Annotated in this window: 56 protein-coding genes and 1 pseudogene (1 of these 57 only partly in view); 47 read left to right on the top strand and 10 right to left on the bottom strand. The window is 43.5% G+C overall.

All coding sequences use genetic code 11. The features are described from left to right. Positions 1 to 1,329, top strand: partial view of a cohesin domain-containing protein gene (locus ABE547_RS07150; RefSeq protein ID WP_347378122.1) — the 3' portion only. The gene continues 201 nt to the left of window position 1, outside the view; 1,329 of the gene's 1,530 nt are visible here — the last part of the coding sequence; the start codon falls outside the window, past its left edge; its stop codon occupies positions 1,327 to 1,329. A gap of 140 nt (positions 1,330 to 1,469) precedes the next feature. Next, on the top strand, positions 1,470 to 3,296 hold the full coding sequence (gene glmS, locus ABE547_RS07145; RefSeq protein ID WP_347378121.1) for a glutamine--fructose-6-phosphate transaminase (isomerizing): 1,827 nt from the start codon (positions 1,470 to 1,472) through the stop codon (positions 3,294 to 3,296). A 45-nt stretch (positions 3,297 to 3,341) separates the two neighbouring features. Here glmS and ABE547_RS07140 read toward each other — a convergent pair whose 3' ends face one another. Next, positions 3,342 to 4,193 carry a polysaccharide deacetylase family protein gene (locus ABE547_RS07140; protein ID WP_347378120.1) on the bottom strand — a complete coding sequence of 284 codons (852 nt, stop codon included), beginning with the start codon at positions 4,191 to 4,193 and terminating at the stop codon, positions 3,342 to 3,344. 158 nt (positions 4,194 to 4,351) lie between these two features. On the opposite strand from ABE547_RS07140, the gene ABE547_RS07135 reads away from it, so the two are divergent. From ABE547_RS07135 to thiI, 9 genes are all read left to right on the top strand, one after another. After that, positions 4,352 to 4,942 carry a YdcF family protein gene (locus ABE547_RS07135; protein ID WP_347378119.1) on the top strand — a complete coding sequence of 197 codons (591 nt, stop codon included), beginning with the start codon at positions 4,352 to 4,354 and terminating at the stop codon, positions 4,940 to 4,942. 17 nt (positions 4,943 to 4,959) lie between these two features. Beyond that, a complete protein-coding gene (locus ABE547_RS07130) occupies positions 4,960 to 5,952 on the top strand; it encodes a leucine-rich repeat protein (protein WP_347378118.1) in 993 nt (330 codons plus the stop codon). Further along, the gene (locus ABE547_RS07125) at positions 5,903 to 7,273 is read left to right on the top strand and encodes a VWA-like domain-containing protein (protein WP_347378117.1); all 1,371 of its coding nucleotides are present in this window, start codon (positions 5,903 to 5,905) and stop codon (positions 7,271 to 7,273) included. Before ABE547_RS07130 ends, ABE547_RS07125 begins: the two co-directional genes overlap by 50 nt. Next, positions 7,264 to 8,772 carry an AAA family ATPase gene (locus tag ABE547_RS07120; RefSeq protein WP_347378116.1) on the top strand — a complete coding sequence of 503 codons (1,509 nt, stop codon included), beginning with the start codon at positions 7,264 to 7,266 and terminating at the stop codon, positions 8,770 to 8,772. The genes ABE547_RS07125 and ABE547_RS07120 overlap by 10 nt, the downstream gene beginning before the upstream one ends. 262 nt (positions 8,773 to 9,034) lie before the next feature. Continuing rightward, positions 9,035 to 9,601, top strand: coding sequence for a manganese efflux pump MntP family protein (locus ABE547_RS07115; protein WP_347378115.1), 567 nt, complete (start codon positions 9,035 to 9,037; stop codon positions 9,599 to 9,601). Between the two features lie 21 nt (positions 9,602 to 9,622). Next, positions 9,623 to 10,576: a 50S ribosomal protein L11 methyltransferase gene (gene prmA / locus ABE547_RS07110; RefSeq protein ID WP_347378114.1), complete on the top strand. Its 954-nt coding sequence runs from the start codon at positions 9,623 to 9,625 to the stop codon at positions 10,574 to 10,576. An 8-nt stretch (positions 10,577 to 10,584) separates the two neighbouring features. Beyond that, the gene (locus ABE547_RS07105) at positions 10,585 to 11,322 is read left to right on the top strand and encodes a 16S rRNA (uracil(1498)-N(3))-methyltransferase (protein WP_347378113.1); all 738 of its coding nucleotides are present in this window, start codon (positions 10,585 to 10,587) and stop codon (positions 11,320 to 11,322) included. A gap of 46 nt (positions 11,323 to 11,368) precedes the next feature. Continuing rightward, positions 11,369 to 12,529 carry a cysteine desulfurase family protein gene (locus tag ABE547_RS07100; protein ID WP_347378112.1) on the top strand — a complete coding sequence of 387 codons (1,161 nt, stop codon included), beginning with the start codon at positions 11,369 to 11,371 and terminating at the stop codon, positions 12,527 to 12,529. A gap of 20 nt (positions 12,530 to 12,549) precedes the next feature. Further along, positions 12,550 to 13,731, top strand: a complete 1,182-nt coding sequence (gene thiI, locus ABE547_RS07095) for a tRNA uracil 4-sulfurtransferase ThiI (RefSeq protein ID WP_347378111.1) — start codon at positions 12,550 to 12,552, stop codon at positions 13,729 to 13,731. A 53-nt stretch (positions 13,732 to 13,784) separates the two neighbouring features. On the opposite strand, the gene ABE547_RS07090 is transcribed toward thiI, so the two are convergent. After that, complete coding sequence (locus ABE547_RS07090; protein WP_347378110.1) at positions 13,785 to 14,018, bottom strand: HPr family phosphocarrier protein; 234 nt, start codon at positions 14,016 to 14,018, stop codon at positions 13,785 to 13,787. Positions 14,019 to 14,161: 143 nt separating this feature from the next. Here ABE547_RS07090 and mtaB point away from each other — a divergent pair, with 143 nt between their 5' ends. The 8 genes from mtaB to ABE547_RS07050 all read left to right on the top strand — a co-directional run bounded on the left by mtaB (position 14,162) and on the right by ABE547_RS07050 (position 20,630). Beyond that, positions 14,162 to 15,472, top strand: coding sequence for a tRNA (N(6)-L-threonylcarbamoyladenosine(37)-C(2))-methylthiotransferase MtaB (gene mtaB / locus ABE547_RS07085; RefSeq protein WP_347378109.1), 1,311 nt, complete (start codon positions 14,162 to 14,164; stop codon positions 15,470 to 15,472). Positions 15,473 to 15,530: 58 nt separating this feature from the next. Then, the gene (locus ABE547_RS07080) at positions 15,531 to 15,794 is read left to right on the top strand and encodes an IreB family regulatory phosphoprotein (RefSeq protein ID WP_235249653.1); all 264 of its coding nucleotides are present in this window, start codon (positions 15,531 to 15,533) and stop codon (positions 15,792 to 15,794) included. Positions 15,795 to 15,799: 5 nt separating this feature from the next. Continuing rightward, entirely contained in the window at positions 15,800 to 16,219 is a 420-nt protein-coding gene (gene ruvX, locus ABE547_RS07075; RefSeq protein WP_347378108.1) for a Holliday junction resolvase RuvX, read from the top strand. A 37-nt stretch (positions 16,220 to 16,256) separates the two neighbouring features. Next, entirely contained in the window at positions 16,257 to 16,517 is a 261-nt protein-coding gene (locus tag ABE547_RS07070; protein WP_347378107.1) for a DUF1292 domain-containing protein, read from the top strand. A 5-nt stretch (positions 16,518 to 16,522) separates the two neighbouring features. After that, a complete protein-coding gene (locus ABE547_RS07065; RefSeq protein ID WP_347378106.1) occupies positions 16,523 to 17,002 on the top strand; it encodes a Fur family transcriptional regulator in 480 nt (159 codons plus the stop codon). A 2-nt stretch (positions 17,003 to 17,004) separates the two neighbouring features. Continuing rightward, positions 17,005 to 18,672 carry a ribonuclease J gene (locus tag ABE547_RS07060; RefSeq protein WP_347378105.1) on the top strand — a complete coding sequence of 556 codons (1,668 nt, stop codon included), beginning with the start codon at positions 17,005 to 17,007 and terminating at the stop codon, positions 18,670 to 18,672. A gap of 69 nt (positions 18,673 to 18,741) precedes the next feature. Continuing rightward, entirely contained in the window at positions 18,742 to 19,383 is a 642-nt protein-coding gene (locus tag ABE547_RS07055) for an O-methyltransferase (RefSeq protein ID WP_347378104.1), read from the top strand. Positions 19,384 to 19,403: 20 nt separating this feature from the next. After that, complete coding sequence (locus ABE547_RS07050; protein WP_347378103.1) at positions 19,404 to 20,630, top strand: U32 family peptidase; 1,227 nt, start codon at positions 19,404 to 19,406, stop codon at positions 20,628 to 20,630. A 191-nt stretch (positions 20,631 to 20,821) separates the two neighbouring features. Here the strand turns inward: ABE547_RS07050 and ABE547_RS07045 are convergent, their stop codons facing one another. The 3 genes from ABE547_RS07045 to ABE547_RS07035 form a co-directional block, all read right to left on the bottom strand. Beyond that, the gene (locus tag ABE547_RS07045; protein ID WP_347378102.1) at positions 20,822 to 21,874 is read right to left on the bottom strand and encodes a PTS sugar transporter subunit IIC; all 1,053 of its coding nucleotides are present in this window, start codon (positions 21,872 to 21,874) and stop codon (positions 20,822 to 20,824) included. Positions 21,875 to 22,066: 192 nt separating this feature from the next. Next, positions 22,067 to 22,942 (bottom strand): response regulator, encoded by an 876-nt coding sequence (locus tag ABE547_RS07040; RefSeq protein WP_347378101.1) that lies wholly within the window; start codon positions 22,940 to 22,942, stop codon positions 22,067 to 22,069. Beyond that, the gene (locus ABE547_RS07035; RefSeq protein WP_347378100.1) at positions 22,939 to 24,210 is read right to left on the bottom strand and encodes a sensor histidine kinase; all 1,272 of its coding nucleotides are present in this window, start codon (positions 24,208 to 24,210) and stop codon (positions 22,939 to 22,941) included. The genes ABE547_RS07040 and ABE547_RS07035 overlap by 4 nt, the downstream gene beginning before the upstream one ends. A gap of 255 nt (positions 24,211 to 24,465) precedes the next feature. Between ABE547_RS07035 and sigK the strand changes: the two genes are divergently transcribed. The 14 genes from sigK (at position 24,466) to ABE547_RS06965 (ending at position 39,303) form a co-directional block, all read left to right on the top strand. Next, on the top strand, positions 24,466 to 25,035 hold the full coding sequence (gene sigK, locus ABE547_RS07030; RefSeq protein ID WP_347378099.1) for an RNA polymerase sporulation sigma factor SigK: 570 nt from the start codon (positions 24,466 to 24,468) through the stop codon (positions 25,033 to 25,035). 165 nt (positions 25,036 to 25,200) lie between these two features. Then, on the top strand, positions 25,201 to 26,736 hold the full coding sequence (locus ABE547_RS07025) for a YifB family Mg chelatase-like AAA ATPase (protein ID WP_347378098.1): 1,536 nt from the start codon (positions 25,201 to 25,203) through the stop codon (positions 26,734 to 26,736). A 7-nt stretch (positions 26,737 to 26,743) separates the two neighbouring features. Then, the gene (gene dprA / locus ABE547_RS07020) at positions 26,744 to 27,823 is read left to right on the top strand and encodes a DNA-processing protein DprA (protein ID WP_347378097.1); all 1,080 of its coding nucleotides are present in this window, start codon (positions 26,744 to 26,746) and stop codon (positions 27,821 to 27,823) included. Between the two features lie 38 nt (positions 27,824 to 27,861). Beyond that, positions 27,862 to 29,946 (top strand): type I DNA topoisomerase, encoded by a 2,085-nt coding sequence (gene topA / locus ABE547_RS07015; RefSeq protein WP_347378096.1) that lies wholly within the window; start codon positions 27,862 to 27,864, stop codon positions 29,944 to 29,946. A gap of 63 nt (positions 29,947 to 30,009) precedes the next feature. Beyond that, positions 30,010 to 30,792 carry a GTP-sensing pleiotropic transcriptional regulator CodY gene (gene codY, locus ABE547_RS07010; RefSeq protein ID WP_235250787.1) on the top strand — a complete coding sequence of 261 codons (783 nt, stop codon included), beginning with the start codon at positions 30,010 to 30,012 and terminating at the stop codon, positions 30,790 to 30,792. 85 nt (positions 30,793 to 30,877) lie between these two features. Further along, positions 30,878 to 31,183: a hypothetical protein gene (locus tag ABE547_RS07005; RefSeq protein WP_347378095.1), complete on the top strand. Its 306-nt coding sequence runs from the start codon at positions 30,878 to 30,880 to the stop codon at positions 31,181 to 31,183. 113 nt (positions 31,184 to 31,296) lie between these two features. Next, entirely contained in the window at positions 31,297 to 31,584 is a 288-nt protein-coding gene (locus tag ABE547_RS07000) for a co-chaperone GroES (RefSeq protein WP_347378094.1), read from the top strand. A gap of 54 nt (positions 31,585 to 31,638) precedes the next feature. Further along, a complete protein-coding gene (gene groL / locus ABE547_RS06995; RefSeq protein WP_347378093.1) occupies positions 31,639 to 33,264 on the top strand; it encodes a chaperonin GroEL in 1,626 nt (541 codons plus the stop codon). A 102-nt stretch (positions 33,265 to 33,366) separates the two neighbouring features. Beyond that, entirely contained in the window at positions 33,367 to 33,858 is a 492-nt protein-coding gene (locus ABE547_RS06990; RefSeq protein ID WP_347378092.1) for a DUF6106 family protein, read from the top strand. A gap of 108 nt (positions 33,859 to 33,966) precedes the next feature. Beyond that, on the top strand, positions 33,967 to 35,421 hold the full coding sequence (guaB, locus tag ABE547_RS06985; protein ID WP_347378090.1) for an IMP dehydrogenase: 1,455 nt from the start codon (positions 33,967 to 33,969) through the stop codon (positions 35,419 to 35,421). Positions 35,422 to 35,563: 142 nt separating this feature from the next. Then, the gene (locus ABE547_RS06980) at positions 35,564 to 36,589 is read left to right on the top strand and encodes an aldose epimerase family protein (protein WP_347378089.1); all 1,026 of its coding nucleotides are present in this window, start codon (positions 35,564 to 35,566) and stop codon (positions 36,587 to 36,589) included. Positions 36,590 to 36,675: 86 nt separating this feature from the next. Next, positions 36,676 to 37,371, top strand: coding sequence for a peptidoglycan recognition family protein (locus ABE547_RS06975; RefSeq protein ID WP_347378088.1), 696 nt, complete (start codon positions 36,676 to 36,678; stop codon positions 37,369 to 37,371). A gap of 95 nt (positions 37,372 to 37,466) precedes the next feature. Next, on the top strand, positions 37,467 to 38,744 hold the full coding sequence (locus tag ABE547_RS06970; RefSeq protein WP_347378087.1) for a trypsin-like peptidase domain-containing protein: 1,278 nt from the start codon (positions 37,467 to 37,469) through the stop codon (positions 38,742 to 38,744). 127 nt (positions 38,745 to 38,871) lie between these two features. Next, positions 38,872 to 39,303 (top strand): hypothetical protein, encoded by a 432-nt coding sequence (locus ABE547_RS06965; protein WP_347378086.1) that lies wholly within the window; start codon positions 38,872 to 38,874, stop codon positions 39,301 to 39,303. Between the two features lie 56 nt (positions 39,304 to 39,359). Here ABE547_RS06965 and ABE547_RS06960 read toward each other — a convergent pair whose 3' ends face one another. Beyond that, a complete protein-coding gene (locus ABE547_RS06960; protein ID WP_347378085.1) occupies positions 39,360 to 39,887 on the bottom strand; it encodes a manganese catalase family protein in 528 nt (175 codons plus the stop codon). Between the two features lie 54 nt (positions 39,888 to 39,941). Here ABE547_RS06960 and ABE547_RS06955 point away from each other — a divergent pair, with 54 nt between their 5' ends. Continuing rightward, positions 39,942 to 40,787 (top strand): recombinase family protein, encoded by an 846-nt coding sequence (locus ABE547_RS06955; protein WP_347378084.1) that lies wholly within the window; start codon positions 39,942 to 39,944, stop codon positions 40,785 to 40,787. Positions 40,788 to 40,858: 71 nt separating this feature from the next. Here the strand turns inward: ABE547_RS06955 and ABE547_RS06950 are convergent, their stop codons facing one another. From ABE547_RS06950 to ABE547_RS06935, 4 genes and pseudogenes are all read right to left on the bottom strand, one after another. Further along, a complete protein-coding gene (locus ABE547_RS06950) occupies positions 40,859 to 42,529 on the bottom strand; it encodes a SulP family inorganic anion transporter (RefSeq protein WP_347378083.1) in 1,671 nt (556 codons plus the stop codon). Positions 42,530 to 42,673: 144 nt separating this feature from the next. Next, a pseudogene (locus ABE547_RS06945) lies at positions 42,674 to 42,775 on the bottom strand (manganese catalase family protein); the annotation flags it as partial. Between the two features lie 3 nt (positions 42,776 to 42,778). Beyond that, positions 42,779 to 43,048, bottom strand: coding sequence for a spore coat protein CotJB (locus ABE547_RS06940; protein ID WP_347378082.1), 270 nt, complete (start codon positions 43,046 to 43,048; stop codon positions 42,779 to 42,781). Next, on the bottom strand, positions 43,045 to 43,167 hold the full coding sequence (locus tag ABE547_RS06935) for a spore coat associated protein CotJA (RefSeq protein WP_347378174.1): 123 nt from the start codon (positions 43,165 to 43,167) through the stop codon (positions 43,045 to 43,047). Before ABE547_RS06935 ends, ABE547_RS06940 begins: the two co-directional genes overlap by 4 nt. Before the next feature lie 279 nt (positions 43,168 to 43,446). Between ABE547_RS06935 and ABE547_RS06930 the strand changes: the two genes are divergently transcribed. The 13 genes from ABE547_RS06930 to ftsZ all read left to right on the top strand — a co-directional run bounded on the left by ABE547_RS06930 (position 43,447) and on the right by ftsZ (position 57,365). Next, positions 43,447 to 44,628, top strand: coding sequence for a putative peptidoglycan glycosyltransferase FtsW (locus ABE547_RS06930; protein WP_347378081.1), 1,182 nt, complete (start codon positions 43,447 to 43,449; stop codon positions 44,626 to 44,628). A gap of 127 nt (positions 44,629 to 44,755) precedes the next feature. Next, entirely contained in the window at positions 44,756 to 45,595 is an 840-nt protein-coding gene (locus ABE547_RS06925; RefSeq protein ID WP_347378080.1) for a DegV family protein, read from the top strand. 56 nt (positions 45,596 to 45,651) lie between these two features. Then, positions 45,652 to 45,909 (top strand): hypothetical protein, encoded by a 258-nt coding sequence (locus tag ABE547_RS06920; protein ID WP_347378079.1) that lies wholly within the window; start codon positions 45,652 to 45,654, stop codon positions 45,907 to 45,909. 185 nt (positions 45,910 to 46,094) lie between these two features. Continuing rightward, positions 46,095 to 46,535 carry a division/cell wall cluster transcriptional repressor MraZ gene (gene mraZ / locus ABE547_RS06915; RefSeq protein WP_235248049.1) on the top strand — a complete coding sequence of 147 codons (441 nt, stop codon included), beginning with the start codon at positions 46,095 to 46,097 and terminating at the stop codon, positions 46,533 to 46,535. An 11-nt stretch (positions 46,536 to 46,546) separates the two neighbouring features. Further along, positions 46,547 to 47,482 (top strand): 16S rRNA (cytosine(1402)-N(4))-methyltransferase RsmH, encoded by a 936-nt coding sequence (rsmH, locus tag ABE547_RS06910; RefSeq protein ID WP_347378078.1) that lies wholly within the window; start codon positions 46,547 to 46,549, stop codon positions 47,480 to 47,482. 36 nt (positions 47,483 to 47,518) lie between these two features. Then, a complete protein-coding gene (locus ABE547_RS06905) occupies positions 47,519 to 48,070 on the top strand; it encodes a hypothetical protein (RefSeq protein ID WP_347378077.1) in 552 nt (183 codons plus the stop codon). An 8-nt stretch (positions 48,071 to 48,078) separates the two neighbouring features. Further along, on the top strand, positions 48,079 to 49,938 hold the full coding sequence (locus ABE547_RS06900) for a penicillin-binding protein 2 (protein WP_347378076.1): 1,860 nt from the start codon (positions 48,079 to 48,081) through the stop codon (positions 49,936 to 49,938). Between the two features lie 74 nt (positions 49,939 to 50,012). Continuing rightward, the gene (locus ABE547_RS06895; protein ID WP_347378075.1) at positions 50,013 to 51,734 is read left to right on the top strand and encodes a penicillin-binding transpeptidase domain-containing protein; all 1,722 of its coding nucleotides are present in this window, start codon (positions 50,013 to 50,015) and stop codon (positions 51,732 to 51,734) included. A gap of 65 nt (positions 51,735 to 51,799) precedes the next feature. Next, positions 51,800 to 52,756, top strand: a complete 957-nt coding sequence (gene mraY / locus ABE547_RS06890; protein WP_347378074.1) for a phospho-N-acetylmuramoyl-pentapeptide-transferase — start codon at positions 51,800 to 51,802, stop codon at positions 52,754 to 52,756. A 9-nt stretch (positions 52,757 to 52,765) separates the two neighbouring features. Continuing rightward, positions 52,766 to 54,121 carry a UDP-N-acetylmuramoyl-L-alanine--D-glutamate ligase gene (murD, locus tag ABE547_RS06885; RefSeq protein WP_347378073.1) on the top strand — a complete coding sequence of 452 codons (1,356 nt, stop codon included), beginning with the start codon at positions 52,766 to 52,768 and terminating at the stop codon, positions 54,119 to 54,121. Positions 54,122 to 54,131: 10 nt separating this feature from the next. Next, complete coding sequence (locus ABE547_RS06880; RefSeq protein ID WP_347378173.1) at positions 54,132 to 55,217, top strand: putative peptidoglycan glycosyltransferase FtsW; 1,086 nt, start codon at positions 54,132 to 54,134, stop codon at positions 55,215 to 55,217. Positions 55,218 to 55,236: 19 nt separating this feature from the next. After that, positions 55,237 to 55,977: an FtsQ-type POTRA domain-containing protein gene (locus ABE547_RS06875; RefSeq protein WP_347378072.1), complete on the top strand. Its 741-nt coding sequence runs from the start codon at positions 55,237 to 55,239 to the stop codon at positions 55,975 to 55,977. A gap of 137 nt (positions 55,978 to 56,114) precedes the next feature. Then, on the top strand, positions 56,115 to 57,365 hold the full coding sequence (ftsZ, locus tag ABE547_RS06870) for a cell division protein FtsZ (RefSeq protein ID WP_347378071.1): 1,251 nt from the start codon (positions 56,115 to 56,117) through the stop codon (positions 57,363 to 57,365). Positions 57,366 to 57,671 lie beyond the last annotated feature (306 nt).

Raw genomic sequence — 57,671 nt, 5'->3', positions numbered from 1 at the left:
AGCAGTATGCTGAGATTCATCAGCGGAGAGAACGCTTCCGGAGGAAAAGGAACGATTACACTGACAGGATCAGGGGAAAGCACCACTCTGGATTTTTCGATAAAGTTTCAGGCACTTCAGGAAGGAGATACAAAGATTGAAGTATCCGGCGCAGAGGGAATTGATTCGGCAGGAACTGCGCTTGAGATCACATCCGGAAGTTCTGCAGTTACGATCGGACCGGGGGATCCTTCTCTGATCACTGAGGAAGAGGATACAGCATCTGTTACAGATGGAATCCAGGTAGAAGTAGATGGAGCTCAGTATGTGATCACCAACGATTTCTCAGATGCCTTGATTCCGGAAGGCTTTGTAAAAAGCGAGATGAAATTTGAAGGCGAGACCTGCATGGTGATCACACAGGAAGCAAGTGGAACATCTGCGATGTATCTGACACCGGCAGACGGAGGAGATGCAGACTTTTTCCTTTACAGTGAAGACAAAGGAAACTTTACACCGATGGAAGAGGTGGAGATTGCAAACGGACGCTACATCATTCCGCTCAGAGATGATGGAAGTGTAAATCTTCCGGAACGTTTTCAGAAAACAACACTTACGTTAAACGGAAAAGAATTTGACACATGGCAGGACACGGAAAACGCAGAGTATTACGTGATCTATGCATTGAATACAGATGGACAGAAAGTGCTGTACCAGTATGATACGCTGGATAAGACATATCAGAGATATGTGCAGACAGAGTCTGTCGATGACACAGCTGCGAATAAGAAGGCAGCAAAGGGAATCTGGGGAAAGATATTAAGTCTGATTGAGGATTTCCTGGATATTGCAGTGATTCTGATTGCTGCGCTGATTCTGTTCCTTCTGATCATTCTGACTGTTGTTGCAGTGAAGCTTCGTCACAGGAATCTGGAGCTGGACGATCTGTATGATGAATATGGAATCGATCTGGATGATGAAGAGGAAGAAGATGAGGATGACTTTGAAGATCCGGTACCGGCAAAGAAGAAATCTTCTAAAAAGGGAGAGAAAAAAGGAAAGAAACAATCCCAGTCTGCAAAGCAGGAAGGACCTGCTGTCAGAAAGCCGGTAAAGCAGGTTCGAATCGAAGACGAAGATGATTTTGAAGCTTTTGAACCACTGGATGAAGAGGCTTTTGATAATTTCGAGGGATATTACGAAGAATCTGATTTTGACGATATCGGATTTGACGGAAGTGATGATTTTATTGATGATACTTCTGATCTGTTAAGTTCTCATCCGGAGAAAAGAAAGAGTCATTCTGAGATGGATGATACCTTCCAGATGGATATTATCGATCTGGACTAAAAAAGATTCAAAGAGGAATGTAGAAAAAGGTACATTCCTCTTTTTCTTTACATTTAAGGTATTGTTTGATACAATACAGGATGATAATGTAAAAAAAATGGTAAATCGTACAACATTTTAAAGGTAAGGAGCAAATAATTATGTGTGGAATTGTAGGATACATTGGAAATCAGCAGGCGGCACCAATTCTTCTGGATGGATTGTCCAGGTTAGAGTACAGAGGATATGACTCCGCAGGAATTGCTGTATACAATGGCGAACAGATAGATATGGTGAAGTCAAAAGGCAGACTGAAAGTATTAAGTGAAATGACGCATGATGGGGAGACACTTCCGGGAACGTTGGGAATCGGACATACCAGATGGGCAACACATGGCTCTCCTTCAGATGTGAATGCACATCCGCATTTTAATAAGGACAAAAGTATTGTTGTTGTACATAATGGAATTATTGAAAATTATCTGAAGCTTAAGAAGAAGCTGGTTGCACATGGATATGAGTTTGTGTCAGACACAGATACAGAAGTCATTGTTCATCTCCTGGATTATTATTACAACGGCAATCCGCTTCAGGCAGTCACCAAGATTATGCATCGTATGGAAGGTTCTTATGCACTTGGTATTATATTCCAGGATCATCCGGATGAGCTGTATGCGGTAAGAAAAGACAGCCCTCTCATAGTAGGACGCACTAATGGAGGAAGTATTCTTGCTTCAGATGTTCCTGCGGTTTTGAAGTATACAAGAGATGTCGTATTCATTGACAATGGTGAAATTGTCCGCATGACTGAGAATTCCATGGAATTTTTCAATGTAGACGAAGAGCCGATTGAAAAAGAGATGTCCAGAATTGAATGGGATGTCAACGCCGCTGAAAAAGGCGGATATGAACATTTTATGCTGAAAGAGATGTATGAGCAGCCGAAATCAATTACAGATACGTTCTCTCCGAGAGTGAAAGAGGGAAAGATTGTGATTGATGAACTGGGAATGACGGATGAGGAGATTCAGAAGATCCAGAAGATCATGGTAGTTGCCTGTGGATCGGCTTCTCATGTAGGATACACCAGCAAGTATGTGTTTGAAGAGATGGCAAGAATTCCGGTAGAAGTGGATATCGCGTCAGAATTCCGTTATCGGGAGCCAATCCTGGATGAAAATACACTGGTGATCGTGATCAGTCAGTCCGGTGAGACGGCAGATACGCTTGCAGCGCTCCGTGAGTCTAAAAAAAGAGGAGCAAGAGTGCTTGGCGTGGTGAATGTAGTGGGAAGTTCTATCGCAAGAGAGGCTGATAATGTGATGTATACATGGGCAGGACCGGAGATTGCAGTGGCAACAACCAAGGCTTATTCTGCTCAGCTTGTTGCAATGTATCTTCTGGCCATGAAGTTTGCACATGTCAGAGGTCAGATCAATGACGCGGAGCTTGCGGATATGCTGGAGGATCTGAAAGCACTTCCGGCCCAGGTTGAGATGCTTCTGAATAATAAAGGCAATATACAGAAGTTTGCGACCCGTTACCTGGCTGCAAAAGATGTATTCTTTATTGGACGCGGGCTTGATCATGCAATTTCGATGGAAGGATCTCTGAAGCTGAAAGAGATATCCTATATTCATTCAGAGGCTTATGCTGCCGGAGAATTGAAACATGGAACCATCTCTCTGATCGAAGAAGGAACATTGGTTGCTGCAGTATTGACACAGAAAAATCTGTATAAGAAGATGATCAGTAATATGGAAGAAGTGCGTACGAGGGGTGCATTCGTTATGGCAGTAACAACGGAAGGTAATACAGATGTTGAGCGTGCCGCAGATTATGCAATCTATATTCCGGAGACCAATAAGTATTTTACAAATTCACTGGCAATCATTCCACTGCAGCTGTTTGCATATTACATTGCTGTGGGACGCGGATGTGATGTAGATAAGCCGAGAAATCTTGCAAAATCAGTTACAGTTGAATAGAAAAAAATAAAAAGGGATTGTTGCAACAATCCTTTTTTATATGATTTATGACGCATACAGATTGGAAAGCGGAAGAAACGTATAGCCCATATCTTCCCATTTCCCAAGCAGTTCATCCAGGATCTCTGCGTTGGTGCGGGAAGTATTATGAAGTAATACGATGGCACCGGGATGAATCCGGCCCAGAAGCTTTTCGAAGGCTTCCTCTTTTGTCGGCTGTGCATCGTCATACCAGTCTACATATGCAAGACTCCAGAAAAATGTCCGGTATCCGAGTTTGTCGGCCATTTCCAGATTGTCCTCACTGTATTTTCCCTGGGGAGGTCTGTAATACTTTGGCATGGACTCTCCGGTCACTTTTTGATAAAGTTCTTCTACAGAAGTTAATTCTTTCTGAAACTCCTCCTCTGAGGAGATCTGTGTCATATCGGGATGATGATAGGTATGGTTGCCTACGGTATGTCCTTCTTTGACCATTCTTCTGATCAGATCCGGTTCAGATTCCAGAAAATTGCCGACCACAAAGAAAGTAGCAGGAGCATTATGTTTTTTGAGAGCATCCAGGATTGCTTCTGTGTTTCCGTTTTCATATCCACAGTCAAAGGTCAGGTAGATCACCTTATTGTTCGTGTCTTCTGCATAGTATGCATGGTGTTTTTCAAGATCCTCCATGGTTGCGTTGGCAACGGGCGTCTGCCCCTCTTCCTGAAAACTAAGCCCCCAGTTTTCAGTTTCTGCCAGGATGGATGTAGATGTATTAGAAGCAGTCGATGCGGCAGAATCTGATTCAGAAGAAGATAAGGGAAAGAGGCATGCGGCAAATCTTCCGCCCAGAAAACAGAAGATGTAAAGAAAGAGGAGGAGTATGCATTTGGTGAAGTTCTTTTTTGAAAGCATAGATCACCGGGGAAAAGGATTTTTATTATTATATGAAACCGGAGGACAGAATAGTACCGAAGACCTGAGGAGCAGTTTCACCCGGCACTTCTTGAAATCTCCGGCAAGGCATAGTAGAATGAAAAAAGATTATTTCTGGAACGGGAAGGGATAATGAGATGAAGAAAAAAACGAATGTGCCTGGATGGATCGCAGCAGAATGTATGCTTGTAAACATATTTCTGTTCTGTATGATGTTTCGGGCTCCTAAAAAACGATGGGAGCAGGAGTATTATGATTGTGCTGTTGTATGTGGATATTGTGCGGAGGAAGACGGGGAACCGTCTGATATGATGAAAAGCCGTGTGGATAAGGCTATTGAACTGTGGAAAGAAAAAAAAGTCAGATATCTGATCATGTCGGGAGGTGCCGTGCACAACCAGTATGTGGAAGCAGAAGTGATGAAGAAGTATGCAGTCGGGCAAGGAGTATCGGAGACTTGTGTTTTTGAGGAAAAACAGGCTGTCAGTACTTATCATAATCTTCAATATGCTGCGCGGATGATGAAAAACTGTGGATGGAAAGACTGTGTAGTCGTAACGAATGGGTGGCATCTTCGAAAAGCAGATCATTATGCAAGAAGGGCGGGACTTTCGTATGTGATGGCAGCGGCAGACAATCCGCCGGGACTGGGACATATGCGAAGCCTGTGGCTGAATCTTCAGACGAACTGTCATATGTACCTGAATATGTGGAAAGGATATTATTAAGGAAGGACAGACAGAACATGCGGGAAGACAGGATATGGAACAAACAGGAAGAACTGATCTGTCCGGAGATTCATTATCGGACAATCGGAAATGGGATTATGATTACCGGGTGCTATGGAACGGATGGACAGGTCATTCTGCCGGATGAGATCGAAGGAAAACCGGTCACAGCGCTGGCTCCTTATACATTTGCCATGGATCATGAGGATGAAGGAGATAAGATCTGGCTGGGGAAAAGTGCGGATTATGCACGGGAACGGCACCGTATCTGTGGGGAGGAACTGACAGAAGTATGGCTCCCGCTTCAGATTACGGAGATTGGAAGATATGCGTTTTATCGATGCAGGCATCTTACAGGGTTAACGCTTGCCGACAGCCTTCTGGATATGGGAGGAGGGGCGCTTACAGGCTGCCATATATCGAATGTGGAGATTCACTTTCTGCACGGGAAAAAAAGCTGCCTGAAATCGATTGTAGATGAGATGCGGTATCAGATCCGGGCAATTCTTCTATATTATGAAGAAGGAGAAGAGGCAAGAATCCTGTTTCCGGAACATTATGAAGAAGCGGTGGAAAATACACCGGCGAGAATTCTGGTCACACATCATCACGGTGCCGGCGGATATTATCGCCAGTGCTTTTATAATCGGGAACTGGATTATAAAAAATACGATGAGATGTTATTTCATACGATAGCGGAAGAGGAGATCCGGACAACAGCAGAGCTGGTCCTGAATCGCCTGATGTATCCATATGATCTTGGGGAAAAGGAGAAAAAGGCTTATCAGCTGTGGCTGAAAGAGCATACAGAAGAGGCTGGAAGGTATCTGGTCACAAAAGAAGCATTTGCGGGGCTAGCGTTTCTTGGAAAAGAAGGATACTGGACCGAGAATGCAATGGATAGTGCGATCGAAGCAGCATCCGGTGAGAAGAAAACAGAGATCCTCAGTTATCTTATGGATGAGAAACATAAACGGTATCCGAAGGAGAAAAAGAGATTTGAATTATAACAGGACAACAGAAGAAAAACTGGAAGAAGTAAGCCGAAAGATACTGGCAGTATCCAGAAATGAACTCTATATGAAGATGCGCTTTCTGGATGTGGCACTGAGCAGTCTTGTATTTGTAATGGATATCGGGGCAGACGGGCTTGGGACGGACGGGCTGTATCTGTATTATCATCCACAGTATCTGGGTGGACTGTACCGTGAGGACAGAACAGAAGTGAACAGACGCTATCTGCATCTTGTTCTGCATGGAATCTTCCGGCATATGATCCGGAGAAACGGACGAATGGAACGTTTGTATGACCTCTCCTGTGATATTGTGACAGAATCCATCATTGACAGCATGCAGCACAGGTGTCTGCTGAAAAGCCGTTCTCCGCTGCGCAGAGAAACATATCGAAAGCTTGGAAAAGAGAGAAAGATACTGACTGCGGAAAAAGTATATGGTTCTCTCATAGAATGGAAGATGAATGAACAGGAACTGAGAAAGCTGGAACAGGAATTCCGGATGGATGATCACAGCTACTGGCCAAAAGATGATGAACAGAATAAGCAGAGTCAGATTGAGAATCAATGGCAGAGTATCAGTGAGCAGATGGAAACGGATATGGAGACATTTTCACAGGAGGCCTCGTCTGCTTCCGGTGATCTTGCTTCTCAGGTCAGGGTAGAGAACAGGGAGAGATACGATTATCGGCAGTTTCTGAGAAAATTTGCAGTTTTAAAGGAAGAGATGGCGGTGGATCCGGATGCATTTGATTATGTGTTTTACAGTTATGGATTGTCTCTGTATGGAAATATGCCTCTGATCGAGCCGCAGGAATGGAAAGAAGTTCAGAAGGTGGAAGAATTTGTGATTGTGATCGATACTTCTATGTCCTGTTCCGGGGAACTGGTGAAGAAGTTCCTGGAGGAAACGTATGGTGTGTTGAGTGAAAATGACAGCTTTTTTCATAAGGTGAATATTCATGTCATTCAGTGTGATGATCAGGTTCAGACTGATCAGAAAATCACCTGTAAAGAAGAACTGGAGAAGTACATGGAACATCTGGAACTTCGGGGAGAAGGCGGGACAGACTTTCGACCGGCATTTGCATACGTAGATCAACTGATCGAAGCACATGCATTTGAGCGGCTGAAAGGACTGATCTACTTTACAGACGGTCGGGGCGTCTATCCGGCGAAAATGCCGCCGTATGAGACTGCATTTGTATTTATGGAAGAAGATTATGAAGATGTGGATGTGCCGTCCTGGGCGATGAAGATCATACTGGAGGCAGAAGAGACAGAGCAGGATGTGAAGGGAGAAGAGTCATGGATATAAAGAGAGCGAAACGGGAGATCCAGGATTCCATAGAAGCATATTTGAAAAAGGATGCGTACGGGGATTATATGATTCCGGCCATACGGCAGCGTCCGATTCTTCTGATGGGCCCTCCGGGAATCGGGAAGACGCAGATTATGGAGCAGGTTGCCAGAGAGTGCGGAATCGGTCTGGTATCTTATACGATCACACATCATACGAGGCAGAGTGCGATCGGATTACCGTTTATTCAGGAAAAGAGCTATGGTGGAAAAACCTGTTCTGTGACAGAATATACAATGAGTGAGATCATTGCTTCTGTGTATGAAAAGATGGAGAAGACAGGAGTCAGGGAGGGAATCCTGTTTCTGGATGAGATCAACTGTGTATCGGAGACACTTGCTCCGACGATGCTTCAGTTTCTGCAGTGTAAGATGTTTGGGAATCAGAAGGTTCCGGAAGGATGGATCATCGTTGCTGCAGGCAATCCTCCGGAATATAACAAGTCTGTCCGGGAGTTTGATGTGGTGACCCTCGATCGAATCCGGAAGATCGATGTGGAGGAAAATTACGGTGTGTGGAGAGAGTATGCTTATCAGGCAGAGATTCATCCGGCAATTCTGGCCTATCTGGAACTTCGAAAAGATCATTTTTACCGTATGGAAACAACGGTAGACGGAAAAGTATTTGCGACTGCAAGAGGATGGGAAGACCTGTCACAGCTGTTAAAAACATACGAAGTCCTTGGGAAAAAGGCGGATCGTGAAGTGGTACATCAATATATCCAGCACTGGAAGATTGCGAAGGATTTTGCAAATTATCTGGAATTATATGAAAAATATAAAAAAGACTACGGACTGGAAAAAATTGTGGAAGGCTGCTACAGCAAGGATACGTTGGAACAGCTTCGATATGCATCATTTGACGAGAGACTCAGTGTTGTGAATATGCTCATCGGAAGGCTGGGATCTTTTTTCAAAGCAGCATATCTGGAGGATCAGTATGTGACAATGCTGTATGAGTATCTGAGAAAGTACAGGGAAAGCCTTGAGCTTATGCCGGTTGTCAGCGATGCCAGAGATACTTATGCGAAGCTTCGGAAAGCGGAGCAGATGACAAAGCTGGAAGATCAGATCCGCAGACGGGTAACGGACACACTGGAAGAGTATGACCAGCTGACGAGGAAAGAACATCTGACAGGAGAAGATGCATTTGCACGGGTAAAAGAAGAATTCCAAAGAAAAGTGCAGGAACGGGAATCTGCCGTGGATGCGGCCATGCAGGCTCTGGAGCATGCATTTGACTTTATGGAGGATGCATTTGGCGACAGTCAGGAGATGGTATCCTTTGTGACAGAGCTTAATACCAGCTGTTACAGCATTTGGTTTTTGAAAGAAAATGACTGTGCAAAGTATTATCAATATAACAAAAGACTTCTGTTTGAAGAGCAGCATCAGGAGATCCTGTCGGAACTGGATGAGGTGGAGACGGATCTGAATACTGCGATCAAGCATTCTTAACGGGATCTGTTTTTTGAAGAATAGAAAATACGCTGCGTAAAGGGACAGAATGTCAATGTTTTATTTAGAAAAATGATTGACAACCTTCCGATTCATTCGTATAATTAACATCAACGGTAAGGGAGTAGTTGGCGCGCACGCGTAGTTTTGTCAACATACTGATGCATGATGCATCTGGCATTACTTTAAATGATGAGACTTATCCGTGTCTGAGAGATGGCACGGATTGGTCTTTTTTTACGTCTGGAAAAGGAGAGAAATTATGAATTTAGTAGAATTATTTCTGATTGCAGTAGGATTATCCATGGATGCATTTGCGGTATCTGTCTGTAAGGGACTGGCCATGAAGAAATGCACATTTTCAAAAGCAGCATTGGTGGGAGTGTATTTTGGAGGCTTTCAGGCACTGATGCCGCTGATCGGTTTTATCCTGGGCGTACAGTTTAAGGATATCATTACATCCATTGATCACTGGATTGCGTTCATTCTTCTGGGATTGATCGGTGCCAATATGGTGAGAGAAGCACTTGGAGTATGTGATGAATGTGAAGAGGCGGATGATTCTCTGGATGTAAAGACCATGCTGGGCCTTGCCGTGGCTACCAGTATTGATGCACTGGCAGTCGGTGTGACATTTGCCTTTCTGCAGGTAAATATTGTGCCGGCAGTCTGTTTTATTGGAGTAATTACATTTACTTTATCCGCCGCAGGTGTTAAAATAGGCAATGTATTCGGAACAAGATATAAGTCCAGAGCGGAGATTGCAGGAGGTGTGATATTGATCCTGCTGGGGTGCAAGATCCTGCTGGAGCATCTGGGAATGATATAAGATAAAGGAGACTAACAGATTATGAAGTGGAACCAGTTTCGGTTAAAAACAACGACAGAAGCAGAGGATATTGTCAGCAGCATGCTGATGGATCTTGGAATCGAAGGGGTGCAGATTGAGGATAAGATTCCGCTGACACAGTCCGATAAGGAGCAGATGTTTGTGGATATTCTGCCGGACATACCGGAAGATGACGGAACAGCCTATCTGACCTTCTACCTGGATGAAGAAGATGATAAAGGAACGATTCTTCTGAATGTGAGAAAAGAGCTGGAAGAGATGAGAAGCTATCTGAATGTCGGGGAGTGTACGATTGAAGAATCCCAGACAGAGGATGTAGACTGGGTGAATAACTGGAAACAGTATTTTCATCAGTTTTATATTGATGACATTCTTGTCATTCCGTCCTGGGAGAAGGTGGAAGCAAAAGACAGTGACAAGATGGTGATCCATATCGATCCGGGAACTGCTTTCGGAACGGGAATGCATGAGACGACACAGCTTTGCATCCGTCAGCTGAAGAAGTATGTGACGCCGGATACAGAGATCCTGGATGTAGGATGCGGAAGTGGAATCCTGGGAATGCTTGCGCTGAAGTTCGGTGCAAAGCATTCCGTGGGAACTGATCTGGATCCCTGTGCCATCGATGCGACTCACGAGAATATGGAGGCAAATGGAATTGACAGGAGTCAGTATGAGGTGATGATCGGCAATATCATCGATCAGAAAGAGATACAGGATCAGGTTGGATATGAGAAATACGATATTGTAGCGGCTAATATCCTGGCAGAGGTTCTGCTTCCGCTGACACCGGTGATCCTTCATCAGCTGAAACCGGGTGGAATCTATATCACCAGCGGTATTATTGACGAGAAAGAGACAGTGGTTGTGGATGCAGTAAAACAGGCAGGTATGGAAGTCCTGGAGGTTCATCATCAGGGTGAATGGGTATCTGTAACTGCAAGAAAGAATTAGGAGACGCCATGCAGCATTTTTTTGTGACACCGGATCAGGTGAAGGAAGAGAGGGTCTATATTGAAGGTTCTGATGTGAACCATATGAAGAATGTTCTGCGCATGCGCGTGGGAGAAGAGGTTATGATCAGTGACGGCAACAATCAGACATATCGGTGTGACGTGCAGGAATATGGAGAAGACATTGCGATTCTGAAGATCATGGAAAGGGGACTTGTGGATACGGAGCTTCCTTCCAATATCTATCTGTTTCAGGGGCTTCCGAAGCAGGATAAGATGGAACTGATCGTGCAGAAAGCAGTGGAGCTTGGAGTGTACCAGGTAGTCCCGGTAGCGACAAAGCGGTGCGTGGTGAAACTGGATGACAAAAAGGCGGCGAAAAAAGTTGACCGGTGGCAGCAGATCGCAGAAAGTGCGGCAAAGCAGGCCGGAAGAGGATATGTTCCTGAGATACATCCGGTTATGAATTACCGGGAGGCACTGGAGTATGCAAAGAAGCTGGATGTGGTGCTGATTCCTTATGAGTTGGCAGATGGCATGCAGGAGACGAAGCGGATCATAGATTCGATCCGGCCGGGACAGTCAATTGGGATTTTCATCGGACCGGAAGGCGGATTTGAACAGGAAGAGGTTGAGAGAGCGACTGCCTGTGGGGCAAGAGTTATTACACTGGGAAGAAGGATTCTCAGGACAGAGACAGCCGGACTTACGACACTGTCGGTTCTGATGTTCCACTTGGAAGGGTAATCACATAATCTGATAGTAAGAAAGAGAAAAGTAGGAAGTGCGATTCATGAAAGAAGTATATTTAGATAATTCTGCAACGACACAGGCGTATCGAAATGTGGCAGAACTGGTGCAGAAGGTAATGTGTGAAGATTACGGCAATCCGTCTTCCATGCACGCAAAGGGTGTGGCAGCGGAAAAGTATATAAAAGAAGCCAAAGAAACACTGGCTAAGATCTGGAAGGTTCAGGAAAAGGAGATCTTTTTCACTTCCGGAGGAACGGAAAGTGATAATCTGGCGGTGATAGGAGCGGCGAGAGCCAATAAACGTGCAGGAAAACATCTGATCACATCTTCGATCGAGCATCCGGCGATTTTGAATGCCATGCGGTTTCTGGAAGAGGAAGAAGGGTATCGTGTCACTTACCTTCCGGTAGACAAGTATGGGAGAATCCGTCTGGATGCGCTGAAAGAGGCACTGTGTGAAGACACAATTCTGGTATCTGTGATGTATGTGAACAATGAAGTGGGATCCGTGCAGCCGATCCAGGAGGCAGCGAGCATTGTAAAAGCTTATAATAAGAATATTCTTTTCCATGTGGATGCCGTTCAGGGCTTTGGTAAATACCATATTTATCCGAAAAAGCTGAAGGTAGACATGTGCTCGATCAGCGGACACAAGATTCATGGTCCGAAGGGAGTCGGTGCACTGTATATCGGTGAACATGTGAAGATCCGTCCGATTATCTATGGAGGCGGACATCAGAAAAACATCCGATCCGGTACGGAAAATGTTCCGGGAACGGCAGGACTTGCGCTGGCTGCAAAGACCATCTATGAGAATCTGGATGAGAAAGTTGAGAGAATGAGAAGCCTGAAGCAGCATTTCATAGAAGGCGTCTGTCAGATTGAAAATACGACGATCCACGGGCTGTACGATGAGACTTCAGCACCGCATATTATCAGTGTCGGGTTTGCAGGGATCCGAAGTGAAGTACTGCTGCATGCGCTGGAAGACAGAGGGATCTATGTATCTGCGGGATCTGCATGTGCATCCAATCATCCGCAGATCAGCGGCGTATTAAAAGGGATCGGTGTAAAACAGGAATTTCTGGATGCGACACTTCGTTTCAGTATGTCAGAATTTACTATGCTGGAAGAGATTGACTATACACTGGATGCACTATATAATATAGTACCGATGCTTAGAAAATATACCAGACATTAGAACAGAGAGGAATCAGAAGGATGAGATTTCATACATTTTTATTAAAATACGGTGAGATAGGAATTAAAGGAAAGAACCGCCACCTGTTTGAGGATGCGCTCGTCAGACAGGTGCGGTATGCCCTGAAAGATGTAGATGGAGAATTTCAGGTGTATAAGTCACAGGCGAGAATCTATGTGGACTGTGAAGGCGAATATGATTATGATGATACCGTGGAACATCTGAAAAAGGTGTTTGGACTGGTGGGAATCTGCCCGGTAGTCCGCATGGAAGATCAGGGATTTGAACAGCTGAAAAAAGACGTGGTTGCATATATGGATGAGATGTATGAAGATAAGAACTTTACATTCAAGGTGGAATCCAGACGTGCGAAGAAGTCTTATCCGAAGAATTCCATGGAGATCAGCCGGGATCTTGGCGAGGCAATTCTCTATGCGTTTCCGGAGATTCGTGTGGATGTGCATCATCCGGATGTAATGGTGAATATTGAAGTCAGAAATGAGATCTACGTATATTCCCAGATCATTCCGGGAGCAGGCGGAATGCCGGTGGGAACCAACGGAAGAGCGATGCTGCTGCTTTCCGGTGGAATTGACAGTCCGGTAGCCGGTTATATGATCTCCAAGCGCGGAGTCGGTATTGAAGCAACGTATTTTCATGCACCTCCGTATACCAGCGAACGTGCAAAACAAAAAGTGGTAGATCTTGCGAAGAAGGTGGCAAAGTATTCCGGACCGATCAAACTGCATGTAGTGAACTTCACGGATATCCAGTTATATATCTATGATCAGTGTCCGCATGATGAGCTGACGATCATTATGAGAAGGTATATGATGCGGATTGCAGAACATTTTGCAAGAGAAGACGGATGCCTCGGACTGATTACGGGAGAGAGCATCGGACAGGTGGCAAGTCAGACCATGCAGAGTCTGGCGGCAACCAATGATGTATGTACCATGCCGGTTTACCGTCCGCTGATTGGATTTGACAAACAGGAGATCGTTGAAGTATCTGAGAAGATCGACACTTATGAGACATCGATTCAGCCGTTCGAAGACTGCTGTACGATCTTTGTTGCAAAACATCCGGTGACAAAGCCAAATATTGACGTGATCCGCCGTTCTGAAGAGAAACTGGCAGAGAAGATTGATGATCTCATGAAAGAAGCTATTGATACAGTTGAGATCATTGAAGTAAAATAAATATAAAAAAAGGGGCTGTTCCTTAATAGGCCAGCCCTTTTCTTTCAAATAAATTATTCACACAGATATGGTTTTAACATTTCCATGATCTCATCGATGTTTTCATCAGCATGGATGTTCAGGTCGATCGGTTTGGAAAGATCTAAGCTGAAGATACCCATGATGGATTTTGCATCGATTACATATCTTCCTGATACTAAATCAAAGTCATGATCAAATTTTGTGATATCGTTTACGAATGATTTTACTTTGTCAATTGAATTTAAAGAAATTTGTACTGTTTTCATTGGAAATACCCTCCTTGAGTTCTTTTCGTGTTCTATAGATATATTAAAAGTCAGGGGTACAAAAGTCAAGGAACAAAGTGCCAAAGAATTTGGGGATTTTTCGTTAGATGTTACAACAATCTGTATAGAAAGGACAAAAACATATGAAGAAAGTGGCATTACACAACCTTGGGTGTAAGGTAAATGCATATGAGACGGAAGCAATGCAGGAACTTCTTGAGAAGGACGGCTATGAGATCGTTCCGTTTAAGGAGGAGGCAGATATCTATATCATCAACACATGTACGGTCACGAATATGGCGGATCGTAAATCCAGACAGATGCTGCACCGTGCAAGAAAGATGAATCCGGATGCCATCGTGGTGGCCTGTGGATGTTATGTGCAGGCAAGAAAGGAAGAACTGGATGATGTGATCGATATTGTAGTAGGGAATAACCGGAAAAAAGATATTGTGACGATCCTGGAAACATACATGAATGAAAGAAAGAATGCCGGACAGCTGCAGCAAACGGAAGTGAAAAGCAGGGAACTTACGGACATTAATCACGAGAAAGAGTATGAGGAACTGCATCTTTCCAGAACGGCAGAGCATACCAGAGCCTATATTAAGGTGCAGGATGGATGTAATCAGTTTTGTTCCTATTGCATCATTCCGTATGCGAGAGGACGGGTAAGGAGCAGAAGTCGTCAGAGTGTTCTGGAGGAGGTAAAAGGGCTCGCTGCCAATGGCTATAAAGAGGTTGTCCTGACGGGAATCCATCTGAGTTCCTACGGGGTGGACACGGGAGATGATCTGTTATCACTGATTTTGTCTATCCATGAGATAGAAGGAATTCATCGAATCCGTCTGGGTTCTCTGGAACCAAGAATTATTACAGAAGAATTTGCAGAGACTCTGTCAAAACTTCCGAAGATCTGTCCGCATTTTCATCTGTCACTGCAGAGCGGCTGTGATGCAACACTGAAGCGGATGAATCGCAGATATACGGCAGATGAGTATTATGATAAGTGCATGCTTCTCAGAAAGTATTTCCATAATCCGGCACTTACAACCGATGTGATCGTGGGATTTCCGGGAGAGACGGAGGAAGAGTTTGCACAGTCAAAAGCATTTGTTGATAAAGTGAATTTTTACGAAACACATGTATTCAAATATTCCAGAAGAGAAGGTACAAAAGCAGCTGTGATGCCGGATCAGGTGCCGGATCAGATCAAGACAGTACGAAGCGCGAAGCTTCTGGAACTTAGCAGACAAAAGCAGAAAGCATATGAAGAAACGCTGATTGGTACGACACAGGAAGTTTTGATGGAAGAGGAAACCTGCGTAGACGGAAAGGTCTATCAGACCGGACATACAAAAGAATATGTGAAGGTTGGAATGGAAGTGGCAGAGGATCTTTCCAATCAGCTGGTAAATGTACAAATTGAGAGTCATTTGCAAATAATGCATTGAAATTTTATGATGTATCATGTAGAATAAGCTATGAAGTATTTTGAGAGGACGTGAGTATATGAAAGATTTATCCAGCACCCAGTTTTTCCAGGTAGAAAGCGGCCCGCAGATTCAGGCAAAAGATATTCTTGAAATCGTATATAAAGCATTGAGTGAAAAAGGGTATAACCCGGTTAACCAGATTGTGGGCTATATTATGTCAGGGGATCCGACATACATTACAAGCCACAACGGGGCAAGAAGCCTGATCATGAAGATGGAACGGGACGAATTGGTAGAAGAGATGCTTAAAACGTATATTAAGCATAATGATTGGGAATAATGACAATGAGAATCATGGGACTTGATTATGGTTCCAAAACGGTCGGTGTGGCAGTCAGTGATCCTCTGGGGATCACAGCCCAGGCTGTGGAGACCATATGCCGCAAGGAAGAGAATAAGCTGCGCAAGACGTGTGCCCGTATAGAGGCACTGATTGAAGAGTATCAGGTAGAAAAAATCGTTCTGGGACTGCCAAAGCATATGAATAATGATATCGGAGAACGGGCAGAGAAGGCGATCGCGTTTGGAGAGATGCTGAAGAGACGTACCGGACTGGAAGTCGTAATGTGGGATGAACGATTGACTACGGTGGAAGCAGAACGTACTTTGATCGAGAATAAGGTAAGGCGAGAAGACCGCAAGAAATATATTGATAAGATTGCGGCAGTTTTTATATTGCAGGGATATCTGGATTCATTGCCATAAGCAGATAATGAATCAGAAACGGTTCAGAGGTGTATATATGGAAAAGATAAAGTTCATGTCCGAAGAAATGCATGAAGAAGTAGAATTTTTTGTATTGGAACAGACCATGGTGAATGGTGTATCTTATATTCTGGTGACAGATTCCGAAGATGATGATGCGGAATGCCTGATCTTGAAGGATACATCTGCTGCTCAGTCGGCAGAAAGCATATATGAGATCGTAGAAGATGATGTAGAGCTGACTGCCATTTCGAAAGTATTTGAAGAACTGCTTGAGGATGTTGAGATTGAAAGGTAATTTTTATGTCTATCAGTGAAGAGAAATTCAGGAAAATGCTGAGAGAGAAAGGTCTGAAAGTAACAAATCAGAGATTACTGGTTTTGGAGGTACTTGCAGCACATCGAGACAGACATATGACTGCAGAAGATATCTATGAACTTGTAAGAGAAGACTATCCGGAGATCGGTCTGGCAACGATCTATCGGACAGTACAACTGTTATTAGAAATGCAATTGGTGGGTCGCATCAGTCTTGATGACGGGTGTGCGCGTTATGAGATAGGGGAATTTTATGATGGAGAAGAGAGACACCATCATCATCATCATCTGGTATGCAGGACATGCGGACAGGTGATCCCGTTTAAAGACGACTTGTTGGACGAATTAGAGAGTCGGATTGAGAAAGAGATGGGATTCCACGTGTTGGACCACGAATTAAAATTCTATGGACAGTGTCAGGAATGCCTGAAAAAGGCAAGTACGGAAAAGCACGTGGAGGTGTAAATTTGAAAAAAGAGAATAACGGAAAATTGCGTATCATTCCACTCGGAGGTCTGGAAAAGATCGGAATGAACATTACTGCCTTTGAATACGAAGACAGTATTATTGTTGTGGACTGCGGACTCTCTTTCCCGGAAGAAGATATGCTCGGAATCGATCTTGTGATTCCGGATGTGTCTTATCTGAAAGAGAATATTCAGAAAGTAAAAGGCTTTGTGATTACCCACGGTCATGAGGATCATATTGGTGCATTGCCGTATACATTGCGCGAATTGAATCTTCCGATCTACGCGACAAAGCTGACTATGGGTATTATTGAAAAGAAGCTGACAGAGCATAATCTGCTGCGCAGTACCCGAAGAAAAGTGGTAAAACACGGACAGTCCATTAATCTTGGACAGTTCAGAATCGAATTTATCAAGACGAATCACAGTATTCAGGATGCGGCGGCTCTGGCCATCTATTCACCGGCCGGAATCGTTGTTCATACCGGAGACTTTAAAGTGGATTATACGCCGGTATATGGTGATGCAATTGATCTGCAGCGTTTTGCAGAGATTGGGAAAAAAGGCGTTCTGGTTCTGATGTCAGACAGTACCAACGCGGAACGGCCGGGATTTACCCAGTCAGAACGTACTGTCGGAATTACGTTTGATCACATTTTTGCTGAGCATCAGAATACGAGAATCATCATAGCTACATTTGCATCGAATGTAGACCGTGTACAGCAGATCATCAATTCTGCATGTAAGTATAACCGTAAGGTTGTTGTAGAAGGCCGGAGCATGGTCAATATCATTCAGGTTGCACAGGAACTGGGCTATCTGAATGTGCCGGAAAATACGTTGATTGAGATTGATCAGATGAAAAATTATCCGCCGGAAAAGACGGTGCTGATCACGACGGGAAGTCAGGGAGAATCTATGGCGGCGTTATCTCGTATGGCAGCAGACGTGCATAAAAAGGTTACGATTATGCCGGGCGACACAGTAATCTTCAGTTCCAATCCGATTCCGGGAAATGAAAAGTCTGTATCGAAGGTGATCAATGAACTGTCTGCAAAGGGAGCAAATGTAATCTTCCAGGATGCACACGTATCCGGGCATGCATGTCAGGAAGAGTTGAAGCTGATCTATTCACTGGTGAAGCCGAAATATGCGTTGCCGGTACATGGTGAGTATCGTCATCTGAAAGCAAATGCTGCAATTGCAAGAAACCTGGGAATTCCGAAAGACAATATCTTTATTCTGAAATCAGGCGATGTTCTGGAAGTCAGTGATCAGGAAGCAAAGGTTGTAGATAAGATACACACAGGAGAGATTCTGGTAGACGGTCTTGGTGTCGGTGATGTGGGAAATATTGTGCTTCGCGACAGACAGCATCTGGCGGAGGATGGAATCCTGATCGTTGTACTGACCCTGGAGAAGGGAAGCAATCAGCTGCTTGCAGGGCCGGATATCGTATCCAGAGGCTTTGTATATGTGCGGGAATCCGAAAGTCTGATGGAAGAAGCAAGAAATATTGTGACAGATGCAGTAGAGGACTGCCTGAACCATCAGCGCAATGCTGACTGGAGCAAGATCAAACTGGTAATTCGGGATACCATGAATGATTTTATCTGGAAACGGACCAAGAGAAAACCGATGGTATTACCGATTATTATGGATGTATAAGAAAAAGAAGAGGGATTGTTGCAAAATCTTTTGCAGCAATCCCTATATTGTGAAGATGAGGTGCTTTTTTTGATAGTTGATGAGAGAATGGTAACATATATTCATTCGCTGGAATCTCCGGAGAAGCCTTTGATTGAAGAAATTGAACAGGAGGCGCTGGATACATTTGTGCCGATCATTCGAAAAGAAACACAGAGCTTTCTGAAAGTGCTTCTGATGATGAAGAAGCCGCTGCGTGTGCTGGAAGTAGGTACGGCGATTGGATTTTCAGCAATCCTGATGAGTGAATATATTCCGGAACAGGGACATATTACGACGATTGAAAAGTATGAGAAAAGAATTCCGATTGCGAGAGAGAATTTCAGGAGAGCCGGGAAGGAAGATCAGATCACGCTGATCGAAGGGGATGCTCTGGAGGTGATGAAGTCTCTGGAAGGGCCATATGACTTTATCTTCATGGATGCCGCCAAAGGGCAGTACATTCATTATATGCCGGAGGCGATCCGCTTGCTGGAACCCGGAGGAGTTCTGGTGTCAGATAATGTACTGCAGGATGGAGATATCATTGAATCCAGATATGCGGTGGAGAGAAGAAACCGCACGATTCACAGTCGTATGAGGGAGTATCTTTACGAATTGAAGCATAAGGAGGAACTGCAGACATCGATTCTGCCTTTGGGAGATGGAGTGGCACTGAGTGTAAAAAAATAAAGTGACAAGGAGATAGAAAGATGAAGAACAGACGTCCGGAATTATTGATCCCTGCCAGCAGTCTGGAAGTATTGAAGACTGCGGTCATATTTGGTGCTGATGCGGTGTACATCGGCGGTGAGGCATTTGGTCTGCGCGCAAAAGCAAAGAACTTTTCGGCTGATGACATGAGGGAAGGAATTGCATTTGCACATGAGCACGGAGCAAAGGTACATGTTACAGTGAATATCCTGGCACATAATGCGGATCTGGAGGGTGTCAGGGAATATCTGGGAGAATTGAAGGAGATGGGACCGGATGCACTGATTATTGCAGATCCGGCAATCTTCGAGATGGCAAAGGAGATCTGTCCGGAGATTGAACGGCATATTAGTACCCAGGCAAATAACACGAATTACGGCACTTTTAACTTCTGGTGGAAGCAGGGGGCCAAAAGAGTCGTGACGGCAAGAGAGTTGTCTCTGAAAGAAATCAGAGAGATCAGAGACCATATCCCGGAGGAGATGGAGATTGAAAGCTTTATCCATGGTGCAATGTGTATCTCTTATTCCGGAAGATGTCTTCTGAGTAATTTTTTTACCGGAAGAGATGCCAATCAGGGAGCCTGTACCCATCCATGCCGCTGGAAATATGCGGTTGTCGAAGAGACCAGACCGGGCGAATATATGCCGGTATATGAGAATGAGCGTGGCACGTATATCTTTAATTCCAAAGATCTTTGTATGATTGAACATATCCCGGAGATGATAGATGCGGGAATTGACAGCTTTAAGATCGAAGGACGGATGAAGACCGCTCTTTATGTGGCCACGGTGGCCAGAACCTATCGGAAGGCGATCGATGATTATCTGGAAGATCCGGACAAGTATCGTGCCAATATGCCATGGTATCAGGAACAGATTTCCAATTGCACGTATCGTCAGTTTACTACCGGATTTTATTTTGGAAAGCCAAGTGAAGAAAGTCAGATCTATGACAGTAACACTTATATCAAAGAATATACGTATCTGGGTATTGTTGGAGAAGTCAAAGAAGGACTTTGCCGTATCGAACAGAGAAATAAATTCTCGGTCGGAGAGACGATTGAGATCATGAAACCGGATGGACGGAATATCAAAGTGCAGGTAAAACGAATCCTGGACGAGGAAGGAAAAGAACAGGAGAGTGCACCGCATCCAAAACAGGTATTGTATGTGGAGCTTGAAGAGGCAGCTGACAGATATGATATCTTAAGAAGAGAAGAATAAAGAAAAAAGGACTATTGCAGAATCAAGATATACTCCACATGAGATATACAATTTCCATAAGAACGCTTCAACGCTCACTCGCTTACCTCAGCTTTTCTTATGGAAATTGTATATTCGAGATGATATCTTAAAGATTCTGCAATAGTCCTTTTTCATAATATACAAAGAGTTAAGGAATCAGGAATGTACTCTTAGTACTCAAGTTCAGGCATTTCAGATGGCATCTCAGATTCGGTTTCTGAGGATGTGCTCTCCTGAATGCGATTTTTAAATACTGCGCTTCCAACAAGTCCGGCTACAGTTCCGCCGATAATTGCAAAGACGATTGCCAGAACGACCTTAAGCGGTGAATTGAAGGCAAATGGAGCCAGAAGTCCTGGAATCGGAGAAGCAGTTCCGGGTGCATTGTTTATAATGTGAAAGACTGCTGCGGATATTCCGGCAAATCCACCTCCGAAAAAGTTGGAACAGTAAATAGGAATCGGATTTGCAGTAATAATGTCGGCCTGTGTTAATGGCTCCAGCATCACTGCGATCACATTACTCTTATCTCCGAGCTTCAGGCGGGAGAAGATGATTCCATTGGTAAATGAACCGCCTACGCAGGCAATTGCGGCGATTCCCATAGGAAGACCGGTAAGACCAAGCATTGCAGTCAGTGCCATGGAACTGAGCGGAGAAGTACAGATCATCTTCATGATTCCGCCAAGTAAGAATCCCATTACGATCGGGGACTGGTCTGTTGCAGCGCTGATTGTTCCGCCGATACGAGTCAGAAGAGCTGTTACGGCAGGATCTACAGTCAGGGCGATGATACGTGCGAGAGGAGCAATGATCAGTGCGCCGCCGATGATATTGATTCCTTCCGGCAGTTTCTTTTCAATTACCGGTGCAATCAGTCCGATCAGATAGCCGGCAATAAAGCCCGGAAGGATTCCATAGCCGCCGACAGCTACACCGGCAACGACACAGAGAACAGGGTTAGCGCCCATACTGATCGGTACGAGAATTGCGGCAGCGACGCCTCCGAGACTTCCGGATGTCTCGCCTACGGTACGAAAGAAATCGATGCCGATCAGATCTCCGGTAATATATTTATGAATAGCTTCTACCAGAAATGTAGCAACGGCAGCATTAGCCATGCCGGACATGGCAAGCTGTCCTTTTGGCATCTTCAGGCTGAAAAGGGAAAACCCGGCAAGTGTGATTAATAAAAGTCCTACTCCAGATACAATTGTTAACATATACATTCCTCACTTTTCTTATTATTTTTAACGATAAGTCCGATCTGTTATTGATGGTATCAATATATAAGACCAGTTTCAGAAAGTTTCAAATCGTATCAGAATTGACGAAAAAAAACAGTACCAAATGTAAAAATTGTCACAATTCACAATTTTTCTGATTTGATACTGTTAAATCTGCCGAGAGGATCGTTAGTTGTCCATACAGTATACGGCAAGAGCATTCAGAAAATTTTTTATCTTCACATTCCCATGTTTTTTGCTTTTTCCGCGAATATAATCCATTTCTTTTCGCACCTGCTCAAAGTTATACAATGTATTGGAATATTCTGTGAATATTTCATTGCTGTAATCTTCAATTCCAAGATGTGCCAGATTCACCATTCCGGTGCTTGCGGTACGACGGATGCGTTGTTCCATGGATTTGGGTGAGTCACTGAACTTGCTGCAGAGTTCATTCAGTGTTATGTCGTCTATCTGGTTCGGGTTTTTGACCAGGTAATTTACGATCATGATAATATCCCTGCTTCCGATATCTCCAATGATTCCAAGACGCTGAAGAATCGTCCGGAGGGTACCGGGACATTCGTCTTCTGACCTTGCAGAAGCAGAACTGCCACGCTGGTTTGGATCTGAAAAGTGCTCCTGATTGACTGGTGCCAGATTCAGAATATTCTGCATCTGTGCCATCGCCCGTTTCAGAGAAATGGATTCGCATACCTGCAGGATGACTTTTTCTACTTCGATACTGTTGAGGGGTTTCTGAATATAAAATTCGATTCCCGCTTCATAGGCAGATGCAATCATTTCTTTGGAAGACACCTGGGAAAGCATAATGTATGCAGTATCTTTTAAAAGAGTTCTTGCCCGGCGGACGAAAGTAATGCCATCCATTTCCGGCATGAGCAGATCAACGATCACGATATCCGGGCGCAGAATCGGTAGATCTTCAAGAGCAGACTGTCCGTCGGTGCTGGAGCCGCAGACGGTTCCGAGTTTCCGGTCCTGAATAATCAGTTTCAAAATGTTACATATATTTTTATCATCGTCAAGACAATAGAATCTCATGCGATCTCTCCTTTCAGATTATTTGCTGGAATTGTAATGGTAAAAGTGGTCTGTCCGGGAATGGAAGTCAGTTCGATTTTTCCCCGGAATTGATTTTCAACAAGATCCTGTACCAGATTCAGTCCCAGACCACGGTTGATCTCTCCGGTAGAGTAGTTGATCTTTGTGGAAAAACCGGTTTCAAATACTTCATTGATGTATTCGGGAGCGATTCCGGGACCGTGATCAGTGACGGTAAAGATCATATCGTCACCGCAAGACTGCTGCAGGACCTGAATCCAGGCTTTGGATCCATCTGCGGCTTCCAGCGCGTTGATAAAGAGGTTACGGAAAATGGACATTAGAGAATAATGCTGACAGATATAAGGGTTGTCGCTGCAGACAATATCCATCTGTAATTCCACGTGGTGCTCTTTGGCAAGAAGCATGAGGGCATCTTTTAAAATCTCAAACAGATCTCGAAGGTACATGCCGTCACTGGTCAGTTCTTCGTTCAATGCTTCTGATATTCCACGCATGATCAGAAGGTATTCTTTTTTGATCTCGTGAATATCTCTTGCAACATGAAGCGCCATAGAAGCAGTGTCGGACTCGTGGTCAGAGTCTTTCAGATGCTCATAGAGAGCATATGCCGTACTCATGGTGCTTTCGATCAGAGCTGTATTTTTACGCATCCATACAACTTCGCCGTTCAGTTTTGAAATCAGAAGTACCAGACGCCGATAACGATCTTCATGTTCCCGGTCCAGAAGAAAATGCCGGTAACGGTGAATGGCAGTTAGGATGCACCAGATGATCAGAGTACGCAGGACTGCGATCAGAAGGATACTTCCCTGTGTTTTGAAGTGAAAAGCGCCGCCGCCAAGTCTTACGATCAGTTCTGCGAGGTTTGCAGTGTAATCGATCAGAATCAGAGGAAGAAAAGCATGATTCTGATTCAGAGGATGTTCTGCGGAAAGCTTTTGATACAGGAAAAGCAGAAGACCGTAGCAGATAAAAAATACAGTTTCCGGGAGATAAGCTCTGGCGGTTCCGGTAAAGTCCCCGTGGCGGAACCAGTAGAGGAGAGCACGGGAAATATATACACCAAATGCAGTGCAGAAAGTAACCGGAAGCAGAGGAAAAGAGTCACTGAGAAACAGAAAAAGTGCAAAACATATGATGGCAAGAGAAATTTTAAAATCTGCGATAAAGAGATTCATACTCAACTGTGCAGTCAGTATAATGGCAAGGCTGTAAAAAAGAATTTTTCCCAATTGTTTTTTCATGACATATCCCCAATCCGGCACCGGTGTCAGCCGATGCAATTTCATTATTCCCGGGAGATCACCGGACAACGGTGACCTGCATTTTCCCTAAAGTTATATATACTATAACCTCTTTTTGGTGGTTTTGTATAGAAAAAAATCATGGAAAAGCACAAAAAGACAAGATTTTTCATAGACTATATTAAATATGCTAAGAGGTGCTTCTCCTTGAAATCATTTCCACAACCTCTTACAGCTGCGGAAGAAAGATATTATATGCAAAAGTATACGGAGGGCGATCTTGAAGCAAAACATATCCTGATTGAACGAAATCTGCGTCTTGTTGCTTATATTGTGAAGAAATATCAGTCTGCAACGGACGACATGGAGGATCTTCTGTCTATCGGAACGATCGGGCTGATCAAGGCGGTAGTTACATTTGATTCCGGAAAAAGTGTAAGGCTTGCGACCTATGCCGCCCGCTGTATTGAAAATGAGATTCTGATGTATCTGCGAACAAAAAAGAAAATATCCAGAGAAATATCTCTGTATGAGCCGATCGGTACCGACCGGGAAGGAAATGAGATTCAGTTATTTGATGTAATTGAAACACAGGAGCGTGATGCGCATCAGAAAGTCGAACTGAAAGATGATATCCGCAAGCTGTATCAGCGAATGGAATCAGAACTGTCACCAAGGGAACGTCTGGTACTTAAGATGCGCTATGGATTATATAATGAGGAAGAGTATACACAGCGGGAGATTGCCAGACAGTTGGGCATCTCTCGTTCTTATGTTTCAAGGATCGAGAAAAGTGCGATTGAAAAGTTGCGGGAATATTTCTGAAAATATGTTGACACTGAAGAAAGATTGGGATAAGATAAATGCACATTTTACGAAGAAGTCATTATCTTGATCCAGATCTTTCTTCGGCAGATCTATATGACCGGTTCGGTCGTTTTTCCTGAGAATATGAAAGAAATATAAAAGAGAATAGAAGGAGGAATGTGTATGGCATTTAGCACAGTATTGTCTGCGGCAATACAGGGCCTTGGTGTGGAGATGATCCGTGTGGAAGCGGATGTAAGCAATGGACTGCCAGGGTTTCATATGGTTGGCTATCTTTCATCGGAGGTGAAAGAAGCGTCAGAGAGAGTGCGTACAGCAATGAAAAATTCCGGGTTTCAGATTCCGGCAAAAAAGATGGTGATTAATCTTGCACCGGCAACCGTGCGCAAGAAAGGGGCATCCTTTGACCTTCCGATTGCATTGTCAGTGCTTGCATCATTGGAATTGATTCCAGGGAAGAAGCTGGAACATGTACTTGTGATCGGGGAGCTGAGCCTGGATGGGAAAGTCAGGGAGGTTCCGGGAGTACTTCCGATCGTCATGGAAGCGAAAAGGCAAGGATGCCATACCTGTATTGTTCCTGCAAAGAATGCAAGAGAAGGTGCACTGATAGATGATATCTGCATTCTGGGAGCAGAGACGCTGGAAGATATATGCAGACATATCACCGGACATACAGAGATAAAGCCGATGACGGGAGAAAACTGGACATCCGGTATGAAAGCACGTATAGATACGGTTGATTTTGCAGATATCTGCGGCCAGGAGATGGTAAAGCGTGCTGTGGAGATTGCGGTTGCCGGAGGACACAATCTTTTGATGGTCGGGCCCCCGGGGAGCGGGAAATCTATGATCGCTAAAAGGATTCCTACGATTCTTCCTCCGCTTTCGCTGGAAGAGAGTATGGAGATTACACAGGTGTACAGCGTGCTGGGACTGATCGATGAAGAGTATCCCCTGATTGCAGGAAGACCATTTCGAAGTGTGCATCACACTGTGACGAAGGCAGCTCTGATCGGCGGAGGAAGTGTTCCAAGACCCGGAGAGATCAGTCTCGCACATGGAGGTGTACTGTTTCTGGACGAGCTGGCTGAATTCAAGAAACCGGTTCTGGAAGTGCTGAGGCAGCCATTGGAAGAGCGTGAGATCAAACTGGTAAGAACACATGGGAGTTATACATTTCCGGCAAATTTTATTCTGGCGGCGGCCATGAATCCATGTCCCTGTGGTAATTATCCGGACATGGGAAGGTGTACATGTACATCCGGGGAGATCCAGCATTATCTCGGTAAGATCAGCCAGCCTTTTCTGGATCGGATCGATATCTGCATAGAGACGCCGAGGATACGCTACGTAGATCTGAATGCAAAGTCACCACAGGAAAGTTCCGGAGTAATACGTGAAAGAGTCTGCGCCGCAAGAAAGATACAGGAAAAGAGATATCAGGGGACCGGAATACTGACGAATGCAATGCTGGAGGTGAAAATGCTGGACGAGTACTGTACGCTTGGAACGGCAGAAAAAGAACTGATGGAACAGGCATATTCTGCACTCGGTCTGACTGCCAGAACTTATCATAAGATCCTGAAAGTGGCAAGAACAATCGCAGATATGGATGAAAGCAGCAGGATCAGACAAGTCCATCTGAAAGAGGCAATCGGCTATCGAACCCTGGATAAAAAATACTGGAGGAGGTAATGAACGGATGATGTATGAATTCTGGCTTGCATCAGTACGCCCGCTGACGGACTGGAAAAAGAAAAAATTACGGGAAGTATATCATTGTGCAAAAGATATATATTATATAGAAGAAAAAGCATTAAAGAAGCTGGATTTTCTGAAAGAACAGGATGTATATACGTTATGCATCGCGAAGAAGGATAAGGATCTGGAATGGAGATGGAAACAGCTTGAAAAAAAGCAAATTCGGTTTGTTCCGTATTTTTCAGAAGAATATCCGAAGAGGCTTACAAGACTTTCAGATCCACCGTATGCATTATATGTAAAAGGGGAGCTCCCGCAGGATGATGTATATACGGCTGCAATTGTCGGAGCGAGAAGGTGCAGTCCATATGGAGAAGAGATGGCGCTGGAGTACGGAGAAAGCCTGGCAAGGGCAGGAATCGCAATTATCAGTGGTCTGGCAAGAGGTATTGACGGTGCGGGACAGAGGGGCGCACTGAACGGTGGGGGTAAAACATATGGAGTACTGGGGTGCGGAGTGGATGTCTGTTATCCGAGAGAACATATCGGACTCTATATGGATATTCAGAAGCAGGGAGGAGTTCTGTCAGAACGTCTTCCACAGGAGCAGCCTCTTCCGGCTTATTTTCCTGAAAGAAACCGTATTATCAGCGGATTATCGGATGTTGTACTCGTCATGGAAGCAAAAGAAAAGAGCGGATCTCTGATCACAGCAGATCTGGCGCTGGAACAGGGAAAAGATGTGTATGCGCTTCCGGGGCCGGTCACGAGTGCTCTAAGTACAGGATGTCATCGACTGATCAGACAGGGGGCGGGGATTCTTCTGTCACCGGAAGATCTCCTGGAAGAACTGAATATAGAAAACGGAAAACATGGACAAAAAAATCACAAAAATAAAAAAGTGCTTGAAACTGCCGAAAATATGGTGTATAGTTGCCTTGATTTGTTCCCAAAAGGAATCAGTCAGCTGGTAGAGGAGACACATCTTTCACCACAGGAACTTATGGAAAGACTGATTACGCTGGAAATCAAAGGATATGTCAGAGAGATATCTCAGGGATATTATATAAAGGTCCGGTGACAGGACCAACAGGGAGTTATAATGGAGGAAGCAAGTTTATGGCACGCTATCTGGTAATCGTGGAATCACCTGCGAAGGTGAAGACAATTAAAAAATTTTTAGGAAGCAATTATGTGGTAACCGCATCCAACGGTCATGTCAGAGACCTGCCCAAGAGCCAGATGGGAATTGATGTGGAACATGATTATGAGCCTAAATATATTACGATCCGAGGAAAAGGAGAAATACTTGCCAATCTTCGAAAAGAAGTAAAAAAAGCGGATAAGATCTATCTTGCAACTGACCCGGACCGTGAGGGAGAAGCGATTTCCTGGCATCTGAGTCAGGCGCTTAAGCTGGAAGGGAAAAAGGTATATCGTATCAGTTTTAATGAAATCACAAAAAATGCAGTCAAAGCATCTTTGAAAAATCCAAGGGAAATCGATATGGATCTGGTAGATGCGCAGCAGGCGCGCCGTATCTTGGATCGAATCGTTGGATATAAGATCAGTCCTCTGTTATGGGCCAAGGTAAAGAGGGGCTTAAGTGCCGGACGTGTGCAGTCTGTGGCTCTTCGTATCATTGCGGACAGAGAAGATGAGATCAATGCATTTATTCCGGAAGAATACTGGACACTGGATGCCAATCTGAAAGTGAAAGGTGAGAAAAAGCTTCTGACTGCGAAGTTTTACGGAACAGAGAAGAAGAAGATGACGATTTCATCCAAAGAAGAACTGGATAAAATCATAGAAGAGATCGATCAGGCAGAATATTCTGTGGCTGAAATCAAAAAAGGAGAACGCATCAAAAAAGCACCGGTGCCGTTTACTACCAGTACTTTGCAGCAGGAGGCTTCAAAAGTCCTGAACTTTGCTACGGCAAAGACCATGCGGATTGCGCAGCAGCTCTATGAAGGAATCGATATAAAGGGAAATGGAACGGTCGGACTGATCACATATCTTCGTACGGATTCAACCCGTATCTCTGATGAAGCAGATGCAAATGTCCGCAGTTATATCGGTGATTGTTTTGGTAATGAATATGTAGCGGCAGGGGAAGCCAGAAACGGTAATGAGAAAAAGACTGTGCAGGATGCACATGAAGCGATTCGTCCAACGGATGTTACCCGTACTCCGGCTGCAATGAAAGATTCTCTGACCAGAGATCAGTTCCGTCTGTATCAGCTGATCTGGAAACGCTTTGTGGCAAGCAGAATGCAGCCTGCACGATATGAGACTACTTCTGTGAAGATCGCTGCGGGAGAATATCGCTTTGCAGTGACTGCATCCAAGATTGCTTTCGAAGGCTTCCGTGCCGTATATACAGAAGCGGAAGAAGAAAAAGAACAGAATAATGTTCTGTTAAAAGGGCTGGATATGGATTCTGTTTTAACAAAAGAAAGCTTTGACATGAAACAGCATTTTACGCAGCCGCCGGCTCATTATACAGAAGCTGCGCTGGTCAAGACACTGGAAGAGCTTGGCATCGGACGTCCAAGTACTTATGCGCCGACAATTTCGACGATCATTGCACGAAGATATGTTGCGAAAGAAAATAAGAACCTGTATCTGACAGAAATAGGGGAAGTTGTCAACAATATCATGAAACAGTCATTCCCAAGTATCGTTGATGTCAACTTTACGGCGAATATGGAAAGTCTTCTGGATGGTGTGGCAGAAGGTAAAGTAAAATGGAAGACGATCATTGAGAATTTCTATCCTGATCTTGAGGAAGCGGTTGAAAAAGCAGAAAAAGAACAGGAACAGGTAAAGATTGAAGACGAAGTTACGGATGTGGTTTGTGATCAGTGTGGAAGAAATATGGTGATCAAGTATGGACCGCACGGACGATTTCTTGCATGTCCCGGATTTCCGGAATGTCGCAATACGAAACCTTATCTGGAAAAGGTCGGCGTTGCCTGCCCGATCTGTGGAAAAGATGTTGTGATCCGTAAAACGAAGAAGGGCAGAAAGTATTATGGATGTGAGGATAATCCGGAGTGTGAATTCATGTCCTGGCAGAAACCATCCGTGAAAAAATGTCCGCGTTGTGGAAAGTATATGGTAGAGAAGGGAAACAAGCTTCTTTGCAGTGACGAAAAATGTGGATACGTGGAAAATAAAGAAATTAAGAATTATAATTAGGAAAATTCATTGAATGTTAGGGAATTGTATGATAATATACATTCATAGGATGGAGGAATGTAAATGGGCGTACAATTGTTAGATAAAACCAGAAAAATCAACAAATTACTGCATAATAATAATTCGAGTAAAGTAGTATTTAATGATATCTGCGAAGTACTCACTGAGATTCTCGATTCAAACGTGCTAGTAATCAGCAAGAAGGGAAAGGTGCTTGGGGGAAGTAAATGTAAAGATGTTCCTTATATTACAGAGCTGATTGAGAAAGAAGTCGGAAAGCATATTGATGAAATGTTGAACGAACGTCTTCTCAGCATCTTATCCACAAAAGAAAATGTAAACCTGCAGACACTGGGATTTTCAGAAGAGGCGGTAAAAGGATGTCAGGCAATCATTACTCCTATTGATATTGCCGGCGAAAGACTTGGAACACTGTTCATTTATAAGATGAACACCATGTATGAAATTGATGACATTATTCTCAGTGAATACGGTACCACAGTTGTAGGGCTGGAAATGTTAAGATCCGTAAATGAAGAAAGTGCGGAAGAGACCAGAAAAGAGCATATTGTTCAGTCAGCAATCAGCACGCTGTCTTATTCAGAGCTGGAGGCAATCATTCATATCTTTGATGAATTGAACGGTACAGAAGGAATTCTTGTAGCAAGCAAGATTGCAGACAGAGTTGGAATTACGAGATCTGTGATTGTGAATGCTCTCCGTAAATTTGAAAGTGCAGGGGTAATTGAATCCCGCTCTTCCGGAATGAAGGGAACTTATATCAAGGTTGTGAACGATTATGTTTTCACAGAGTTGGAGCGTATCAAAGCAGAACGCATGAAATAAGCCTAAATATAAAGGGCTGTTGCAAAATTATCTGTTTGCAGCAGTCCTTTTTGTGCATTAGAACGAAGGAGGGCCGGAAAAAATTATGTATGAGAATTGTCATGCAACTTTGAAGATACACAGAATGATATTAAAGGACAGTTTTTTTGATCGCTGTCATTATTCATGTAAGGTGATTACGTATCGTCCGGAGGAAGAATGTATATACTTATTATCGGAAGGGACAGAGCTTACGGCTTTTTCCCTTGATGGACTGTATGAATGTCGGATAGAAGATGAAAACTGCATGAATATCTGTAAAGGAATGATCAGGGAAAGATACTGGAACAAACAGGGGAAGGTTATCAAATTCCAGATCCAGAATGGATTTTATAAAAAAGTTCTAAACTAAATATAAATTGTGTTGACAAAAGGAAAAGAGAGTGCTATTTTATATCTAGAATCTTTCAGCACTCTCTTTTGTTGAGTGCTAACAATATAGAAATCAATAAGGAGGCTTACATTATGAGATTAGTACCATTAGGTGACAGAGTTGTTTTAAAACAGTTAGTAGCAGAAGAGACTACAAAGTCAGGAATTGTGATCCCTGGACAGTCAAAGGAAAAACCGCAGCAGGCAGAAGTTGTGGCAGTTGGACCTGGCGGAACAGTAGATGGAAAGGAAGTTACAATGAATGTAACTGTTGGACAGCAGGTTATCTACTCTAAATATTCCGGTACAACAGTAGAACTTGATGATGAGGAATATATTGTTGTAAAGCAGGATGATATTCTTGCAATCGTAGAGAAGTAAGTAAAATCACAGACATAGAACAGATATCATATAATTTTTAGGAGGAATGCAATTATGGCAAAGGAAATCAAATACGGCGCTGAAGCCAGAAGAGCTTTGGAAGCAGGCGTAAATCAGCTTGCTAATACAGTTAGAGTAACACTTGGACCAAAAGGACGCAATGTTGTTCTTGATAAGTCATTCGGTGCTCCGCTGATCACAAATGATGGTGTGACTATTGCAAAAGAAATTGAGCTTGAGGATGCATTTGAAAACATGGGTGCACAGCTGATCAAAGAAGTTGCTTCCAAGACCAATGATGTGGCTGGAGATGGAACAACAACAGCTACCGTACTTGCACAGGCTATGGTACATGAAGGAATGAAGAATCTGGAAGCAGGCGCTAATCCGATCATCCTTCGAAAAGGTATGAAAAAAGCGACAGATGTTGCAGTTGAGGCAATTGCAAAGATGTCCAGTAAAGTAAAAGATAAAGATCAGATCGCAAAGGTTGCATCTATTTCTGCAGGTGATGAGGCTGTTGGTCAGATGGTAGCTGATGCAATGGAAAAAGTATCTAATGACGGAGTTATTACAATTGAAGAATCCAAGACCATGAAGACAGAGCTTGATCTGGTAGAAGGTATGCAGTTTGATCGCGGATATATTTCTGCATATATGGCAACTGATATGGATAAAATGGAAGCAAATCTGGATGATCCGTATATTCTGGTTACAGACAAAAAGATTTCTAATATTCAGGACCTTCTTCCGGTACTGGAACAGATCGTACAGAGCGGTGCAAGACTTCTGATCATCGCTGAGGATATTGAAGGAGAGGCACTTACAACTCTGATCGTTAACAAGCTTCGCGGAACTTTCAATATAGTAGCTGTTAAAGCACCGGGATATGGAGACAGAAGAAAAGAAATGCTTCGTGATATCGCAATCCTGACAGGCGGAGAAGTAATCTCTGATGAACTGGGAATGGATCTGAAGGAAGTTACTCTGGCTCAGCTTGGACGTGCAAAATCTGTAAAGGTTCAGAAAGAAAATACGGTTATCGTTGATGGTATGGGCGATAAAGCTGCAATTGCTGATCGTGTTGCACAGATCAAGGGACAGATTGAAGAGACCACATCTGATTTTGACAGAGAAAAATTACAGGAAAGACTTGCAAAACTGGCAGGCGGCGTAGCTGTTATCCGTGTTGGTGCTGCTACTGAAACTGAGATGAAAGAAGCAAAACTCCGTATGGAAGACGCTCTGAATGCGACCAGAGCAGCCGTAGAAGAAGGTATTATTTCCGGTGGTGGATCCGCTTATATTCACGCTGCAAAAGAAGTTGCAAAGGTTGCGGATACTCTGGAAGGTGACGAGAAGACAGGTGCAAAGGTTGTATTAAAGGCACTGGAATCTCCACTGTTCCACATTGCAGCAAATGCAGGACTTGAAGGTGCTGTGATTATTAATAAAGTAAGAGAATCTGAAGTGGGAACAGGATTCAATGCTCTGACAGAAGAGTATGTTGACATGGTTGAGACGGGTATTCTTGATCCTGCAAAGGTTACAAGAAGTGCACTTCAGAATGCAACAAGTGTAGCATCTACATTGCTGACAACAGAGTCTGTTGTGGCAGATATCAAAGTAGATACACCGGCTATGCCGGCAGGCGGCAACCCGGGAATGGGAATGATGTAACAGATTATAAACTTTTTGAAAACTCCTCTTATGAGGAGTTTTCTTTTTGTCATGATATGTGGTACAATAGCAATAAGTATAATAAGCTTGGAGGAAAAAACCATGGATGACTTTTACACAGAACAATTGATTAAAAAACAGACAGGCATGAAAGATCTTGTGATCAGAGCGCTTCTTGTCGCGCTTACGATCGTATCCGTGTTTGCCATATTCATGTTCTCATTTGGACTTCTTGTTACAGTAATCTTAATCATTGTTGATGTTATCATGTTCCGCAGCATGAATGTGGAATATGAGTATTTATTTGTAAATGGAGATCTTGATATTGATAAGATCATGAATAAGTCGAAAAGAAAGAAACTTCTTTCCGTAAGTTTAGATCAGCTGGAGCTTCTTGCACCGGTAGGCGCAGTGGAATTGATGCAATATAAAAAAGCAAAAACCTATGATTATACATCAGGAGCAGGAAATGCAGATCAGTATGCGCTGATCGTATCAAACGGAGGGGAGATCAAACAGATTATATTTGAACCCAATGATACAATTATTGAAGGATTTTTTATGAAAGCCCCCAGAAAGGTGATTCGCAAATAGATTGTACAAAAATAAAAAAAGAGTCGAAATCTGTTGACAACAGTCAGTAAAATTCGTTATTATAGCATTTAAATATTAAATGTGTTTAGAGAAAGAGAGGGTGTAATCATGGGAAAAATAATTGGAGAGGGAATTACATTTGATGATGTACTTTTAGTGCCGCAGTATTCAGAAGTGATTCCAAACCAAGTAGATTTATCAACTAATTTAACAAAAAAGATCAGGTTAAATATTCCGATGATGAGTGCGGGAATGGATACCGTTACAGAGCATCGCATGGCAATTGCAATGGCTCGTCAGGGTGGAATTGGTATTATTCATAAAAACATGTCTATTCAGGAGCAGGCAGAAGAGGTAGATAAAGTAAAACGATCTGAGAATGGTGTTATTACAGATCCATTTTATTTATCTCCTGAGAATACACTGGAAGATGCGAATAATCTGATGGCAAAGTTCAGAATTTCAGGTGTTCCTATTACAGAAGGAAGAAAGTTAGTTGGTATTATCACAAACCGTGATTTAAAATTTGAAGAAGATTTCTCTAAGAAGATAAAAGAATCCATGACATCAGAAGGCCTGATTACAGCACCGGAAGGTATTACGCTGGAAGAAGCAAAGAGAATTCTTGCAAAAGCAAGAAAAGAAAAACTTCCGATTGTTGATAAAGATTTTAATCTGAAAGGTCTCATTACAATCAAAGATATTGAGAAGCAGATCAAGTATCCATTGTCTGCAAAAGATGCACAGGGACGTCTTCTCTGTGGAGCAGCGATCGGTATTACTGCGAACTGTCTGGAAAGAGCACAGGAACTGGTAAATGCGAAAGTCGATGTCGTGGTAATGGATTCTGCACATGGACACTCCGCAAATGTAATCCGTACTGTAGATATGGTTAAGTCCAAATTCCCGGATCTGCAGGTAATCGCAGGAAATGTAGCAACCGGAGAGGCTGCAGAAGCATTGATCAAAGCCGGTGTAGATGCAGTTAAGGTTGGTATCGGACCTGGTTCTATCTGTACAACACGTGTTGTGGCAGGTATCGGAGTTCCGCAGATTTCTGCTGTTATGGACTGTTATGAAGCTGCAGATAAATATGGTATACCAATCATTGCGGATGGCGGTATCAAGTATTCCGGAGATATGACAAAAGCAATTGCAGCAGGTGCCAATGTATGTATGATGGGAAGTATCTTTGCAGGATGTGATGAAAGTCCTGGAACATTCGAGTTATACCAGGGAAGAAAATATAAAGTATATCGTGGAATGGGATCGATCGCAGCGATGGAAAACGGAAGCAAAGACCGCTATTTCCAGTCGGATGCAAAGAAACTTGTGCCGGAAGGTGTAGAGGGACGTGTTGCATATAAGGGATCTGTGGAAGATACAGTATTCCAGCTGATGGGAGGACTTCGCTCCGGTATGGGTTATTGTGGAACTCCTACAATTGAAGATTTGAAGAAGAATGGAAAGTTTGTAAAGATTTCCGCAGCATCATTAAAAGAAAGTCATCCACATGATATTCATATTACGAAAGAAGCACCGAACTATAGTGTAGATGAATAAGGTTTAAAAATAGGCTGGGGATCATTGCAAAATATAGAGATATCATCATGAATATACAATATATTTTGCAACAGTCCCCGGTCTTTTTGTGTGAAACGAAGCTTTATGATGAAAATCTGTAATATAAAGGAGGAAGATAATTATGATCTGTAACATTGATCAAACGGCAAAGGGAGAAAAAGCGACCTGTTATTCACTGAAAAATAAGAAGGGGATGGAAGTCGTTGTATCTGATTTTGGAGCGACTCTGGTGAAAGTACTGGTTCCGGATCGGGATAATATTCTGCGGGATGTTGTGCTGGGATATGATACTGTGGAAGGATATGAACAGGGAGGCGTTCATTTTGGGGCGACGGTTGGACGTGTTGCGAATCGTATCGGTGGCGCTGGTTTTGAATTGAACGGAAAAGAATATCGACTGACAAAAAATGATAATCAGAACACGCTCCATGGAGGGATTGATTATTACAATAAAAGAATGTGGAAAACAGAACAGGAAGATGATACAAAAGTGGTATTTTCTCTTCTGAGCCCGGATGGAGATCAGGGATTTCCGGGGAATCTGAAGATTCAGGTATCTTATGAACTGACGGAAGAGCAGGAGTTAAAGATTCATTATGATGCTGTTTCGGATCAGGATACAATCATCAATCTTACAAACCACAGCTATTTTAATCTGTCCGGCCACGATTCGGGTTCAGTTCTGGATCAGGAGGTAATGATATGTGCCGAGGCATTTACAGAGGCAGATGCAGAATCAATTCCAACGGGAAAAATTGTACCGGTAGACGGGACTCCAATGGATTTTAGAAAGAAAAAGCCAATCGGGAGAGATGTGGAAGAGGAGTATGAAGCTCTGATATTCGGTAAGGGATACGATCACAACTGGGTGCTTGACGGAACAGGAATGCGCATGGTAGCAGCGATGGCTTCAAAACAGACTGGCATATCAATGGAAGTATATACAGATCTTCCGGGAATGCAGTTCTATACCGGCAATTTCCTGGAGGCTGAGAAAGGAAAAGATGGGGCAGTGTACGGAAAAAGAAGTGGTGCATGTTTTGAAACACAGTATTTTCCGGATGCGATTCACAAAGAGAATTTTGAAGGGCCGGTGTTAAAAAACGGAGAGAGATATGAGACGACAACGGTGTATAAGTTTGTCTGATCTTCAGAAAATCATAAGTAACTTTTCATAAAATTATCAGATTGTATGTGCTAGGATAAGAACAGATAATTGAATGGAGAGTTTACATGAGAAAAAAGAAACAAAGAAGCTGCAAAAGGATATCAAAGTCCAGAAAAAAGAGGATTTATCAGAGAAATATGCGGATCGGCATTGTGATACTCCTGCTTCTGACGGTCGTGGCTGTTATGGTAAAACTGGTGAAGTCAGGGACATTTTCTGACCAGTATACAGAAAATGAAGGAGATGTCATTGAACGGTACCGACCGGAGATAGAGGTTAATCTCCTGACAACGAATCCTTATTCCAGACCGGGAATCGAGACGGGAAAAATTACAGGAGTCGTGGTACATTATACGGCCAATCCCGGAGCAACGGCAATGAATAACAGAGATTATTTTGAAAGTCTGAAAGATACCCATGAGACGAAAGTAAGCAGTAATTTTGTGATCGGCCTGGAGGGGGAGATTGTCCAGTGTGTTCCGACCTGGGAGGTGGCATATGCATCGAATGGGCGCAACAATGATACGGTCTCAATCGAATGCTGTCATCCGGATGAAACAGGAAAATTCAATGATAAGACCTATGAATCGATGGTTGAACTGTGCGCATGGCTGTGTCTGAAGTTTGATCTGAAAGAGACGGATGTAATCAGGCATTATGATGTTACAGGAAAAAACTGTCCGAAATATTTTGTCGAAAATGAGGAAGCATGGGAGCAGTTCAGAAGCGATATCGGAGAAGAGCTGAAAACATATAAATAACTCTTTTTCTTCACCTAATTTCTGCATTTTCATCACACTTTCATCACAATTTCGAGGTACACTACAAACATAGAAAGATGAAAGGGGCCATAGATATGGAAAATCAATATAATTACTATACATCAGATCAGGAATCTTCAGGTCAGAATATGAATTATGAAGAGCCAATGGAAGAGAAGAAGAAAAGGAAGGTACCGAGATGGGTACAGGCTGCATGTCTTGGACTGATCTTTGGGCTGGTTGCCAGTGCGGCATTTCAGACCAGCAATATCATTGCCGGTAAGATTACCGGAAAAGAGACAATTTCCGATACAAGTGACAAACAGGCAAAGACAACCACAACTGCGAACAGCACAAAGCTGACGACTTCTTCCGGTACGACTGTAACGACGGATATTGCACAGATTGTGAAAAATACAATGCCGTCAGTCGTATCTATTACCAGTATGAGTGTTCAGCAGGTGCAGAGCTTCTTTGGCGGGATTCAGGAACAGCAGAGTGAGAGTGCCGGTTCCGGAATTATCATTGGACAGAATGATGACGAACTGCTGATTGTGACCAACAACCATGTAGTAGAAGGTAGTGATACACTTACGGTATCTTTTATAGATGAAGAAAGTGTAGAAGCGAATATCAAAGGAACCAATCCGGATAAGGATCTGGCGGTTGTAGCCGTTCCTCTGGAGAACGTCAAGGATTCTACAATGGACGAGATTGCAGTGGCAACTTTGGGAGATTCTACAGAACTTCAGGTCGGAGAACCTGCGATTGCAATCGGAAATGCACTGGGGTATGGGCAGTCCGTGACGACCGGTATCATCTCTGCAACGAATCGTTCCATCGAAAGCTATGACGGTAAGCTTATTCAGACTGATGCAGCGATCAATCCTGGAAACAGTGGTGGTGCTCTGTTGAATGCAAACGGAGAAGTGATCGGTATCAACTCTGCGAAAATAGCACAGGAACAGGTAGAAGGTATCGGATATGCAATCCCGATTTCTGATGCAAGTGATATCATCACCAATCTGATGAATCAGGAAACGAAGACGAAAGTAGCAGAAGAAGAAAGAGGATATATCGGAATTAAGGGAGTCGATGTTACGGATGACAGTGCTCAGATGTATAATATGCCGACGGGTGTATATATATCAGAAGTGCTTTCCGGAACAGGTGCAGAAAAAGCTGGTTTGACAAAAGGGTCTGTCATCACTGCCATTAATGGAACAACAGTTGACAGTATGGAGGCTTTGCAGGAACAGCTTCAGTACTACAGAATAGGAGAAAAGGTTACTCTGACGATACAGATACCGGAAAAAAATGGCGAGTATGATAAGAAGGATGTTGAAGTGACACTGGGAGAACAGCAGAGGTAAATTTTTTGCAAAATATGTAAAGTTTTTTTGATATTTGTATCTGGTTGTAGTATAATTACAATGTATGTGGATGCTGGATACAGCATAGTCAGCGAAATTATTACATTGTGAGGAGGGGCAGGTTCTGATGAAATGTCCAATATGTGGTCAGGAATTACGGCCGGGAAAGAAAGATCCGAATTATCTGTTATGCTATAACTGTAAAAAGAAATTTAAAATGCCTCAGAAGGCTCAGAAGAAAACGGAGAGCGCGGAAGAAGAGGAAAAGAAATATTCTAACATACCACCAAAGAAAGTGCGGGAAAAGCGTGAGAAAGAGATGCGCGATGCGTATGATGAGCTTCTTTCTGTAGAAGATGACAGAAAGAAGAAAAAGTCAAAACCGGCGCCGAAGCCGAAACGTAAAGAAGAGTTAGAGGATGATCTTTACGATGACATCGATGATGATTATGATTATGATGACGATGACGAGCCGGGAATGTCAAAAGCACCAATTATTATTCTTGCAATTGCAATTGTTGTGGTAGCTGCTCTGATCGCATTCATGCTGCTGAGATAAAATACTGACAGTCGATTCATAACAAGTTTCAGTTATGAATCGACTGTTTTTTTGTTTTACTTACAGTTTGAGTCGAATTCCGGATTAATTGCATAAAAGTTCTTACTGTCAAGATGATCCTGGACGATTCTCAGACTTTCACCGAAACGCTGGTAGTGAACGATTTCCCGCTGGCGCAGAAAACGAATGGGGTCACAGATCTCGGGATCTTTTACCAGACGAAGGATGTTATCATAAGTCGTCCGGGCTTTTTGTTCAGCCGCCATATCTTCATGAAGATCTGTGATGGGATCTCCTTTGGACTGAAAGTAAGTTGCAGTCCATGGAGTGCCGCCGGCAGACTGAGGCCAGAGTGCCAGAGTATGATCGACATAATATTTATCAAAACCGGATTTTTCAATCTCCTCCGGGGACAGATTTCTGGTCAGCTGATGGACGATGGCGCAGATCATCTCCATGTGGGCGAGTTCTTCGGTTCCGATATCCGTGAGTACCCCGGTAACCTCCCGATATGGCATGGTATATCTCTGTGCCAGATATCTCATGGAAGCGGCGAGTTCACCATCCGGACCTCCCGATGGCATATTTTCCTGTGATGGAGAATAAAGTATATCGAAAAGCAGAGCGGATGATATAAAATGGTAAAACATGTGCAGACGGGGGCCGCCTATGTGCGGGTATCCACAGAAGATCAACTGGAGTATTCGCCTGACAGCCAGATCAGAAAGATCAGGGAATACGCGGACCGCCATCAGATAGACCTGCCGGATCAGTATATTTATGTGGATATGGGAGTCAGCGGGAAATATGCCAGGAAGCGACCTGATTTTATGAAAATGATCAGTGATGCCAAAAAGAAGCCCAGACCCTTTGATGTCATACTGGTATGGAAATTCTCGCGATTTGCAAGAAGCCGTCAGGACAGCATTCTATATAAGTCCATGCTTCGGAAGGAATGTGGGATTGATGTCGTGTCGATTACAGAACAGCTTTCAGATGATCCGACCTCTATTCTGATTGAGGCGTTGCTGGAAGCCATGGATGAATATTATTCCATTAATCTGGCGCAGGAAGTAAAACGGGGGATGAATGAAAAGTTTTCCAGAGGTGGAGTGGTATCCGTTCCCCCGTTTGGGTACAGAATGGGAGAAAGCCACTTTGAAATAGATGAAACGAGAGCGCCGGTTGTTCAAAAGATATTTGAGCAATTTGTAGAAGGGATGTCCTGCAGCCAGATTGCAAAGTGGCTGAATGCTATGGAAATCCGGACGATACGAGGAAAGCGTTTTGAAAAGAGAAGTGTAAAATATATCCTGATGAATCCGGTGTATACGGGAAAGTTGAGAAGAGGGACAGGAGGAAAAGTAAGCTGTGACAGGTACTATCAGAAAGAACAGGTTCGGATTGTAAGGGGAGAACATTTGCCGATTATCTCAGAAGAGCTTTTTGGGAAAGCGCAGAGAAAAATGCAGGATGAGAAATAGAAAGCGTGCAGTTTTAACAGGCATGGGAAACATGGATGTTAAAACTGCACGGTAAAATAAAGATTCTTTATTTATTTTTCAGAAGCTTCGTTGACGATGGCTTCTGCGTATTCGATAGAAGCGTTGATATTGCGGCGGAAGTTTTTGCGGCCGATCTGATCGAGCAGGCCGGCTTTTTCCATGGCACGCATTGGCTGTTTGTTCACATGAGACAGGATTAAGGTAATGTCATGCTTTTTGCAGTAGTCACAGAGTCCGGAAAGGGCATTCATGGCAGTGCTGTCTACGGAAGGGACGCTTCGCATACGGATGATCAGGCAGCGGGTTCCGTCCTTTACGCTGATCTGTTTGATGGTATCTGCGGCGCCAAAGAATAATGGTCCGGTGATTTCATAAACACTGATCGAAGCAGGAATATGGCGGAGCATATTTTGCTCGGCTGCTTCTTTCTCCGTGGAAAATTCATCTGCACGTTTCCAGCTTTTCAGTTCTGTCTCATCGCTCATCCGTTTCATAAAGAGCAGGCAGGAAATGAGCATTCCTATTTCGATTGCAACTACCAGATCGAAGAGTACTGTCAGAAGAAATGTGGCAATCAGAACAGCATTATCGCTTTTGGGGGCCGTTTTTAAAAGATGAAGGAAAGTTCTCCACTGGCACATATTGTACGCAACCATAAACAGGATGGCTGCAATGGTCGGCATTGGAATCAGTCCTGCATAAGGCATCAGTATCATTAATACAAGAAGCAGTGTGACCGCATGTACCATTCCGGCAACAGGGGTTCGGCCGCCGTTTTTTACATTGGCAGCAGTTCGGGCGATTGCACCTGTGGCAGGGATTCCGCCAAAAAGAGCAGAAGCTATGTTTCCGGCGCCCTGGGCTACAAGTTCCATGTCTGAACGGTGTTGTTCGGTAATCATTCCGTCCGCAACCACACAGGAAAGAAGTGATTCTATTGCAGCGAGAATTGCGATCGTAAAAGCATTTGGCAGTGCGATACGGATCATTTCAAAGTTAATCTGTGGAATATGAAGGGTCGGAAGAGAACTGTTGATCGTATATAGATCTCCTATGGTATTGACTTTCAGAGGAAGCAATTTAACCATCAGAATTCCCGCGATTACGGCAATCAAAGAGGCAGGAATCTTTTCTGTGAACCTGGGGATCACGATTAATATGACAAGACAGATCAGTCCTACGATGAGAGCATCTGTATTGAAAGTGGAAAAGCCTTTGATAAAAGCCTTTAGTTTTTCGGTTGTTTCGATGACGGGCATTCCTTTCGGATAAGTAACTCCGAAGAAATCTTTCAGCTGACCGATCACGATCGTAACAGCAATTCCGGAAGTGAATCCGGTGGTGATCGTGAATGGGATGAATTTGATCAGTGAACCAAAGTGACAAATTCCCATCAGAACCAGTATGACACCGGCAAGTATGGTTGCAAGAATCAGGCCGTCCATTCCACTTTCGGCCACGATGCCTGCGACGATGGTAGCGAAGGCTGCGGTAGGACCTGCAATCTGTACGTGACTTCCGCCAAGCAGAGAGATGACGAAGCCGGCAATGATGGCTGTATAGATTCCCTGCTCGGGACCTACCCCTGATGCAAGTGCAAGTGCAATGGATAACGGTAGCGCTATGATCGCTACAATTATACCGGCAATCACATCCTTAACGAATTGTTCTTTCTTGTAGTTTTTTAGTGTTGTAAACAACATGGGCTGCATTTTTTCCATATTTCTTCCATTATTCTCCTTTTTTGACTTTTTCTTCCGTCAGTCTTTTTTCATTATATCGGTGGAATGTGTGAAATGTCTACAAGAAATATGGCGAAAAATGGATTATTTTTGTATTTTTTTCGGAACAAATAATGTTGACATGCCATTTGGACCTCCAAATTGCGTAATAATAATCTGAGCAATCCGGGGATTAGTTTGCGTGATTTTTACAGGATATTGCAGACGTTTTTCGTAATTCCACATAGATCAGCATCCTCCTTCCTGCCATGGCCATGGATCATTGATCCAGTTCCAGCGTTCAGTCTGGCTGTCGGCAGTATCCAGTGTAAGGGGACCATAGTATTTTGCATATTCATTTAATGCCTGAACACGCTGACATTTAAATTCATTAAAATATTCAAGGGCATCCTGATCGCAGGGATGAGTATCAAGAAACAACTTTGCATCATCTGCAGCAAAACTTACAATATTGATCCAGTCCATCAGTTCTTTGCGGCAGGGTTTTTTTTCGTTCATCGACAGCATCCCCCTTTCCCATGAAATGGCATATCCAGTTCTGCGAATATAGTTCCAAGGCAGAATCCTTTTTCTGCTTCATATAATGAACGCCATTGCTGCCAGGGAATGTATGCCATGGCAAGCGGAAGAGATTTCAGCGTATCAGAAGCAGTCTGCTCTCTGCAGCAGGGAGTGGCGGGAGCAGAAGAACGTGGCGGCATGGAAGATCTTGAATGACCGCTGCCGCGATGGGTATAGTCTGGTGTGGAATAACGATATGCAGGCATTTTTGCGTCTCCTTTCAATATTCTTTGCAATAATATAGTATGGAAATTCACATAAGTTGTGAATGAGATGGTTGTTTTTGCAGAGATATATGAGTATAATAGATACGATTAGATGGGAGTGTAATAAATATGGCGAAAAACCAGAGAACAAAAACCAATGAAAAAACAAATGTAAAACGTTCGGGAACAGGAAAGATACGTTTTTTTGATTACAGTCTTCTTGCTGTGCTGATCTGTCTTGTGTGCTTCGGACTGGTTATGCTGTACAGTACCAGTGCTTATAGCGCAATGGTCACTTATGGAGACAGTATGCATTATTTTAAAAGGCAGATCGTCTTCTGTGTTGCCGGATTTGCAGGCATGTTTATTGTCGCAAGAATAGATTATCATTATTACATAAAATGGGCAAAAGGAATCTATTATATATCGATTTTTCTGATGCTGCTCGTAAAGACGCCTCTGGGAAAAGAGGTAAATGGAGCAAAGAGATGGATCAGGCTCCCGTTTGACCAGCAGCTTCAGCCTTCCGAGATTGCAAAGATTGCAGTGATTCTGTTTATTCCGGTCCTGATCTGTACAATGGGAAAGGAAATAACGACTTTGCAGGGAATGGCAAGGGTGGTGATGTGGGGAGGATTTTCAGCCGCCTGCGTTCTGTTCCTGACGGATAATCTGAGTACTGCAATTATCGTAATGGGAATCACCTGTATCATGATATTCGTTGTTCATCCGAAGACCAAACTGTTTGTGATACTGGCCGTGGCCGGGGCGACAGCCGCGATTGTGGGAGCGAGGCTTCTGGGAATGGCGATGGAAACCAGTGGTAATTTCCGCCTTCGAAGAATTCTTGTGTGGCTGGATCCGGAAAAATATGCATCTGACGGAGGGTATCAGATCATGCAGGCGCTGTACGCGATCGGTTCCGGAGGATTTTTTGGAAAAGGGCTTGGTAACAGTGCGCAGAAGATGATTATCCCGGAAGTGCAGAATGATATGATTCTTTCTATTATATGTGAGGAACTGGGTGTGTTTGGTGCAATCATTGTGCTGGTACTTTTTGGCATGTTGTTGTACAGGCTGTTATTCATAGCTCAGAATGCACCGGATCTGTACGGATCACTGGTTGTGTCAGGTATATTCGGACATATCGCACTGCAGGTAATTCTGAATGTGATGGTTGTAATTAATCTGATCCCGACTACGGGAATTACGCTTCCGTTTATCAGTTACGGAGGTACATCGGTACTGTTTCTGATGGCAGAAATGGGAATTGCACTGGGGGTATCCAGAAAAATAAAAATTGCTGAATAAGAATTCTATACAAGTCTTTCTTTTTTCGGATAAATATGGTAATATGGATATGGTTTTGAAAACCAGATAAAATAGATACCAAAAACAACAAATGGAATTGTTGATAATATGTATCGGGAGGAAGAACATGAAGTATAAGATTATTGTAGATAGTTGTGGGGAACTGACAGACAAGATGAAGTCGTCTGGATGTTTTGAAACGGCGTCCCTGTCAATTGAGGTTGGCGGGCACCACATTATAGATGATGATACATTTGATCAGGCTGACTTTTTGAGAAGAGTTGCGGAATGTGAGGAATGTCCGAAGTCTTCCTGCCCGTCGCCGGAGAGATATATGGAAGGCTATCATTGTGATGCGGAGCATGTGTATGCGGTGACATTGTCAGCGGAGCTGAGTGGTTCTTATAACAGTGCTGTGCTGGGAAAGAATCTGTATCATGAAGAATACGGAGAAAAAGATATCTATATATTTAATTCCAGATCGGCATCTGTGGGGGAAACGCTGATTGCAATGAAGATTGCAGAATGTGAAGAGGCCGGAATGAGCTTCCGAGAAGTGATCGATACTGTAGAAGCATACATTGCTTCAAAGAATACATATTTTGTACTGGAGACACTGGACATTCTTAAGAAAAACGGCAGATTAAAGGGGCTGAAAGCAGTGGTAGCAACGGCATTGAATATCAAACCGGTCATGGGAGCAACACCGGAAGGAACGATCCGGCAGATTTCTCAGGCGCGTGGCATTAAGAAAGCACTGGTGAAGATGGCAGATGAAATTGTGAATAACCTGAAAGAATCTGAGCAGAAGATTCTGGCGATATCACACTGTAACTGCAGAGAGAGAGCAGAAGCAGTCAAAGAGATGCTGGTTTCAAAAGCAGTGTTTAAGGATGTGATCATCCTTGATACGGCCGGGATCAGCAGTATGTATGCGGCAGATGGAGGCATAATTGTGGTTGTATAATTTCTGCAGTTGTGATAAAATAACTTTTAGTTATTGAACAGAAGGAGCCGGATATTATGAGTCAGGAAAAAGTTGACAGATATAAGAAAGAAAAAGCAAATCGTAAGCAAATTATGAAAAAAGCCAGAATTCAGAAGCTGGTAAGCCGTTGTGTGATCGCCCTGGTTGCTGTTGCACTGGTGGGAGGATTCGGATATTCTGCATTTTCGTCATATCAGGCAAAGAAGCCGAAAGAAGAAGTGGCGATTGATTATTCCGCACTTGATGAATTGAGTCAGAGTCTTTCTGAACTTGAAGTGGCAGATGGAGAATAAAAGAAAAGTCTAATAAGAATGAAAAAGAATCTTGCAATGTGAGGTTCTTTTTTTGTGCCAATTTTTATAAAAAGGGCTTGAAAACGATAAAAAAGTAGTTTACAATGGTTTCAAGTGGTAGAAAGTGGTGAGAAGTGGAGCAAAGTGGCAAGAAAGTGGAAGGCCACTGAAAGAGGGTGAGTTCAATGTTGAAAGGAGAGTACAGTCATAATATTGACGCAAAGGGAAGACTTATCATTCCTGCAAAGTTTCGTGACGATCTAGGGGAGAATTTCGTCATAACAAAAGGAATGGAGAATTGCCTTTATGTATACCCGGAAAACGAATGGAACACCTTCGAAGCAAAACTGAACGCCTTACCAACCACCACGGATAAAAAAGCCCGTGCTCTTGCATATTTTTTTCAGGGAAGTGCTACAGACGGCGACCTTGACAAGCAGGGAAGAACGTTAATTCCTTCTGTTTTGAGAGAATTTGCACACCTGGATAAAGAAGTCGTATTTATCGGTATGGGGAAGCGTGCCGAGATCTGGGACAAGGCAAGATGGGAAGAAAAGAATGCTGAAGTGGAACTTAACATTGAAGATATTGCATCTGATATGGAAGCGAGTGGATTCAGTATCTAGAGGGAGAAGATATGGGATTCGAACACAAATCAGTATTACTGAATGAAACAATTGATGGATTAAACATCAGGCCGGATGGCATCTATGTAGATGGCACGCTTGGTGGAGGCGGACATGCTTATGAAGTATGCAGACGCCTCGGTGAAAAGGGGAGTATTGTAGGAATAGACCAGGACGCGGCTGCGATCGAGGCGGCAGGCGCCCGCTTAAAAGACTTCGGGGAGAAGGTTACAATAGTCAGGAGCAACTATTGTGATATGAAGTCAAGGCTCCGGGAATTAGGAATTGACAAGGTCGACGGAATCATCCTTGATCTGGGCGTATCATCTTATCAGTTAGATACGGCAGAACGTGGATTTTCCTATCGCGAAGATGCACCTCTGGATATGCGGATGGATACACGTCAGAAAATGACAGCCAGGGACATCGTCAATGACTACTCAGAGATGGATCTCTACCGCGTGATCAGAGACTATGGCGAGGACAAGTTTGCCAAGAATATTGCAAAACATATCGTGGCAGAACGCGGTAAGAGACCAATCGAGACTACAGGCCAGCTGACAGAGATTATCAGGGCCTCAATACCAATGAAGTATCAGAAAAAGTCTGGGCATCCGGCAAAACGGACATTCCAGGCTATCCGTATTGAACTGAACAGGGAGTTGGATGTTCTGCGGGATTCATTGGATGATATGATAGACATATTGAATCCGGGTGGAAGGTTGTGTATTATCACATTTCATTCGCTGGAGGACAGGATCGTAAAGAGTGCATTTAAGAAAAATGAGAATCCATGTACCTGTCCGCCGGACTTTCCTGTATGTGTATGTGGGAAAGTGTCCAAGGGGAGTATTGTTACCAGAAAGCCTATTCTGCCAGGTGCAGAAGAAATGGAAAATAACAGTCGTTCAAAAAGTGCCAAATTACGTATATTTGAGCGCTGTTAGAATGGGTTGAAAAAATGATAGAAAGGGGTGGCGTATATGGCAGCAAGACAGAATTATTCACGCAGCAGACAGCAGTATAGAAGCAGAAGTGCTGAAACTTATACAGGAAGACAGGCATATCAGTATGGAAATGTTGCAACACAGCCGGAGTATGCACCGCGTCGTCATGAGTCACCCGCAAAACCTAAGAAGCAAGTAAGCAATCAGGTACGCAGAAATCGAAAACAGGCTCTTATCATGAATCGCACATATGTAGTGTTTCTTGCAGTTGCGGCTGTGCTCGCGCTGATCGTATGTGTAAATTATGTAAAACTTCAGTCCAGCATCACCAGCCGGTCGAAGCATATTACGGCAATGCAGGAAGAACTGGCCAATCTGAAGGAAGAGAATACGACCAGGTACAATGCGGTAATGGATTCAGTGAATCTGGAAGAGGTAAGAGAAAAAGCAGAGGGAGAACTTGGTATGGTATATGCTTCTCCTGAGCAGATCATAGAATATGAAGATCCTGCGACTGATTATGTAAAACAGTATGAGGATATTCCGGAAGACGGTGTGCTTGCTCAGTCAGACAAGAATAAAAAGTAGGAGAAATTATGGCAAGACAGAAAAAGAATCCGTTTAAGAAAAAGATATCAAAATTCATGCAGAAAAAGCTGGTATTGCTCTTTATGGGAATAGTACTGGCTTTTGTTTTTCTGGTGGGAAGAATTACATATATCAACGCATCGAGTGGAGAAAAATATACGAAGGTGGTATTGGATCAACAACAGTATAATAATCGGACCATTCCGTATAAACGAGGAGATATTGTTGATCGCAACGGGACTAAGATTGCAACCAGCGAAAGAGTCTACAACGTTGTCCTGGATGTAAAAGTGATGCTGAGCGATGAGGATTATATCGAACCAACGATTCAGGTGCTGACGGATTGTTTTGAAATCGATGAAGAAGATGTCCGTAAGCTTATGGAGGATAAGCCGTCAAGCAGATATAGTGTCCTGAAAAAGGGAGTTGATTATGATACCGCGCAGAAGTTTGAAAAGATAGATGCGGATGAAAAGAATTATCCGGACGTAAAAGGAATATGGCTGGAAGAAGATTATGTGAGAAAATATCCGTATAATACGCTTGCAAGTGATGTGATCGGATTTACAGTAGATGGTAATGTGGGAAGCAACGGAATAGAGGCTTCTTATAATTCCATTCTGAATGGAACAGACGGAAGAGAATACGGTTATCTGGATGAAAGTTCTACATTTGAACGTACAGTGAAAGAACCGGATAACGGAAGTACTGTTGTGTCAACGATTGATCTTCAGGTGCAGAGCATTGTTGAAAAGTATATCCTGGCATTTAATGAGGCACACAAGAATGAGGCGTCAAAAGGTGAGGGAAGTAAAAATACGGCAGTTATTGTTATGAATCCTCAAAATGGAGAGATACTGGCGGAAGCATCATATCCGAATTATGATCTGAACAGCCCAAGAGATCTGTCTGCCTACTATTCGGAAGAAGAGCTGGAGCAGATGACAGACGAAGAAAAAGTAAATGCACTGAATGAACTGTGGAATAATTTCTGTGTCAGCAATACCTACGAACCGGGATCAACGTTTAAGCCTTTTACAATTGCAGCAGGTCTGGAGACCGGAGTGCTTACCGGGGATGAAGGTTATGTGTGCGGCGGTGTTATGCATGTGGGAGATCATGACATTCATTGCAGCAACCGGTCGGGTCATGGACCGGAGACGTTGAAACAATCTCTGGAAAATTCATGTAACGTAGCATTGATGCAGATTGGAGCCAGCCTCGGGGCAGAAGAATTCTGCCGATATCAGAAGCTGTTTGGATTTGGAGAGTATACGGGAATTGATCTTCCGGGAGAAGGAACTACAGAAGGTCTTTTGTATACACCGGAAAACATGGATGCGGCCAGTCTTGCCACGAATGCATTCGGACAGAATTTTAATGTGACAATGACGCAGCTTGCAGCATCATTTTGTTCTTTGATCAATGGAGGAAATTATTATAAACCGCATGTGGTCAAACAGATACAGGATGAAAATGGAAATGTAACAGAGAATAAAGATCCTGTCTTATTAAAGAAAACTATTTCGGAAGAAACCAGTGAGATTATCAAAGATTATATGCGTGGGGTTGTAGAGGAAGGTACCGGGTCTTCTGCGGGAGTGGAAGGATATGACATTGGAGGAAAAACAGGTACGGCGGAAAAACTTCCGCGAGGAAATGGAAAGTATCTGGTATCCTTTATCGGATATGCTCCGCAGGAAAATCCACAGGTGGTTGTATATGTAGTAATCGATGAACCGAATGTTGCAGAGCAGGCATCCAGTTCCTATGCGACAGAAATGGCATCTGGGATCATGTCAGAGATATTCCCTTATCTTGGGGTTGAAAAAATGACAACGGATGAGACGGATCAGGTTCAGGAATAAGTCAATATTAATCAGAATAACCTTGCAAAAGCAGTAATAAGTTATAAAAACAGCTTTTGTGAGGTTTTTTGTTTGTGAAAAACAAAACATATAATAAGAAGAAAGTACTGGTCGTATTTGTCGGAGCCATGATTCTGATTCTGGGGCTTATGGGCAGGCTGGCCTATCTTATGATCTGGAAGGCGGATTATTATCAGAAAAAAGCAGAAGCACTTCATGAGAGGGAACGGGAGATCAAGGCCGCGAGAGGGGAGATTATTGATTGCAACGGAAAGATACTTGCGACCAATCGCACCGTCTGTACGATCTCTGTGATTCACAGCCAGGTGAAAGACCCGGAGACTGTAATCAAAAAGCTGGCAGCTGCATTGGATATGGATGAAGAAACGGTCCGCAAACGTGTGGAAAAGGTATCTTCGATGGAGAGGATCAAGACAAATGTAGATAAGGAAACAGGAGATGCGATTCGTAACATGGAACTGGATGGAGTCAAAGTGGATGAGGACTTTAAGAGATATTATCCATATAATGAACTGGCATCCAGGGTTTTAGGCTTCACTGGTGGTGATAATCAGGGGATTATCGGGCTGGAGGTAAAGTATGAGGAGTATCTGAAGGGGATCAATGGAACGATTCTTACGACAACTGACGCCAGAGGAGTGGAACTTGAAGGAGTAGCAGAAGACAGGGTGGAACCGGTGGCCGGAAATACGCTGCAGATCAGTATGGATGCAAATATTCAGATGTATGCTCAGCAGATGGCAGAAAAAGTGATGGAAGAAAAGCAGGCGGATAAAGTTGCCATCATACTGATGAATCCGCAGAATGGGGAGATTCTGGCGATGGTGAATGTTCCTGAGTTTAACCTGAATACGCCGTTTGAACTGAGTACACAGGAGGAGCAGAACATGTCTGAAGAAGAAAAACAGGAAGCATTGAATCAGATGTGGAGAAATGGATGTATTAATGATACTTACGAGCCGGGATCTACATTTAAGATCATTACTGCTTCTGTCGGACTGGAAGAAGGTGCTGTAAAGCTGGATGATACATTTTCCTGCCCGGGATACCGGGTGGTGGAGGATCGTAAGATTCGATGTCACAAGGTTGGAGGACATGGCGCGGAGACATTCGTTCAGGGGATGCAGAATTCCTGTAATCCGGTATTTATAGATGTCGGACTCAGACTCGGCGCAGATAACTTCTATAAATATTTTCAGCAGTTTGGACTGATGAGTCTGACAGGAGTAGATCTTCCGGGTGAAGCCGGAACTATTATGCACAAAAAAGAGAATATCGGACTTGTGGAACTTGCTACCATGAGTTTTGGACAGTCTTTTCAGATTACGCCGATCCAGCTGGCAACAACGGTAAGTTCCCTGATCAATGGAGGCCGGCGTGTGACTCCTCATCTGGGGGTTCGGGTATTAGAAAAAGACGGGGAAGAAATAAAGACATTTGAATATGAAGAAAAAAACAATATAGTGTCTGAGGAAACATCTGCAACCATGAGAATGCTGCTGGAAAGTGTTGTTGCGGAAGGGTCCGGAAAGAATGCGTATGTGGAAGGATACCGGATCGGAGGAAAGACGGCGACTTCACAGACACTTCCGAGAAGTGCAAATAAGTATATTTCATCTTTTATTGGCTTTGCTCCGGCAGATGATCCTCAGATTCTGGGCATGTGTGTGATCTATAATCCGCAGGGAGTATATTACGGAGGAACGATCGCGGCGCCTGTGATCGGTAATATTTTTGAAAATATATTACCGTATCTTGGCATTGAAAAAGAATAAGAAATGCAGTATACTAGGTAAAGTTAGGAAATAACTGATTAACAAAAGAAGCGAAGAGGTGGGTTATGGATTATACAATATTTATTCCGGTACTGATCGCATTTGTGCTGAGTGCGGCAATGGGACCGTTGATCATTCCGGTACTCAGAAAACTGAAGATGGGACAGACGGAGAGAGTTGAGGGAGTACAGTCTCATTTGAAAAAAGCAGGAACCCCAACAATGGGGGGAGTGATCATTCTTCTTGCAGTAGTGATCACATCTGTGGTTTATATAAGAAGTTATCCCCAGATCATTCCGATTCTGTTTATGACACTGGGATTCGGGCTGATCGGATTTCTGGATGATTATCTGAAAGTCGTGATGAAGCGCTCAGATGGATTGTATCCAAAGCAGAAGATGGCACTTCAGATTGTAGTTACAGCGATATTTGCATTTTATATGGTACGCTATTCAACCGTTTCCCTTGCAATGCTGATCCCATTTACGGGAGGAAAATATCTTGATATCGGATGGCTTGCAATTCCATTGATGTTCATTGTAGTGATCGGAACAGTAAATGGTGTGAATTTTACGGATGGACTGGATGGTCTTGCATCCAGTGTTACGGTGCTGGTGGCAACATTCTTTACCGTAGTCGCGATCGGAACGAACAGCGGAATCACACCAATTACCTGTGCTGTTGTCGGAGCACTTCTTGGATTTTTGCTGTTTAATGTGTATCCGGCCAGTGTATTTATGGGAGATACCGGATCTTTGGCACTGGGAGGATTTGTTGCATCGGCGGCATATATGTTGCAGATGCCGATCTTTATTGTAATCGTAGGACTTATTTATCTGGTTGAAGTGTTATCTGTCATGATTCAGGTCACATATTTTAAAAAGACAGGCGGCAAACGTTTCTTTAAGATGGCGCCGATTCATCATCATTTTGAATTATGCGGCTGGTCTGAAACAAGAGTTGTGGCGGTGTTTTCAATTATTACAGCAATTCTGTGCCTGATCGCATTGATGGCTATGTAGGAGGAGATTATGGAAGTAACAGAGAAGAAAGTACTTGTATTTGGTCTTGGAATCAGCGGAATCGGAGCAGGAAAGATCCTGGAGCAGCATGGAGCAGATGTTGTGCTTTATGATGGAAACGAAAAGCTGACAGAAGATAAGATCCGTGAACAGATTGGGAAAGACAGCAAGGCGCAGATTGTTATCGGTGCTTTTCCGGAAGCACTTCTGGACGGTCTTGATATTACCATCTTAAGTCCGGGGGTTCCGACTGATCTTCCGGTGATTGACGAGATGAGAAGACGTGGTGTACAGGTGATTGGCGAGGTGGAACTTGCTTATCAGTTTGGAAAAGGTGATGTCCTTGCAATTACCGGGACCAATGGAAAGACAACAACAACTTCTCTTCTTGGTGAAATCATGAAAAATTATCAGGATAATGTTTTTGTGGTAGGGAACATCGGAACACCATACACAACAGTTGTGTCTGAGATGACAGAAGAGACGATCACAGTTGCTGAGATGAGCAGCTTTCAGCTGGAGAGTATCGTGGATTTCAGACCAAGAGTAAGCGCAATTCTGAATTTTACACCGGATCATCTGAACCGCCATCATACGATGGAAGCGTATGTGAATGCTAAGAAGAAGATTGCTGAAAATCAGACGGAGGAAGATTACTGTATTCTGAATTATGAGGATGAACTGACGAGAGAGTTTGGAAAGAATGTGAAAGCAAAGGTTCTATATTTCAGCAGTCAGCGTAAACTAGAAGAGGGAATTTATCTTGAAGACGGCAATATCATATATCATTATGAAGGAACAGAAGCAAAAATCTGTCATGTGGATGAACTGCAGATACTCGGAACACACAATCATGAAAATGTAATGGCTGCAGCTGCCATGGCTGCAGTATACGGAGTGCCGATGGATGTGATCAGCAGAAGTGTCAGGGAATTTAAAGGAGTAGAACACCGGATAGAGTATGTTACAGAGAAAAAAGGTGTTGTATATTACAATGATTCCAAAGGAACCAATCCGGATGCTGCCATCAAGGGAATTCAGGCTATGAACCGCCCAACGATACTGATTGGCGGTGGATATGATAAAGGATCCGAATATACAGAATGGATCAACAGTTTTGATGGAAAAGTAAGAAAGCTGATTCTTCTGGGTGCGACCCGGGAAAAGATCGCTGCGGATGCAGAAAAATGTGGATTTAAAGATTACCTGTTTGCAGAGACTTTTGACGAAGCGGTGCTTATGGCAGCAAAGCTGGCCAAACCTGGTGAAGCAGTCCTGCTTTCACCTGCCTGTGCAAGCTGGGGAATGTTCCCGAACTATGAAGTACGTGGAGAGAGATTTAAAGAGATTGTAAATTCCTTATAAGGAGTGGCATATATTGGCACAATCGAGAAAGAAAAGTTATGATTATACTCTTTTAGCCGCGTTGATTCTGATCATGGCAGCAGGTCTTGTTATCCTGTACAGTACAAGTGCGTATAACGGAGAAGTGAAGTTTCAGGATTCGTTCTATTACCTGAAAAAGCAGGCGTTTGCGACACTTTTGGGAATTGCGGGGATGTTTATGGTTGCCAGGATGGATTATCATATCTGGAAACATGTGGCTGTCCTGGGATATTTTACTGCAATATTGTTGTCAGTGGCAGTATTGTTTATCGGAGATGAGTATAACGGGTCCAAAAGATGGCTGTCTTTGGGCCCGTTTTCTTTTCAGCCCTCGGAATTTGCAAAAGTGGCTGTTATCCTGTTTCTTGCACATGTGATAACGAAAAATGTGGAAAAGATCGGTAAGATGCGGACGATGCTTAAGATTATTGTGATGATTCTGCCGGTGGTTGCGCTGGTGGGGGCAAGCAACTTAAGTACGGCAATTATCATTCTTGGAATCGCAGTGATTCTGATCTTCGCCGCCAGCCCCAGATATGGTCAGTTTGTTATAATGGCAGCACTTGGAGCAGGATTCATGGCGATATTTTTAGCAATGGAGAGCTATCGGCTGGAACGGCTTGCCATATGGCAGAATCCGGAAAAATATGAAAAAGGATATCAGACGCTGCAGGGGTTATATGCGATTGGGTCCGGTGGATTATTCGGAAAGGGACTTGGAAAGAGCATTCAGAAGCTGGGATTTGTTCCGGAAGCGCAGAATGATATGATATTTTCAATTATCTGTGAAGAACTGGGATATGTCGGAGCCTGTGTGATCCTGTTTCTGTTTCTGATCCTGATCTGGAGATTTTTTGTCATCGCAACACATGCTGTGGATCTGTTTGGAGCACTGATTGCAGCCGGGGCGATGGGACACATGATGATACAGGTGATCCTGAATATTGCAGTCGTGACGAATACCATTCCAAATACCGGGATCACACTTCCCTTTATCAGCTACGGAGGAACGTCAGCAGTTTTTCTTCTGATAGAAATGGGACTTGTCCTGAGTGTGTCATCTTTGGTAAAATAGAAAAAAGGGAGTAGATACAATGAAGAAAAAAACACATCGTTTATATGCTTTGGTTGTGATAATCCTTGCAGTTGCGATCCTCGCAGTCGGGATCCTGGTTCTTTTTTATCTTCAGGGAATCAAGGTCAGCGGGAATGAATACTGTACGGATCAGGAAATTGCAGACGTGATCAAAAAGGATAAGGGATCATTTAATACGATCTATGTGACTGCGAAGTATGCGCTTGGCTATGGGGAAAAGCTTCCCTGTCTGGAAAGTATGAAAGTGAGTATGAAGAATCCGTGGACGCTTCAGATTAAGGTGGAGGAAAAACCAATCGTGGGGTATGTAAAGGACGGAGACCGGTACTTTTATTTCGATAAGACGGGGCTGGTAGTAGATGAGTCGGGCAGCCTGACAGAAGGTCTTCCGTCTATTACCGGACTTGAGATGAAAAATGTGAAGCTTTACCAGACGCTTGAGTGTGAAAACGCCGGTATTTTTGAAGAAATTCTGAAAACATCAAAAGAAATAAAAAAATATGAACTGGGTCAGGTAAAGATTGTCTGTGAGGGAAATCAGATCTTTCTTGAAATCGGAAAAGTGCGGGTCAATCTCGGAAGTTCCGTGTCATCTGAGCAGGTTGCTCAGATCAAACCGATCCTGGAAAAGCTGGGAGACAGGGCGGGAACACTGCATCTGGAGGACTATTCGGAGAGTGGTTCAACGATCACATTTGACAAGGAAGAAAGTCCGGAGGAAATTTCAGAAGAAAAATAAGAAAAATGGAGAAATTCTATTGATATTTTATACAAAAGTCTTTATTATATACTATATATAGCAAACTGAGTTCATCTCACTTGCTTTATTTATGGGATGTATAATATATAATAAGGATAACAAAGGAGGAGAAACCCTTGCTAGAAATTAAAACAAACGAGTCAGAAGCAGCGGCAAAGATTATTGTTGTTGGAGTCGGCGGAGGCGGTAATAACGCAGTGAACCGCATGATCGATGAACAGATTGCCGGTGTTGAATTTATTGCAATTAATACAGATAAGCAGGCGCTTCAGCTGTGTAAAGCACCGACTCTTATGCAGATCGGTGACAAGATCACAAAAGGACTGGGTGCCGGAGCAAGACCGGAGATTGGAGAAAAAGCGGCAGAAGAAAGTGCGGAGGAGATATCAGCAGCACTGAAAGGTGCCGATATGGTATTCGTTACCTGTGGTATGGGCGGCGGTACAGGAACAGGAGCGACTCCTGTGGTAGCTCGCATTGCCAAGGAACAGGGAGCACTGACGGTTGGTGTTGTTACCAAGCCTTTCCGTTTCGAATCTAAGACACGTATGAATAATGCTCTCGCAGGAATTGAAAAATTAAAAGAGAGTGTTGATACACTGATTGTTATTCCGAATGATAAGCTGCTTGAAGTTGTGGACAGGCGTACAACGATGCCGGAAGCGCTGAAAAAGGCAGATGAAGTATTACAGCAGGGTATTCAGGGTATTACAGACCTGATCAATGTACCTTCACTGATCAACCTTGACTTTGCAGATGTTCAGACCGTTATGACAGATAAAGGAATTGCACATATCGGTATTGGACAGGGACGAGGCGATGATAAGGCACTGGAAGCTGTGAAACAGGCAGTTGCCAGCCCGCTTCTTGAAACCACGATTGCAGGTGCATCTCATGTAATTATTAACGTATCCGGTGACATTACTCTGATGGATGCTTCTGATGCGGCTGAATATGTACAGGAACTTGCAGGAGAAGATGCAAATATTATCTTTGGTGCAATGTATGATGATTCCAGAGCAGATGAAGCAACGATCACAGTAATCGCAACAGGTCTTCACAATGTTGGCGGCAGTGCATCAAAGCTGAAATCCAGACTGGAAAACCCGGCAAGAACATCAGCAATGCCGCATGCGGCAGCGCATACAGCAAGCGCACATGCACAGAGCTATGAAAGACCGGTACATCAGGCACAGCCACAGACCGCCCCAAGAATGGATTTTGGAGCAGCTGCGAAGGATAACTCAAATGGTCCGGCAGTGAGAAGACCGGTAGGTGGGACAACTCCAACACTGGAGACTCCAAGAACACCAACCAGCAAAGTAAAAGAACAGTCTATTAAGATTCCGGATTTCTTCAAGAAATAATATCTTATATCTATTTTGTTATGAATCCCGGTACACGATCTGTGTGCCGGGTTTTTGTGATAGCGACGAGCCAAAGTCCAAGCTTGCTTGAGACCTTGGCGACCGCTTACAATCTCAGAACGTGCCCTTGGGCACTTCTGATGATTTACACATATCTTCATATCGCTTAATTCTGACAGGATTCCCCATATATTTCTTTCATTTTCCATAAAATTCTTTCTTTTTTTACTAATTTTTCATACAAAGTCTTGTGTTTCTTTTCGTGTTTTATTCATAAAATCATTTCTTTTTCATCCATATCTTGTG

The organism is Dorea sp. YH-dor226 (assembly GCF_039832105.1).
GTDB lineage: Bacteria > Bacillota > Clostridia > Lachnospirales > Lachnospiraceae > Dorea_A.
Note: the sequence above shows the minus strand (reverse complement) of the source record. Positions and strands in the feature narration are given on the sequence as shown.

Bases quoted from the DNA above. Each gene is read 5' to 3' on its own strand.
- glmS (WP_347378121.1), top strand. From the start codon at position 1,470: ATGTGTGGAATTGTAGGATACATTGGAAATCAGCAGGCGGCACCAATT.
- ABE547_RS07140 (WP_347378120.1), bottom strand. From the start codon at position 4,193: ATGCTTTCAAAAAAGAACTTCACCAAATGCATACTCCTCCTCTTTCTT.
- ABE547_RS07135 (WP_347378119.1), top strand. From the start codon at position 4,352: ATGAAGAAAAAAACGAATGTGCCTGGATGGATCGCAGCAGAATGTATG.
- ABE547_RS07130 (WP_347378118.1), top strand. From the start codon at position 4,960: ATGCGGGAAGACAGGATATGGAACAAACAGGAAGAACTGATCTGTCCG.
- ABE547_RS07125 (WP_347378117.1), top strand. From the start codon at position 5,903: ATGAGAAACATAAACGGTATCCGAAGGAGAAAAAGAGATTTGAATTAT.
- ABE547_RS07120 (WP_347378116.1), top strand. From the start codon at position 7,264: ATGGATATAAAGAGAGCGAAACGGGAGATCCAGGATTCCATAGAAGCA.
- ABE547_RS07115 (WP_347378115.1), top strand. From the start codon at position 9,035: ATGAATTTAGTAGAATTATTTCTGATTGCAGTAGGATTATCCATGGAT.
- prmA (WP_347378114.1), top strand. From the start codon at position 9,623: ATGAAGTGGAACCAGTTTCGGTTAAAAACAACGACAGAAGCAGAGGAT.
- ABE547_RS07105 (WP_347378113.1), top strand. From the start codon at position 10,585: ATGCAGCATTTTTTTGTGACACCGGATCAGGTGAAGGAAGAGAGGGTC.
- ABE547_RS07100 (WP_347378112.1), top strand. From the start codon at position 11,369: ATGAAAGAAGTATATTTAGATAATTCTGCAACGACACAGGCGTATCGA.
- thiI (WP_347378111.1), top strand. From the start codon at position 12,550: ATGAGATTTCATACATTTTTATTAAAATACGGTGAGATAGGAATTAAA.
- ABE547_RS07090 (WP_347378110.1), bottom strand. From the start codon at position 14,018: ATGAAAACAGTACAAATTTCTTTAAATTCAATTGACAAAGTAAAATCA.
- mtaB (WP_347378109.1), top strand. From the start codon at position 14,162: ATGAAGAAAGTGGCATTACACAACCTTGGGTGTAAGGTAAATGCATAT.
- ABE547_RS07080 (WP_235249653.1), top strand. From the start codon at position 15,531: ATGAAAGATTTATCCAGCACCCAGTTTTTCCAGGTAGAAAGCGGCCCG.
- ruvX (WP_347378108.1), top strand. From the start codon at position 15,800: ATGAGAATCATGGGACTTGATTATGGTTCCAAAACGGTCGGTGTGGCA.
- ABE547_RS07070 (WP_347378107.1), top strand. From the start codon at position 16,257: ATGGAAAAGATAAAGTTCATGTCCGAAGAAATGCATGAAGAAGTAGAA.
- ABE547_RS07065 (WP_347378106.1), top strand. From the start codon at position 16,523: ATGTCTATCAGTGAAGAGAAATTCAGGAAAATGCTGAGAGAGAAAGGT.
- ABE547_RS07050 (WP_347378103.1), top strand. From the start codon at position 19,404: ATGAAGAACAGACGTCCGGAATTATTGATCCCTGCCAGCAGTCTGGAA.
- ABE547_RS07045 (WP_347378102.1), bottom strand. From the start codon at position 21,874: ATGTTAACAATTGTATCTGGAGTAGGACTTTTATTAATCACACTTGCC.
- ABE547_RS07040 (WP_347378101.1), bottom strand. From the start codon at position 22,942: ATGAGATTCTATTGTCTTGACGATGATAAAAATATATGTAACATTTTG.
- ABE547_RS07035 (WP_347378100.1), bottom strand. From the start codon at position 24,210: ATGAAAAAACAATTGGGAAAAATTCTTTTTTACAGCCTTGCCATTATA.
- sigK (WP_347378099.1), top strand. From the start codon at position 24,466: ATGCAAAAGTATACGGAGGGCGATCTTGAAGCAAAACATATCCTGATT.
- ABE547_RS07025 (WP_347378098.1), top strand. From the start codon at position 25,201: ATGGCATTTAGCACAGTATTGTCTGCGGCAATACAGGGCCTTGGTGTG.
- dprA (WP_347378097.1), top strand. From the start codon at position 26,744: ATGATGTATGAATTCTGGCTTGCATCAGTACGCCCGCTGACGGACTGG.
- topA (WP_347378096.1), top strand. From the start codon at position 27,862: ATGGCACGCTATCTGGTAATCGTGGAATCACCTGCGAAGGTGAAGACA.
- codY (WP_235250787.1), top strand. From the start codon at position 30,010: ATGGGCGTACAATTGTTAGATAAAACCAGAAAAATCAACAAATTACTG.
- ABE547_RS07005 (WP_347378095.1), top strand. From the start codon at position 30,878: ATGTATGAGAATTGTCATGCAACTTTGAAGATACACAGAATGATATTA.
- ABE547_RS07000 (WP_347378094.1), top strand. From the start codon at position 31,297: ATGAGATTAGTACCATTAGGTGACAGAGTTGTTTTAAAACAGTTAGTA.
- groL (WP_347378093.1), top strand. From the start codon at position 31,639: ATGGCAAAGGAAATCAAATACGGCGCTGAAGCCAGAAGAGCTTTGGAA.
- ABE547_RS06990 (WP_347378092.1), top strand. From the start codon at position 33,367: ATGGATGACTTTTACACAGAACAATTGATTAAAAAACAGACAGGCATG.
- guaB (WP_347378090.1), top strand. From the start codon at position 33,967: ATGGGAAAAATAATTGGAGAGGGAATTACATTTGATGATGTACTTTTA.
- ABE547_RS06980 (WP_347378089.1), top strand. From the start codon at position 35,564: ATGATCTGTAACATTGATCAAACGGCAAAGGGAGAAAAAGCGACCTGT.
- ABE547_RS06975 (WP_347378088.1), top strand. From the start codon at position 36,676: ATGAGAAAAAAGAAACAAAGAAGCTGCAAAAGGATATCAAAGTCCAGA.
- ABE547_RS06970 (WP_347378087.1), top strand. From the start codon at position 37,467: ATGGAAAATCAATATAATTACTATACATCAGATCAGGAATCTTCAGGT.
- ABE547_RS06965 (WP_347378086.1), top strand. From the start codon at position 38,872: ATGAAATGTCCAATATGTGGTCAGGAATTACGGCCGGGAAAGAAAGAT.
- ABE547_RS06960 (WP_347378085.1), bottom strand. From the start codon at position 39,887: ATGCCATCGGGAGGTCCGGATGGTGAACTCGCCGCTTCCATGAGATAT.
- ABE547_RS06955 (WP_347378084.1), top strand. From the start codon at position 39,942: ATGGTAAAACATGTGCAGACGGGGGCCGCCTATGTGCGGGTATCCACA.
- ABE547_RS06950 (WP_347378083.1), bottom strand. From the start codon at position 42,529: ATGGAAAAAATGCAGCCCATGTTGTTTACAACACTAAAAAACTACAAG.
- ABE547_RS06940 (WP_347378082.1), bottom strand. From the start codon at position 43,048: ATGAACGAAAAAAAACCCTGCCGCAAAGAACTGATGGACTGGATCAAT.
- ABE547_RS06935 (WP_347378174.1), bottom strand. From the start codon at position 43,167: ATGGCATACATTCCCTGGCAGCAATGGCGTTCATTATATGAAGCAGAA.
- ABE547_RS06930 (WP_347378081.1), top strand. From the start codon at position 43,447: ATGGCGAAAAACCAGAGAACAAAAACCAATGAAAAAACAAATGTAAAA.
- ABE547_RS06925 (WP_347378080.1), top strand. From the start codon at position 44,756: ATGAAGTATAAGATTATTGTAGATAGTTGTGGGGAACTGACAGACAAG.
- ABE547_RS06920 (WP_347378079.1), top strand. From the start codon at position 45,652: ATGAGTCAGGAAAAAGTTGACAGATATAAGAAAGAAAAAGCAAATCGT.
- mraZ (WP_235248049.1), top strand. From the start codon at position 46,095: ATGTTGAAAGGAGAGTACAGTCATAATATTGACGCAAAGGGAAGACTT.
- rsmH (WP_347378078.1), top strand. From the start codon at position 46,547: ATGGGATTCGAACACAAATCAGTATTACTGAATGAAACAATTGATGGA.
- ABE547_RS06905 (WP_347378077.1), top strand. From the start codon at position 47,519: ATGGCAGCAAGACAGAATTATTCACGCAGCAGACAGCAGTATAGAAGC.
- ABE547_RS06900 (WP_347378076.1), top strand. From the start codon at position 48,079: ATGGCAAGACAGAAAAAGAATCCGTTTAAGAAAAAGATATCAAAATTC.
- mraY (WP_347378074.1), top strand. From the start codon at position 51,800: ATGGATTATACAATATTTATTCCGGTACTGATCGCATTTGTGCTGAGT.
- murD (WP_347378073.1), top strand. From the start codon at position 52,766: ATGGAAGTAACAGAGAAGAAAGTACTTGTATTTGGTCTTGGAATCAGC.
- ABE547_RS06875 (WP_347378072.1), top strand. From the start codon at position 55,237: ATGAAGAAAAAAACACATCGTTTATATGCTTTGGTTGTGATAATCCTT.